This window comes from Pseudogracilibacillus auburnensis (assembly GCF_003201975.1).
In the GTDB taxonomy this organism is placed as follows: Bacteria; Bacillota; Bacilli; order Bacillales; family Amphibacillaceae; genus Pseudogracilibacillus; species Pseudogracilibacillus auburnensis.
The window spans coordinates 57,672-115,342 of sequence record NZ_QJJQ01000016.1 but is presented as its reverse complement, the minus strand read 5'-3'; the positions used below and the strand labels follow the sequence as shown (position 1 = coordinate 115,342).

57 protein-coding genes and 1 pseudogene (2 of these 58 cut by a window edge) are annotated in these 57,671 nt (G+C 34.9%); 46 read left to right on the top strand and 12 right to left on the bottom strand.

What is annotated here, in order from left to right:
- The 16 genes and pseudogenes from DFR56_RS18580 to DFR56_RS23115 form a co-directional block, all read left to right on the top strand.
- Positions 1 to 614, top strand: partial view of a hypothetical protein gene (locus tag DFR56_RS18580; protein WP_211320654.1) — the 3' portion only. The gene continues 190 nt to the left of window position 1, outside the view; 614 of the gene's 804 nt are visible here — the last part of the coding sequence; its start codon lies off the left edge, out of view; the stop codon is at positions 612 to 614.
- 73 nt (positions 615 to 687) lie between these two features.
- Positions 688 to 1,992 (top strand): GntP family permease, encoded by a 1,305-nt coding sequence (locus tag DFR56_RS18575; protein WP_110396948.1) that lies wholly within the window; start codon positions 688 to 690, stop codon positions 1,990 to 1,992.
- Between the two features lie 63 nt (positions 1,993 to 2,055).
- Positions 2,056 to 2,886 (top strand): FAD synthetase family protein, encoded by an 831-nt coding sequence (locus tag DFR56_RS18570; RefSeq protein ID WP_110396947.1) that lies wholly within the window; start codon positions 2,056 to 2,058, stop codon positions 2,884 to 2,886.
- Positions 2,887 to 2,942: 56 nt separating this feature from the next.
- Positions 2,943 to 3,238, top strand: a pseudogene (locus tag DFR56_RS18565) (thiolase family protein); the annotation flags it as partial.
- A gap of 75 nt (positions 3,239 to 3,313) precedes the next feature.
- Positions 3,314 to 3,475, top strand: coding sequence for a CoA-transferase (locus tag DFR56_RS18560; RefSeq protein WP_110396946.1), 162 nt, complete (start codon positions 3,314 to 3,316; stop codon positions 3,473 to 3,475).
- Between the two features lie 44 nt (positions 3,476 to 3,519).
- Complete coding sequence (fahA, locus tag DFR56_RS18555; RefSeq protein WP_110396945.1) at positions 3,520 to 4,782, top strand: fumarylacetoacetase; 1,263 nt, start codon at positions 3,520 to 3,522, stop codon at positions 4,780 to 4,782.
- A 20-nt stretch (positions 4,783 to 4,802) separates the two neighbouring features.
- Positions 4,803 to 5,963, top strand: coding sequence for a homogentisate 1,2-dioxygenase (locus DFR56_RS18550; protein ID WP_110396944.1), 1,161 nt, complete (start codon positions 4,803 to 4,805; stop codon positions 5,961 to 5,963).
- Between the two features lie 22 nt (positions 5,964 to 5,985).
- Positions 5,986 to 6,459 carry a flavin reductase family protein gene (locus tag DFR56_RS18545; RefSeq protein ID WP_110396943.1) on the top strand — a complete coding sequence of 158 codons (474 nt, stop codon included), beginning with the start codon at positions 5,986 to 5,988 and terminating at the stop codon, positions 6,457 to 6,459.
- Positions 6,460 to 7,132: 673 nt separating this feature from the next.
- Positions 7,133 to 8,170 carry a FecCD family ABC transporter permease gene (locus DFR56_RS18540; RefSeq protein WP_244916583.1) on the top strand — a complete coding sequence of 346 codons (1,038 nt, stop codon included), beginning with the start codon at positions 7,133 to 7,135 and terminating at the stop codon, positions 8,168 to 8,170.
- Positions 8,167 to 8,967 (top strand): ABC transporter ATP-binding protein, encoded by an 801-nt coding sequence (locus DFR56_RS18535; RefSeq protein ID WP_110396941.1) that lies wholly within the window; start codon positions 8,167 to 8,169, stop codon positions 8,965 to 8,967. The genes DFR56_RS18540 and DFR56_RS18535 overlap by 4 nt, the downstream gene beginning before the upstream one ends.
- Positions 8,958 to 9,962 carry an ABC transporter substrate-binding protein gene (locus DFR56_RS18530; RefSeq protein WP_110396940.1) on the top strand — a complete coding sequence of 335 codons (1,005 nt, stop codon included), beginning with the start codon at positions 8,958 to 8,960 and terminating at the stop codon, positions 9,960 to 9,962. Before DFR56_RS18535 ends, DFR56_RS18530 begins: the two co-directional genes overlap by 10 nt.
- Before the next feature lie 4 nt (positions 9,963 to 9,966).
- On the top strand, positions 9,967 to 10,884 hold the full coding sequence (locus DFR56_RS18525; RefSeq protein ID WP_158525721.1) for a ferrochelatase: 918 nt from the start codon (positions 9,967 to 9,969) through the stop codon (positions 10,882 to 10,884).
- Between the two features lie 527 nt (positions 10,885 to 11,411).
- On the top strand, positions 11,412 to 11,789 hold the full coding sequence (locus DFR56_RS18520) for a GntR family transcriptional regulator (RefSeq protein WP_110396938.1): 378 nt from the start codon (positions 11,412 to 11,414) through the stop codon (positions 11,787 to 11,789).
- On the top strand, positions 11,786 to 12,652 hold the full coding sequence (locus DFR56_RS18515) for an ATP-binding cassette domain-containing protein (RefSeq protein WP_110396937.1): 867 nt from the start codon (positions 11,786 to 11,788) through the stop codon (positions 12,650 to 12,652). Before DFR56_RS18520 ends, DFR56_RS18515 begins: the two co-directional genes overlap by 4 nt.
- A 1-nt stretch (position 12,653) precedes the next feature.
- Complete coding sequence (locus DFR56_RS18510) at positions 12,654 to 13,436, top strand: hypothetical protein (protein ID WP_110396936.1); 783 nt, start codon at positions 12,654 to 12,656, stop codon at positions 13,434 to 13,436.
- A gap of 161 nt (positions 13,437 to 13,597) precedes the next feature.
- Complete coding sequence (locus tag DFR56_RS23115; protein WP_158525720.1) at positions 13,598 to 13,738, top strand: hypothetical protein; 141 nt, start codon at positions 13,598 to 13,600, stop codon at positions 13,736 to 13,738.
- 483 nt (positions 13,739 to 14,221) lie between these two features.
- On the opposite strand, the gene DFR56_RS18505 is transcribed toward DFR56_RS23115, so the two are convergent.
- Both DFR56_RS18505 and DFR56_RS18500 read right to left on the bottom strand, forming a co-directional pair.
- On the bottom strand, positions 14,222 to 14,689 hold the full coding sequence (locus DFR56_RS18505; RefSeq protein WP_110396935.1) for a competence protein ComK: 468 nt from the start codon (positions 14,687 to 14,689) through the stop codon (positions 14,222 to 14,224).
- A 98-nt stretch (positions 14,690 to 14,787) separates the two neighbouring features.
- Positions 14,788 to 15,060, bottom strand: coding sequence for a helix-turn-helix domain-containing protein (locus DFR56_RS18500; RefSeq protein WP_110396934.1), 273 nt, complete (start codon positions 15,058 to 15,060; stop codon positions 14,788 to 14,790).
- A 321-nt stretch (positions 15,061 to 15,381) separates the two neighbouring features.
- On the opposite strand from DFR56_RS18500, the gene DFR56_RS18495 reads away from it, so the two are divergent.
- The 9 genes from DFR56_RS18495 to DFR56_RS18455 all read left to right on the top strand — a co-directional run bounded on the left by DFR56_RS18495 (position 15,382) and on the right by DFR56_RS18455 (position 24,093).
- On the top strand, positions 15,382 to 15,930 hold the full coding sequence (locus DFR56_RS18495; protein WP_110396933.1) for a sigma-70 family RNA polymerase sigma factor: 549 nt from the start codon (positions 15,382 to 15,384) through the stop codon (positions 15,928 to 15,930).
- Positions 15,931 to 16,429: 499 nt separating this feature from the next.
- Entirely contained in the window at positions 16,430 to 16,750 is a 321-nt protein-coding gene (ortA, locus tag DFR56_RS18490; protein WP_110396932.1) for a 2-amino-4-oxopentanoate thiolase subunit OrtA, read from the top strand.
- The gene (ortB, locus tag DFR56_RS18485) at positions 16,716 to 18,140 is read left to right on the top strand and encodes a 2-amino-4-oxopentanoate thiolase subunit OrtB (RefSeq protein ID WP_110396931.1); all 1,425 of its coding nucleotides are present in this window, start codon (positions 16,716 to 16,718) and stop codon (positions 18,138 to 18,140) included. The genes ortA and ortB overlap by 35 nt, the downstream gene beginning before the upstream one ends.
- A 144-nt stretch (positions 18,141 to 18,284) precedes the next feature.
- Positions 18,285 to 19,484: a M20 family metallopeptidase gene (locus tag DFR56_RS18480; protein ID WP_110396930.1), complete on the top strand. Its 1,200-nt coding sequence runs from the start codon at positions 18,285 to 18,287 to the stop codon at positions 19,482 to 19,484.
- Positions 19,485 to 19,582: 98 nt separating this feature from the next.
- Positions 19,583 to 20,125, top strand: a complete 543-nt coding sequence (locus tag DFR56_RS18475) for a helix-turn-helix domain-containing protein (RefSeq protein WP_110396929.1) — start codon at positions 19,583 to 19,585, stop codon at positions 20,123 to 20,125.
- Positions 20,126 to 20,134: 9 nt separating this feature from the next.
- On the top strand, positions 20,135 to 21,136 hold the full coding sequence (locus tag DFR56_RS18470; protein ID WP_110396928.1) for an NADP-binding protein: 1,002 nt from the start codon (positions 20,135 to 20,137) through the stop codon (positions 21,134 to 21,136).
- Positions 21,137 to 21,211: 75 nt separating this feature from the next.
- Positions 21,212 to 22,228, top strand: a complete 1,017-nt coding sequence (locus DFR56_RS18465; RefSeq protein ID WP_110396927.1) for a TRAP transporter substrate-binding protein — start codon at positions 21,212 to 21,214, stop codon at positions 22,226 to 22,228.
- Positions 22,229 to 22,326: 98 nt separating this feature from the next.
- Positions 22,327 to 22,794, top strand: a complete 468-nt coding sequence (locus DFR56_RS18460; protein WP_110396926.1) for a TRAP transporter small permease — start codon at positions 22,327 to 22,329, stop codon at positions 22,792 to 22,794.
- 24 nt (positions 22,795 to 22,818) lie between these two features.
- Positions 22,819 to 24,093 (top strand): TRAP transporter large permease, encoded by a 1,275-nt coding sequence (locus DFR56_RS18455; protein ID WP_207518979.1) that lies wholly within the window; start codon positions 22,819 to 22,821, stop codon positions 24,091 to 24,093.
- 476 nt (positions 24,094 to 24,569) lie between these two features.
- Here DFR56_RS18455 and DFR56_RS18450 read toward each other — a convergent pair whose 3' ends face one another.
- The 3 genes from DFR56_RS18450 to DFR56_RS18440 all read right to left on the bottom strand — a co-directional run bounded on the left by DFR56_RS18450 (position 24,570) and on the right by DFR56_RS18440 (position 26,786).
- Positions 24,570 to 24,827 carry a hypothetical protein gene (locus tag DFR56_RS18450; RefSeq protein ID WP_110396961.1) on the bottom strand — a complete coding sequence of 86 codons (258 nt, stop codon included), beginning with the start codon at positions 24,825 to 24,827 and terminating at the stop codon, positions 24,570 to 24,572.
- A gap of 11 nt (positions 24,828 to 24,838) precedes the next feature.
- Positions 24,839 to 25,435 (bottom strand): sigma-70 family RNA polymerase sigma factor, encoded by a 597-nt coding sequence (locus DFR56_RS18445; protein ID WP_158525719.1) that lies wholly within the window; start codon positions 25,433 to 25,435, stop codon positions 24,839 to 24,841.
- A gap of 370 nt (positions 25,436 to 25,805) precedes the next feature.
- A complete protein-coding gene (locus tag DFR56_RS18440) occupies positions 25,806 to 26,786 on the bottom strand; it encodes a S8 family peptidase (RefSeq protein ID WP_110396923.1) in 981 nt (326 codons plus the stop codon).
- Positions 26,787 to 27,015: 229 nt separating this feature from the next.
- Between DFR56_RS18440 and DFR56_RS18435 the strand changes: the two genes are divergently transcribed.
- Positions 27,016 to 27,873 carry a macro domain-containing protein gene (locus tag DFR56_RS18435; RefSeq protein ID WP_110396922.1) on the top strand — a complete coding sequence of 286 codons (858 nt, stop codon included), beginning with the start codon at positions 27,016 to 27,018 and terminating at the stop codon, positions 27,871 to 27,873.
- Between the two features lie 92 nt (positions 27,874 to 27,965).
- The gene (locus DFR56_RS18430) at positions 27,966 to 28,745 is read left to right on the top strand and encodes a hypothetical protein (protein ID WP_110396921.1); all 780 of its coding nucleotides are present in this window, start codon (positions 27,966 to 27,968) and stop codon (positions 28,743 to 28,745) included.
- Between the two features lie 151 nt (positions 28,746 to 28,896).
- Here DFR56_RS18430 and DFR56_RS18425 read toward each other — a convergent pair whose 3' ends face one another.
- Together DFR56_RS18425 and DFR56_RS18420 are read right to left on the bottom strand one after the other, a co-directional pair.
- Complete coding sequence (locus tag DFR56_RS18425) at positions 28,897 to 30,369, bottom strand: sodium/proline symporter (RefSeq protein ID WP_110396920.1); 1,473 nt, start codon at positions 30,367 to 30,369, stop codon at positions 28,897 to 28,899.
- 102 nt (positions 30,370 to 30,471) lie between these two features.
- Positions 30,472 to 31,182 (bottom strand): L-2-amino-thiazoline-4-carboxylic acid hydrolase, encoded by a 711-nt coding sequence (locus DFR56_RS18420; RefSeq protein ID WP_244916581.1) that lies wholly within the window; start codon positions 31,180 to 31,182, stop codon positions 30,472 to 30,474.
- A 141-nt stretch (positions 31,183 to 31,323) separates the two neighbouring features.
- Between DFR56_RS18420 and DFR56_RS18415 the strand changes: the two genes are divergently transcribed.
- Positions 31,324 to 32,199, top strand: a complete 876-nt coding sequence (locus DFR56_RS18415) for a LysR family transcriptional regulator (protein WP_110396919.1) — start codon at positions 31,324 to 31,326, stop codon at positions 32,197 to 32,199.
- 18 nt (positions 32,200 to 32,217) lie between these two features.
- Positions 32,218 to 32,340, top strand: a complete 123-nt coding sequence (locus DFR56_RS23770; protein WP_278250601.1) for a hypothetical protein — start codon at positions 32,218 to 32,220, stop codon at positions 32,338 to 32,340.
- 697 nt (positions 32,341 to 33,037) lie between these two features.
- Here DFR56_RS23770 and DFR56_RS18405 read toward each other — a convergent pair.
- Complete coding sequence (locus tag DFR56_RS18405; RefSeq protein ID WP_158525717.1) at positions 33,038 to 33,772, bottom strand: IclR family transcriptional regulator; 735 nt, start codon at positions 33,770 to 33,772, stop codon at positions 33,038 to 33,040.
- A 200-nt stretch (positions 33,773 to 33,972) separates the two neighbouring features.
- On the opposite strand from DFR56_RS18405, the gene DFR56_RS18400 reads away from it, so the two are divergent.
- The 7 genes from DFR56_RS18400 (at position 33,973) to DFR56_RS18370 (ending at position 42,512) form a co-directional block, all read left to right on the top strand.
- Positions 33,973 to 34,893: a polysaccharide deacetylase family protein gene (locus DFR56_RS18400; protein WP_110396916.1), complete on the top strand. Its 921-nt coding sequence runs from the start codon at positions 33,973 to 33,975 to the stop codon at positions 34,891 to 34,893.
- A gap of 78 nt (positions 34,894 to 34,971) precedes the next feature.
- Entirely contained in the window at positions 34,972 to 36,447 is a 1,476-nt protein-coding gene (locus DFR56_RS18395) for an amidohydrolase family protein (protein WP_110396915.1), read from the top strand.
- Between the two features lie 44 nt (positions 36,448 to 36,491).
- Complete coding sequence (locus DFR56_RS18390) at positions 36,492 to 37,556, top strand: TRAP transporter substrate-binding protein (protein ID WP_110396914.1); 1,065 nt, start codon at positions 36,492 to 36,494, stop codon at positions 37,554 to 37,556.
- Positions 37,557 to 37,806: 250 nt separating this feature from the next.
- Positions 37,807 to 39,093 carry a TRAP transporter large permease gene (locus DFR56_RS18385; protein WP_110396913.1) on the top strand — a complete coding sequence of 429 codons (1,287 nt, stop codon included), beginning with the start codon at positions 37,807 to 37,809 and terminating at the stop codon, positions 39,091 to 39,093.
- 42 nt (positions 39,094 to 39,135) lie between these two features.
- Positions 39,136 to 39,627, top strand: a complete 492-nt coding sequence (locus tag DFR56_RS18380) for a TRAP transporter small permease (protein WP_110396912.1) — start codon at positions 39,136 to 39,138, stop codon at positions 39,625 to 39,627.
- A gap of 193 nt (positions 39,628 to 39,820) precedes the next feature.
- Positions 39,821 to 41,179, top strand: a complete 1,359-nt coding sequence (locus tag DFR56_RS18375) for a dihydroorotase (protein WP_242694510.1) — start codon at positions 39,821 to 39,823, stop codon at positions 41,177 to 41,179.
- Positions 41,180 to 41,270: 91 nt separating this feature from the next.
- Complete coding sequence (locus tag DFR56_RS18370) at positions 41,271 to 42,512, top strand: Zn-dependent hydrolase (protein WP_110396910.1); 1,242 nt, start codon at positions 41,271 to 41,273, stop codon at positions 42,510 to 42,512.
- Between the two features lie 661 nt (positions 42,513 to 43,173).
- On the opposite strand, the gene DFR56_RS18365 is transcribed toward DFR56_RS18370, so the two are convergent.
- Positions 43,174 to 44,652, bottom strand: a complete 1,479-nt coding sequence (locus tag DFR56_RS18365; protein WP_110396909.1) for a sodium:solute symporter family protein — start codon at positions 44,650 to 44,652, stop codon at positions 43,174 to 43,176.
- A 440-nt stretch (positions 44,653 to 45,092) separates the two neighbouring features.
- On the opposite strand from DFR56_RS18365, the gene DFR56_RS18360 reads away from it, so the two are divergent.
- From DFR56_RS18360 to DFR56_RS18330, 7 genes are all read left to right on the top strand, one after another.
- Entirely contained in the window at positions 45,093 to 46,592 is a 1,500-nt protein-coding gene (locus DFR56_RS18360; RefSeq protein WP_211320653.1) for a xylulokinase, read from the top strand.
- A gap of 33 nt (positions 46,593 to 46,625) precedes the next feature.
- Entirely contained in the window at positions 46,626 to 48,128 is a 1,503-nt protein-coding gene (locus tag DFR56_RS18355) for a M81 family metallopeptidase (RefSeq protein ID WP_110396907.1), read from the top strand.
- Positions 48,129 to 48,278: 150 nt separating this feature from the next.
- Positions 48,279 to 49,046: a DeoR/GlpR family DNA-binding transcription regulator gene (locus DFR56_RS18350; RefSeq protein WP_110396906.1), complete on the top strand. Its 768-nt coding sequence runs from the start codon at positions 48,279 to 48,281 to the stop codon at positions 49,044 to 49,046.
- Positions 49,047 to 49,296: 250 nt separating this feature from the next.
- Positions 49,297 to 50,064 (top strand): DeoR/GlpR family DNA-binding transcription regulator, encoded by a 768-nt coding sequence (locus DFR56_RS18345; RefSeq protein ID WP_110396905.1) that lies wholly within the window; start codon positions 49,297 to 49,299, stop codon positions 50,062 to 50,064.
- A 186-nt stretch (positions 50,065 to 50,250) separates the two neighbouring features.
- Positions 50,251 to 51,651, top strand: a complete 1,401-nt coding sequence (locus DFR56_RS18340) for an NAD(P)/FAD-dependent oxidoreductase (RefSeq protein ID WP_110396904.1) — start codon at positions 50,251 to 50,253, stop codon at positions 51,649 to 51,651.
- A complete protein-coding gene (locus DFR56_RS18335; protein ID WP_110396903.1) occupies positions 51,651 to 52,487 on the top strand; it encodes an NAD(P)/FAD-dependent oxidoreductase in 837 nt (278 codons plus the stop codon). The genes DFR56_RS18340 and DFR56_RS18335 overlap by 1 nt, the downstream gene beginning before the upstream one ends.
- Before the next feature lie 16 nt (positions 52,488 to 52,503).
- Complete coding sequence (locus tag DFR56_RS18330; protein ID WP_110396902.1) at positions 52,504 to 52,956, top strand: SRPBCC family protein; 453 nt, start codon at positions 52,504 to 52,506, stop codon at positions 52,954 to 52,956.
- A gap of 504 nt (positions 52,957 to 53,460) precedes the next feature.
- Here the strand turns inward: DFR56_RS18330 and DFR56_RS18320 are convergent.
- Positions 53,461 to 53,805: a hypothetical protein gene (locus DFR56_RS18320; protein WP_146214329.1), complete on the bottom strand. Its 345-nt coding sequence runs from the start codon at positions 53,803 to 53,805 to the stop codon at positions 53,461 to 53,463.
- Positions 53,806 to 53,813: 8 nt separating this feature from the next.
- On the bottom strand, positions 53,814 to 54,044 hold the full coding sequence (locus tag DFR56_RS18315; protein ID WP_110396899.1) for a hypothetical protein: 231 nt from the start codon (positions 54,042 to 54,044) through the stop codon (positions 53,814 to 53,816).
- Positions 54,045 to 54,416: 372 nt separating this feature from the next.
- On the opposite strand from DFR56_RS18315, the gene DFR56_RS18310 reads away from it, so the two are divergent.
- The 3 genes from DFR56_RS18310 to DFR56_RS18300 all read left to right on the top strand — a co-directional run bounded on the left by DFR56_RS18310 (position 54,417) and on the right by DFR56_RS18300 (position 57,455).
- Entirely contained in the window at positions 54,417 to 55,547 is a 1,131-nt protein-coding gene (locus tag DFR56_RS18310) for a Fic family protein (protein WP_110396898.1), read from the top strand.
- Between the two features lie 691 nt (positions 55,548 to 56,238).
- On the top strand, positions 56,239 to 56,829 hold the full coding sequence (locus DFR56_RS18305) for a GIY-YIG nuclease family protein (RefSeq protein WP_110396897.1): 591 nt from the start codon (positions 56,239 to 56,241) through the stop codon (positions 56,827 to 56,829).
- A gap of 71 nt (positions 56,830 to 56,900) precedes the next feature.
- The gene (locus DFR56_RS18300) at positions 56,901 to 57,455 is read left to right on the top strand and encodes a hypothetical protein (protein WP_110396896.1); all 555 of its coding nucleotides are present in this window, start codon (positions 56,901 to 56,903) and stop codon (positions 57,453 to 57,455) included.
- Between the two features lie 143 nt (positions 57,456 to 57,598).
- On the opposite strand, the gene DFR56_RS18295 is transcribed toward DFR56_RS18300, so the two are convergent.
- A protein-coding gene (locus DFR56_RS18295) for a sulfite exporter TauE/SafE family protein (protein WP_242694527.1) crosses the window boundary here: on the bottom strand, positions 57,599 to 57,671 show its 3' portion. 707 nt of this gene lie beyond the right edge of the window; only the last 73 of its 780 coding nucleotides appear in the window; its start codon lies beyond the right edge, outside the window — the gene reads right to left on this strand; the stop codon is at positions 57,599 to 57,601.

Here is a 57,671-nt window from a genome sequence, read left to right as displayed (position 1 = left end):
CACTTGAAATTCCTCTTCCACAGGTAAATATTACAAAAAACATGATAAAAAATGTCTCTCATTTAGCGGAGAGATTCAATACCCAAGCGTTTTGTGAAATGTCCAAGCCTTTATCAGACGATTGGATTGAACAGATGAAGGGTGCGATGGAGAGGATAAATGATTTCAATAGGAAAAACCCCAAATCGAAGATAGGTTATAAACTTCGGACGGGAGGAATTAAAGCACATCTCTTCCCATCGACTGAACAAGTGGCCTATACCTTAACAGAAAGTGTCGAACGGGGTATTCCGATAAAGTTTACTGCTGGACTTCATCATCCAGTTAGAATGTACAGGGATGAAGTGGATACAAAAATGCATGGATTTTTAAATGTATTTATGGGGTACATCTTCCAAGCTTCTTACAAGTGGAATGTTGAGGAAGTGAAAGAGATTTTAAAAGATGAAGATGAAAGAAACTTTCAGTTCTCCAATAGGGAATTAAAATGGAAAAATTTTAAAGTGAGTATAAATGAGATTAAGATGATTAGAACAAGTCTATTAAACTCATTCGGGTCATGCAGCTTTGATGATCCCCGAGAAGACTTAAGGGATTTAAACATGATGAAATAAGCTAATGAATTAGATTATCTCCTATTATGGGAAGACCGTAATAGAAGGAAGATAATCGTGAAGAGGTGAAGGTATGCTAAGTGTAATAGGGATTATTATTGCCATTGCTCTACTAATTTATTTTGCTATGAAGGGGTATAACATCTTAATTATTACTCCTCTATTAGCTATGTTGGTCGCATTAGCGAGCCAGATGAACCTTATTGATATTCTAATAGGTCCATTTATGACGAGTTTTATGGATTTTGCGGGTAATTTTTTTCTAGTGTTTTTATTTGGTTCGATTTTTGGAAAGATTTTTGAAGACAGTGGTGCAGCGACAAGTATAGCACAGGGAATTTTAAAAGTTACTGGAACAAAAAGCCGTCCTGTCGTTATCATAGCAATGGTCGCTATTGTTGGGCTATTAACATATGGCGGTATTAGTGTATTTGTAGTTGTTTTCGCTATTTTACCGATCGCAAGACCTTTATTCAAACAGCTCGATATTCCGTGGGCTCTGTTTCCGGGTGTTTTATTCTTCGGAGCTGCAACGTTTACGATGACGTTTTTACCAGGTGCACCAACTATCCAAAATGTTATCCCAACCAGATATTTGGATACAACGGTCACAGCTGCACCAATTGTCGGTTTTGTAGCAACAATTATCTTAGTACCACTAGGTCTCTGGTGGCTCATTCGGGAAGATAAGAAATACCATGCAAAAGGACTAGGTTATGAAGAGACTAAAGGGACGATTACAGAAGAAGATGAAGAGAAATTAAAACTTCGAGGAGATGTACCACATTTTTTCATCAGTCTACTCCCAATCCTTGTCTTATTGGTTGCATTGATTGGTTTTAGGGCAGGTATCGAGCTCTCATTAATAATGGGAATTATATTAGCGTTGCTCTTATTTTATAAACATTTACAAAGTCCCGTCAACTCGTTGAATCAGGGCGCCATTAATGTATCCGGTCCCATTTTGTATGCTTGTGCCGTTGTTGGTTTCGGAGGAGCGGTGGCAGCGACATCCGGTTTTGAAATATTACAAACAGCAGCGTTAAGTATTCCTGGTCATCCATTAATTTCTTTTGCTGTTGCTATCAATGTGTTAGTAGGGGTGACAGCGTCATCATCGGGCGGCTTAGGGATCGGAATGGAAGTCCTCTCAGAACAATACGCGGGATTAGTGCACCCGGAGTCTTTACACAGAATTGCTACAATCAGTTCTAGTGGCTTTGACGCCTTGCCCCATAATGGAGCAATCATTGCTGCGTTACTTGTTTCGGGACTTACACATAAAGAAGCTTATCGACCAATTTTTTGGCTCTGTGTATTACTCCCGCTTGTAGCGATTGCTGGCGCGATTATAACAGCAATTATCTTATATGGTTAATAATATGTGAATAGGTAATCCAACAAAAATCACAAGGACTATGTTTAAGTGGAGGTTTAAAAAATGAAGACGATCGTGCTTGATTTTCCTTTTAAAAAAGGAAATATAACACCTTCAGTTATTGCACTCGGATGTTTTGATGGTATTCATCTAGCTCATGAAAAACTTATCAACACGACCATTCGACTGGCAAATGAAAAAGGTATCAATTCTGCGGTGATGACATTTGATCCACATCCGAAAGAAATCATCTTTGACAGAAAGATTGACCAATTAATGCCTTTTAAGGAGAAACAAAAAAAGCTAGACCAGCTAGGGATTGATACCCTTTATGTTATTCGTTTTAATAAAGCAGTATCTAAACTTCCACCAAAACTATTTGTGCAAGAATTTTTAGTTCAGCTAAAAGCCAGGCATATAGTAGTTGGATATGATTTCAACTATGGTTTTAAAGCGGAAGGAAATGTAAACACATTACTGTTACACGGAAACTTTACATTCAACCTTACTGTCATATCGGAATTAAAAAAAGAAGGGGAAAAGATCGGGTCTACACAAATAAGAAAACTGGTGAAAGATGGTTTGGTAGACCAGATACCTTCCTTTTTGGGAAACTATTATGAAACTCGAGTTTTTATAAGACGACATAAGGTAAATAGCGCTTTATTTGAGGTCGTTCCATTTAATGATTACCAGGTGCCTTTACAAGGGGATTATTTAGTAAAAGTTAATATAGAAGAAACAAATTATCGAGGAATCGTCTCGAGAACATCAAATTTAAATACATTGATTTTGAAAATGGACGGTTTTATTGGAGAACTCCCAAAAGACTTGACGATTTCTTGGTTACAACAGATTGAAAATGAGGAAACACCGTCATTGGTGGTGAATTAATTGATTAGCCAAGGAGGTGTTTAATTGGAAAATATGATGTAGTTATCGTAAGTACGATGAGAACAGCCATATGTAAATTTAATGGTGCATTAGCAAATGTTTCTATAACAAAATTAGGTTCTCTGTAATTAAAGAAGCAGTGGAACGTTGTGGAATAGATAAAGAAGAAATAAGTGAAGTAATCATGGGTAATGTTTGCTCAGGAAGATTAGGACAAAACCCTGCAAGACAGGCAGCATTGGAAGCTGAAATTCCTAATCTGGTTCCAGCCATGACGATCAATAAAGTATGTGGATCTGGATTAAAGGCTGTTCGCCTCGGGGTACAGTCCATCCTGTTAGGTGATGCAGATAACTGTTGTCGGTGGGGAGCAAGGTGAAGCCACATTGTAGAAAATGAAAAAGTGTAAGGGAAGGGAACATGTCGTATGAAAAAGATTTTTAATCATTTTGCTGAAGCGGTTCAGGAGATTAAAAACGGGATGACTATAATGGCGGATGGTTTCGGGCTTGTAGGAATACCGAAAAACTTGCTCAGTGCACTCAGTAAAACAAATGTCAAAAACCTTATTGTCATCTCAAATATTTAATAGATAGAAAGAGTTATTATTAGTAAATAAATGGAGGAATAAATATGAAACGTTCGTTCATCAAAGTATCTGAGGAATCACTTTTTCCTATTCAAAATCTACCATATGGAATATTTACACCAAAAAACGAAGCAAATCCAAGGGTAGGGGTGGCTATCGGTGAATATGTGTTAGATCTCTCTGTGTTAGAAGATACGGGATTCTTTAGGCGAGTAAAGGATATACAGGAAAAAAGTGTCTTTCATCAAGCTACTTTAAATAAATTTATGGAACTTGGAAAAGATGTGTGGAAGGAAGTTCGCGAGATTCTTCAACATCTCCTTGATGAAAATGTCCGTGATCTAAGAGATGACGACGAACTAAGAAATAAAGCATTTTATCCGCAACAAGAAGTAGAGATGCATCTGCCAGTGGATATTGGAGATTACACAGACTTTTACGCATCCAAAGAGCACGCGACTAATGTCGGGACAATGTTCAGAGGAAAAGAGAATGCATTGATGCCGAACTGGACTCACTTACCGGTTGGTTATCATGGACGTGCCAGCTCTGTTGTATTAAGTGGTACCGATATCCATCGACCAAAAGGACAAATTAAACCAAAGGATGCGAATACTCCGATTTTTTCAGCATGTCGCCAACTTGATTTTGAACTCGAGACAGGATGCTTTATTGGACCGAAGAGTAAAAGAGGAGAACCTATTCCGGTTGACGAGGCAGAAGATTATATCTTTGGAATGGTTCTAGTTAATGATTGGAGTGCCCGCGACATACAAGCTTGGGAATATGTACCACTTGGGCCGTTTTTGGCTAAAAATTTTGCCACATCCATTTCACCATGGATTGTCTCAATGGAGGCACTTGAACCATTTAGAGTGGAAGGGCCGACTCAAGAGCCGGAACCTTTACCGTATTTGAAAAATAAAGGACCAGATTCATTCGACATTCATTTAGAAGTTTATTTGCAAGGGTCTGATATGGACAATCGTGAAAAAATCGCCACTACCAACTTCAACTATATGTACTGGAGCATGGCTCAACAAGTGGCACACCATACAATTACAGGTTGTGATTTAAACCCTGGGGATTTATTAGCTTCTGGAACCATCAGTGGAACGGAACGAGAAAGTCGGGGAAGCTTAATGGAACTAGCCTGGCGTGGAGCAGATCCCATCAAACTTGGGAATGGGAAAGAACGCGTATGGCTTGAAGATGGTGATGAAGTGACGATGACCGGTTGGTGCCAAGGAGAAGGTTACCGTATTGGATTTGGAGAAGTAAAAGGACAAATTTTACCAGCAAAATAAAATAATCAGGAGGAAAAATTATGTTTTATAAACAGTTAGGTAAAATCCCGAAGAAAAGACATACAATATTTCGAAAAGAAGATGGGTCACTTTATAAAGAGCAAGTGATGGGAACGAAAGGGTTTTCGGGGATTCAGTCGATTTTATACCATCATAATGCTCCCACACAAATAGAAGAAGCTAATTTATTGGGAAAATTCAATTTAGAATATGAAGATCAGCAAGCACTGGCATATCGTCATTTTCTAACAGATAAGACCAATGAAAAAAACGAAGATGCCGTAGAAGGTAGAGAATATATGTTGGGAAATGATGACCTAGTAATCGGAGTCGTCTACCCTAAAAAAGGAATGGAATACTTTTATCGGAATGCCGATGGAGATGAAGTGTTATTTGTCCATTATGGTACCGGAAAAGTGGAAACGATGTTCGGAACGCTTAAGTATCGACCAGGTGACTATATCGTCCTTCCAATTGGAACAATTTATCGCGTGATCCCGAACGGAGAAGATACAAAATTCCTCGTTGTCGAAACAAGTGGTTGGATAACGACACCAAAAAGATATCGAAACGAGTTTGGACAATTGCTCGAACATAGTCCATTTTGTGAACGGGATATACATGGACCTGAAAAACTAGAAACACATAATGAAGTTGGAGAGTTTGAGGTACGGACAAAAACAAGGGGATATATTCATCAGCATATTTTTAATTACCATCCATTAGATGTAGTAGGTTGGGATGGGTATTTATTCCCGTATACGTTTAATATTGAAGATTTCGAACCAATTACTGGACGGATTCATCAGCCACCACCGGTTCATCAAACATTTGAAGGGAATAACTTTGTAATTTGTTCATTCGTGCCACGTTTATATGATTATCATCCCGAAGCAATTCCGGCACCATACTATCATAGTAATGTAGATAGTGATGAAGTTCTATATTATGTAGAGGGTAATTTCATGAGTAGGAAAGGAATCAATGAGGGGTCAATCACCCTGCATCCAAGCGGAATTCCACATGGTCCTCACCCAGGAACAATTGAAGCAAGCATCGGGAAGAAAGAAACACTAGAACTAGCGGTGATGATTGACACATTCAAGCCACTGAAAGTATTAAAAGAAGTACATTCAACAGAGGATACTTCTTATAAATATAGCTGGAGATCAAACGAATAAAAAGCAGGAAGGAGAGACAAAATTGGACGATAAATTAATGCGTATAGCAATGGGGAAATTTGCTACTGGTGTTACGGTAATCCTATCAGAAAACGAAAGTGGAGAATTAAGAGGTATGACAGCAAACGCATTTATGTCAGTTTCCTTAGATCCTAAACTTATCTTAATATCTGTAGATAATAGAGCAAACATGAAATCTATCATAGAACAATCTAGTAAATTCTCTGTTAACGTCCTTGCAGACAATCAAGTTGACATTTCCAAACAATTTGCTGGCCAATTGAAAGAAGACAAAGAAGTAGCGTTTAACTTTTCACACGAAATACCAGTAATCGAAGGGTCACTTACAAGTATTGTATGCGATGTGTATGACATAGTAGTTCAAGGAGATCATACTTTATTCGTGGGGAAAGTAAAACACTTAACAGTTAATGAAGGAAATCCACTACTTTTCAATCAAGGAAAATATGAAACATTAACACCGGTATCAGTTTAGTAAAAATCCTACTTACAATCGATCGTTTGATTGTAGGTGGGATTTTATAATTCAAACTAGTGAATATTAACGATCGCAAGAATTTACTTGGTATAGACGAGAATGAAAATCTGGAAGAAAGGATGGTACTAATCCCATCGGAACATCCTTTAGTACATATCGTGAATTCACATCAGAAGGAGCGTCAATACTACTATAACTTTCATTCATTTGATGGTACTACATCCAGGCAGAACAGTTGGAGCCCCTGAACTTCTTAAGTTTATAGGATACTAAGATGTTGAATGAACGTTTTGGTATCACATATGAGTAAAATCTATTATTAAATATTATTTATCTGATTTTTATTTATTTTTCATCGCACAATTGTCTCCATCTTCTATATATTTATATAGAAGATGGAGGATTTTTTATTTATAAAACTTAGCTTTTCTAGTCACTTTTATCTTTTTTAGTTAACTAAAATTTATTAATAGACTATTTTTTCCTAGAATTCATCCGAAAAGAAGATGAAATAGGAACATATTTAAAAAATAGAATTCCCTATTGACAACAAAAATTAAATTGACTATTATGTATAGGTGAACAATTGTTTACCGAAGGCAAAATATTTTTGTTTTAATAATAAATTGCCATTGAACAAAACGGTATATAGACATATGGGGGAATGTGGATGAATCACTTTTGTCAACGTCATTTCATAGTTTTATTATTACTTTCTATAACATTAGTATTTTCGATCATATTAGCAATTTCTATTGGTCCAATTACAATCCCTTTTAAACAAACAGCACTTATCTTAATGAAAAAGATTCAAATTCCAATACAAACAACGTATTCGGAACAAGCGTGGACAGTAATCACCGAAGTAAGGCTCCCTCGAGTGCTTGTGGCCGCATTAGTCGGGAGCGCTCTATCCATTTGTGGCGTTGCCATGCAAGGGTTATTTCGAAATCCGCTTATTGAACCTGGATTTATTGGTGTTTCCAGTGGAGCAGCTCTCGGCGCTGTTTGTGCGATTTTTTTCGGCTGGTCTTCTGTAAGTCCTTGGTTTCTTCCGGGTTCTGCCTTTGTTGGGGCGATTGTTTCCCTAGGGATTATTTTACTAGTTTGGAAAGTTAGTAAAAAAAATAGTGTCGTAACACTCCTTTTGTTGGGCATTGGGATGAATGCATTTTTCTCTGCACTTATGAATGTTTTTATTGCAATTTCAAAAAATGAACAAGAGTTAAGGAGTATCGTTTATTGGTTGCAAGGTGGGCTTGAAGCGAGAACATGGGAGCATGCTTTGATCATTGTATTTCCGATCGTTGTTGGTGCAGTCGTTTTAACGATATTTGGGAGAGAGTTGAATGTAATGTTACTTGGGGAAGAACATGCGAAAACATCTGGTATAAATATACGGTTAACGAGAAACTTTATCTTGCTATTAACTGCATTAATGACTGGTTCAGCTGTAGCGGTTAGTGGAGTGATTGGTTTTGTTGGATTAGTCGTTCCCCATATATTACGACTTGTTCTTGGCCCAGATCATCAATTGCTATTACCCGCAAGCATTTTTGGTGGAGCAATTTTTCTTGTTTTAGCTGATTTAGTTTCACGAATGCTTCTGGAGCCAATTACATTACAAGTTGGTGTTGTTTGTGCCATTATCGGTGCCCCGGTTTTTATTTTTTTAATTTTACGTTCGAATCAAGGGGTGAGCGCATGAATGTGATGGAAGTAGAAGATCTTCACGTTTCTATTCAACAAAAATCGATTTTGCAACGTATACAATTTTCTGTTCAACAAGGTGAAATTATTGGTTTAATCGGTCCGAATGGAAGCGGAAAATCAACGTTATTAAAAACAATTGCAACGCTACATCACATAACGAATGGCACTATTCGCATTTTTGGTCAAGATATACAATCGTATCGTCAAAAGGAATTAGCTAAACTATTAAGCTATGTGCCGCAAGATACGTTTATTGATTTCGACTTTAAGGCGAAAGAGGTTGTATATATGGGACGACACGTGCATCGTTCTCGATTTGAAACGAGGATGGAGGAGGATTTTTTTGCTATGAAAAATGCGATGATGCAAACGAATACATGGCATTTAGCGGAAAGCTCTATTTTACGTTTATCCGGTGGACAACGCCAACTTGTTTTACTTGCGAAGGCATTGGCGCAAGATACGCCTTTGATTATACTTGATGAACCTATTTCTGCGTTAGATATTTATTTTCAGCTTCAAGTTTTATCCTTATTGAAGCGTCTAGGTGACAAAGGAAAAACAATTATGATGGTATTGCACGATTTAAATTTAGCTGCCCGTTATTGTACGAAGCTTTTATTACTCAAAAAAGGGGAAGTGAAACTCTTGGGTTCTCCAGAAGAGGTGCTCCAAGAGGATATTTTGCAACAAACGTATGGTGTACATACAAAAGTTCGAAAAGATTATGTAACGAATTCCATGACAGTTACACCACTAATCAATAGAAAGAGGAAGGAAATATGGAGATAAAAAGAATGTGGATCCCTTGTTTATTAGGGATCTTATTAGTAGCAGCGGGATGTACAAATGAAGGAATTTCAGAACCTGTCGATAAAGATAGTGAAAAAAAAGTGGGGGTAGAAGAAAAGGATGAAACTAATTTTCCTGTTACAGTGGGAGTGGATGGAAAAAGTATAACGATTGAAAAGAAGCCAGAAAATATAATTCCAATGTCACTAGACGTTGCAGAAATTGTTTTAGAGCTTACAGAGACCGAAAATATAGCAGCGATTACACGAGGAGTTGATGATGCATATTTATCTACAAAGTCAGAAAAGGCTAAAGATATTTCGAATCGAATCGCTTCTGCTGTTAATATCGACCCTGAAGAGATATTATCTTACGATGCAGACCTATTATTATTAACGAAAATGCATGGACAGGAAGAGGATGCGGACACTATTTTAAGTCAAGTGGATGTACCAATCATGTCTTTTTCAACAATGGGAACATTGGAAGATTTTCTTACTAACATCTCGATAATCGGTAAAGCAATTGGAGAAGAGGAAAAGGCTAAAGAACTTGTCGCAAAAATGGAAGAAGAAATTGCATCTATACAACAAAATATTCCAGAAAATGTTGATCCGCCAAGTGTGCTCGTTTTATCTGAAGTTGGCCCAGGTACAGGACCATTTATGATGGGACCAGGGAATATTTCATATGACTTAATTCAACTTGCAGGCGCTATTCCAGCAGTTGATTCCATTGGTCTGGAGCATAGTGTTAAAGCATCGGTTGAACAAGTGATGAAGATGGATCCTGACTATATTTTTCTACTTGATTTTCAAGGGAATGGCGAAGAAGCCCATGAGGAATTGATCAATAGTCCGGGGTGGGATTCTTTACAAGCAGTAAAAAATGACAATCTTAAGGTATTGGAAGTGAAATATTTAATGAATCCAAATACACAAGTGATTGAAGGATTGCGACTTATGGCTGACTGGATTTATGAAGAAAAGGAGTAGTTGGATGAATGGGTTAATTTTATTTAGTTACGGTACGATTCGTTCGATGGATGATATTGCTGCTTTTTATGAACATTTAACATATGGGAATGTGTCAGAAAAAATGATGGAAAAGGGATATCACTTATTTCAATCAATTGGTACATGTGATCCGTTAGCCTCTACTACAAAGCGGATTGGTCGCTCGCTTAGTCGGCGACTAAAACAAGAAACGAAGGAAGAGTGGAAATACTATATCGCAAATAAACATACGTACCCATTTATAGAAGATGCTGTAGAACAATGTGTAAAGGATAGGGTTAGCAAAATATATACTGTCCCCCTAACTCCGCTATATTCGAAAACCGGTACACGTGTTTATGAACGAACAGTTGTAAAAGCGTTGAATAAACATGAAAGGGAACGTGTATCAGTAACAAATATTCCGGTTCTTTATAGCACTGTATCGTTTATTCATCTTTTAGCTGATCGACTAAACGATGCGATAGTTTGGCTACCGGAAAACATACAAGAGGATACGGAGATCGTTTTTACTTCTCATAGTATGCCTGGTGATCATACAACGCAGCAAGACTTTATCTGGCAATATGAATATTTGGCCAGTGAAGTAATCAAGAGAGTTCCGTATCGATCATATCGCCTTGCTTATCGTAGTGCTAGTCCCGGTGAGGCGTGGCTTGAGCCAGATATTTTAGATGTGATTCGAAGTTTAGCAAAAGAAGGAAAGAAAGCGGTTGTCATTTGTGAACTTTTATCGATTATCAAAAATGCTGAAGCGATTCAAGAAGTAGGTCGTGATGGCATGCGTCTTGCTCATTTATTAGGGATGGAATTTGTTCAAACAGAATATTTAAATGACAGTGATGATTTTATGGAAGTGTTAACGAATCATATTTTAGAAAAAATAAAACAGCCTTCATAATAACGTGGACTGTATATAATAGTGGATTAGCGATGTGTAGTTATAATTTAAAAGCCGTGAGTAATATATTCTTCGATGGCTCACAGCTTTTTATGTAAGAATGATGCGTTTATTTTAAACAAGAATATAAGATCCTTTCCTCCATAATATTCCTTTCCCCGTGGACAGTAAGTAAACAGGTTGAGTTTATTCAAATAATATGAACCAGATAAATTTATCGAAGTAGGGGAAGAAAGTAACAGTCAGTATTTTTAATAAATGATAAATGCTCTAGAGGGTTAGAACTTTCTTCTAGGGCATTTTTAATTCTTTCATAATTTCTCAAGTTTCTTTATCAAACTTCTCTTTAACATCAAGCATCGGAGCTTTATTTTTTACCATTTCTATTTTTCTTCCACCTACCCAATCTCAAAATTTTTTCCTTAAATTTATAAAAGTATATTGACAGTTAAAACATTAACTGTTACGGTTATACACATAAGTATATAACCGTTATAGTGGATGACCTTAAAAAGGAGGGCCGTTCAATGAAAAGTGTTTTTAATGCGGATAAACCAATCTATATTCAAATTCGTGAGCTTATCGAAGACCAGATTATTAATAAACAATTGAAAGAAGACGATCAGGCACCTTCTACAAATCAGCTTGTTAATTTTTATAAAATCAATCATGCAACAGTTTCGAAAGGAATAAACCAGCTTGTAGAAGAAGGAATACTTTATAAGAAAAGAGGTATTGGAATGTTTGTAGCAGAGGGAGCTAGGGAAAAATTACTCCATAATCGTCGTGAATCGTTTATTGAAGATCATATCGTCACCCTTGTACAAGAGGCCAATAAATTAGAGATTACTGTAGAGGAAATCATGACTTATATTTACAAAGTGAAAAGGAGTGAAAAGCAATGAATATAAAGGCTATAAATCTTAATCTTAGTTATGGAAGTGATGACATACTACATGATATAAATTTAGAAATAAAGGAACCAAAAATATATGGATTACTCGGTAGAAATGGAGTTGGAAAGACATCACTCCTTTCATTGATAGGATCTTTTCGTGAGCCAACATCTGGACAAATCGTAATTAATGGGGAGGAACCTTTTGAAAATGCTCGGTTGATGCAAGAGATCACTTTTATGTACGATAAAGACTATACTGGTGAAACAGATCCGCCATCACGTATTTTAAAAGATATGAACCGCTACCGCCCTCATTTTGATTTGGAATATGGGATGGAACTCATAAGAAAATTTAAATTAGAAGGAAAAAAATCAATAGCGAAACTTTCGAAGGGGAAGCAATCTGCATTTAATGTTGTCGTTGGTTTAGCAAGTCGATCACCAATTACAATATTTGATGAAGTGTATCTTGGAATGGATTCACCAGCACGAGATATATTTTATAAGGAACTACTAAAGGATCAACAATTGCATCCTCGAATTATTATTTTATCGACACATCTTGTTTCCGAAATGGATTATCTATTCGATGAAGTGATTATCATTAAGGAAGGAAGAATCCTTCTTAAAGAACCATATGACGAGATTGTATCTCGAGGTGTAACAGTAACAGGAAGTAAGCAAGCGGTAGATGAATTTGTTGAGGGGAAAGAGGTACTCAATGAAGAACAGTTAGGAGATACAAGATCAGTCACGATTTATGGAAATTTAAGTGAAGCGGAGCAAGTACGTGCCATAGAACTAGGACTTCATGTCGATCCAGTTTCACTCCATGATCTTTTTATACAGCTAACAAAGGAGGAAGAATAGCATGCAGAAACCGGTATCGTATACAAAAGTAGGCTTAGATTTATTCTATGTCCAATTAACATGGACATTTTGGGCTCTTGGAATTTTCCTGCTTATTAATATTTTCAGGCTTATTTTCCTTGATTATGTAGATTCGTATTATAGCGGCGGATATATCGCGGCTAATATTTATATGTTAGTTATCGGAATAATTGCGATAAATTTCCTTCCGTATTACGTGGAAAATGGCATTACGCGAAAAAACTTTTTCGTTGGCAATGTGCTTGCAAGTATTGGTTTATCCCTTGTTATTCCAATCTTAATCTATGTGATTAGTTTTTTTGAAAAGCTAATCGTGCACAATTTTACTTCCATTGTGTTGCGTAACCATACTTTGGAAGAGGTAGTAGAAGAAGTAACTACTGACATTGATGGGAATATTATCGGAGAAATTATTCAGTCTATTATTCTAACCCCGTTTATAAATCCAGAAGCAAATCTGATACTGTCGCTCGCATTGTTTAGCTTACACATTTTTGTGTTTTATATTATTGGCTGGATGATTGGAGCAGCATTCTATCGACTAGGAGTGATCGGAGGACTTATTTTTATTGCAATTGGTCTAGCACTCATTGTACTTAAAGATTCCATGATCCGTTTAGTGCTTGATATACCGTTATTCCAAAACTTCACAGCATTAGCTAATATCCCAGAAAACTTAGCTTTACCATTCGTTTTTATTATCGTTTTGGTATCGATTATTCTTATTCGTCTACTTACCAAGCGCGCACCAATAAAAATATAAGTATGTGACTTATGTAGCTAGTTTAATTCGGATAATAAGGGCATCGTTATTGATCGTTTTGAGAAAAATATGTATCGTCATAAATATGACAAGAATGGAAGACAGATTATACATTTGAAGATCCCGATACATATGTGGACGATTATAGTTGGAGGTTATGGTTGCAATTCAAAGACGGCACGGTTGAAAAACACTCTGGCGAAGGGACGAATGTAGAAAAACTTACACTAGAAAATTTTCGTGAATTTGCTAAAGATCTGAGAAGTTTTGTTGAAGATAGACTAAAAAATACTACAGACTAGCGATGTACGCGTTTAGTCGTATATGATGAAATTAGGGTTGATTTAAAGAAATATATTCGGTTTATTGAGAATTGTGGATATTGTAGATCAAAATTGATCTTGAATTCCACCCAGCATAGAGCAAGTCTGGGTGGAATTATTTACTTTTACTAATTCAATTTTCCTTAGTAAGTGTTCTAAAAAAGACATAAATCGCACTACAAATCCTAATCGGAATCGGTAGCTTTTGATTAATTTGGTATGGTGTATGACTGCTCGGTCCTTCTTTCATTGGTAGATCAGTATATTGAACTAAACTGTTAATTGTTTAGCGATGTTTGGCAAACGAATGAAATATTTGTTTTATTTCTAGCTCAATTATTTCGAATCTTTAGAGTCTAAAATTATTGCAGCAACGACGTAGAGGATTAGTAACGGATTGGAGATGGGAGCATCTTCCTGAAAATATATGTAGTGTCAATCAGTAAGATCACATATATTGCTTTAGTAATTCAATGTCCTTTTCATCCTATACATACATTCAAACGTTCGTTTCATTTGTTTATCTAATATATGATAGGAAATATTGACGGAAAGCTTTAGACCATTACAGAAAATGATCATTGCCTTTGTTGGACTGCACGCATTTGTTTTAATTTTATCGATGTGATGGTAGGAAATCCATGAATTATAGATGCTCGCGGGTGAGTGTGTTGGGAAGAAATAGATTCCTTTTCTAATGTTGATTGGGATTGGAACTTTTCTTTTAAAGCTTGTGTGGTGAATGACTGCTTGGCGTCTACCTTCGTAGGTGACCCACTCGGAGTAACAGGCTGCTTTAATAAGTTCTAGGGATGTTTTTCTAACCTTTATTTTTTGGGCAGTTTCCATAACATTTGTATCAAAATCGGTTTGTTTTGCTGGCAATAGTGCCAACGTGTTTTCATTAATTAGATAATCATCTCTAATCATTTCTATTATCTCCTTTTGTCAAACGGGAGGTACGGATGTAGGTGGGAAGATAGCGACTGATCGCTATCTTCTATTTTGAGTGAGGTGGCTACAGAAGATTATTTACCTTTTTCCAACTTTTTGATTGCTTCTTCAAATTCTTTTAAATAATCATCGGAACGTAAGTCTAGTTTTAATTGAATCAAGGATAGCATTAGGCCTTTTGGTGTTTTTTCACCCCTCTCGATTCTACCTAAGTGTTTTGCAGAACAACCTATGCGTTCTGCTGCTTCTTCTTGTGTTAAACCCCACATTAGTCTACTGTTTCGAATGTGTTTGCCAATAATCTTTCTAAATATTTCATTTAGTATTTTATATTGTTGTGGATTCACGTATACCCGCCCTTTTACCTAATTATTACTGTGATCATCTAAATGTTGAACACCCTATAGGTTCCTTTTGTGTTTTGTATAGTTGTATTTAACTAGGTGATTAGGATTGTATATAATTCATGCAGTATTAATTAATCGTGCTGTAACATTCGATAACTTGCTTCATATGACAAGTTATTGCCGTATAACGTGTTATTTTTCTTTAGGAAATGAATCTTTTAAAGCAAGATATATAAGATTCGTTGATGTGCAAGTTGTTACAATCCTTCTTATGATAGTGTTACTTGCTCGAGCGGTAATACATCAGTAGGAGGAACATGGATGGACAGGGGTTTTGAAGCTTTTTTTAAAGCGAATGAAGACCGGATTCATTTTCAAATACATCGACTTGGAATAACGGGTGACTGGTATGACGAATTTTATGCTGAAGGAATATTCGCATTGTGGAAGGCGTATCAAGGATATAAGCCTAGTCAGGGAGAATTTGGAACATTTCTTAATTATCAGATCAGATATAGATTAATGGATTTATTGCGGAAAAAAATGCGTGAGGCGGAGTTGGATGGTAAAGCTGCGCGGGAAGTGTTGACACGAATAGATGAAGGAAATCGTCATCGTGGATCTGGGGTGCCAGTTGCTACTATCACTGGCATAGTACTTGAGGATAAGGCATTTTGGGAAGAAGTTCGTGGAAGGCTGACTGAAAATCAGTGGAAATGGGTGCAATATTTTATTATTGCAGATTTGTCGATAAAGGAAATTATGGAACTAGAAAATGTATCGGCAGACGCAGTGAAAAGCTGGGGTCGGGAAGTGAGACGGAAATTAGGGAATGAAGAGGTGAGGAGGAAGTTGGAGGAGATGGTGTAGGGGAGAAGAGGGCAAAAAAATTAAAATACCTTTGCAATTAAATTTCAATGCAAGGGTATTTTACATTTATAGAAAAAGTTCTTTAACAATTGACGAGAAGTGGTTTCGATAGATGAGGTTTTCATCAATGTAAAGGTCTTTTTTATTTTGTTCATTTTATATAAAACTGTTGAGGCTTGATATCTAAGCAAATTTTAAACCCCTGACCATATCCTTAATAAAGTGAAAATTAACTTATAATTAAATAATACATTGACAGTTAAAATAATCTTTGATAAATTAATTAAAAGTGAATAAAATAACTATAAGATTATTTCTTGCGCGAAATAAAAATCCTTACTGTGTAGATGTCAGAAAATGTCGATTAATTACGAAAAATGTGGAATAGGTTCAGTAGGGAATAAATTCCATCTGAAATAATCCTTTTTAGGGTGGGATGTTAGTTATTTATTTCATTTTCCAACAACTTTAGAGATTGACTTTTAGAAAGGAGGATTTTATGAAGGCGATAAAAGGTGATTGGGTAGAAATCGAAAAGGTAATTCTTGAGGCAGATGAGAGAGTTGCGAAATTGCCGGAAGATACAAAAATTGTGCCGTTAATTTCATATGTTCAAGGTTTTTTAGAAAAGAGTTCAAATGTAGGAGATGAAGCCTCCATTATATCGGTTATAGGGCGTCGGCATATTGGAACTTTAGTCAATAGAAAACCAAAATTTACGCATCATTATGGACAGCCTATCCAAGAGTTGTTAACGATTGGACGAGAGTTAAACGCTATACTTCATGAAGAGACTGGAGGGGATTCCCATAACGACTAATTTGTATCAAGCAATCATACAAGAAAAAAATGAAATTATTAAAAGTTCTTTAGGAATTGACTTTTTGAAGTATAAATTTGATCAAATTGGATTTAACTATGATCAAATGATGAATCACTATTCTTATTCGATTGATAAAATTAGGGATATTCAAAATTCAAATAAGGTGGGTAATACTCCACTAGTCGAAATGAAAAATATAAATAAACTTATTTCTAAAATATCAAAAAAGGGTTATGGAGCTAAAATCTTTATTAAAGATGAAGCTTGTAATCCCTCAGGTAGTTTTAAAGATAGAAGGGCTTCTTTGTCCATTCATCAAGCGAAAGAGAAAGGATACGAAGGTGTTGTATGTGCTACGAGTGGAAATTTTGGAGCAGCGGTAGCATCACAAGCAGCAATGCACGGATTGAAAGCGATTATTATCCAAGAAGTATTTGATAGTAATAAAGTAGGTCAACCCGAAATTTTAGAGAAAAGTCGAGCTTGTGCTTCTTATGGTGCAGAAGTTATTCAATTAACAGTTGGTCCTGAATTGTTCTTTACTTTTCTTAGTACGCTAAAAGAAACTGGGTATTTTAATGCATCATTGTACTCACCATTATCTATAGCGGGTGTTGAAACATTAGGCTATGAAATAGCGGAAGAATGTCAAACTAGATTTAATCAGTTTCCAGATGCAGTCATTGTTACAAATGCAGGTGGTGGAAATGTAACGGGAACAGCAAGAGGGTTAATAAAAGCCGGGGCAAGTAATACGCAAGTTATCGGGGCAAGTGTTGATTTAAAAGGGCTCCATATGGCAAGTGATCAAGATTTTAATCGAAAATCATTTACTACAGGTCATACGGGATTTGGAATACCTTTTTCAATTAATCCTGATCGTGTAGATGTCCCTTTTAGTGCTGCTAGACCACTAAGATATCTTGATAGATATGTTTTAATATCACAAGGTGAAGTGTTCTATACAACAGAAATGCTTGCTCAATTGGAAGGAATGGAAAGAGGACCAGCGGGAAATACATCGTTGACTGCAGCTATTTCACTTGCGAAAGAAATGAGATCAGATCAAATAATTGTTGTTCAAGAAACAGAATATACAGGTGCAGGAAAGCATCCTACAGCACAATTAACTTTTGCTAAAGAAAATGGCGTTAAAATAATGAGAGGTAATCCAGAAAATAATATTCCGGGTGAAAATATCATCATCCCTGAAAATATATCACAACTTAGTATTAAGGATGTGGATTTGGATTATTTAAGAGGCTCATTTATTAATTTTAAAGTTAACAATAAAATGGACAAGGTAGAATTAACAGACAGTGAAATAAAATTTTTATCAGATGAAACTAAATGGTCTATTGATAGAGTTAAAACATTTTTATTTTAGCTACGTTTTTTGCAATAACCGTGCTAGCACGTCCTCTACAATATAACTAAGACTAAGGTTCAAACGGAGTAAACACATACTTTGATCCGAGGCTTTTTATAAAATCTTTTTTAAACTTAGTACAAAGAAAAGGAGTAGTTTAAAGTGACAATAAAAGTTGATCAAGCATTTAAGACAGTAGATCAAGAAATAAGTGAAAAAGAAGTTAGTGATTTATTGTTAGACTTAATCAGAATTGAAAGTCACAAAGAAAGTGATACGGATGAATTAACAATATGTAAGTTTATTGATTCATTTTTCCGAGCAGATTGTATAGATTCAGAACTTGACTTTGTCACTGATTCAAGACCTAATATTTACGCTACATTGGGAAAGGGGGCTAAAGGGAAAAACCTAATGTTAAATGGTCATACGGATACAGTTCCCTCTTATAATATGACAGACCCTTTTAATCCGACAATCCATGGAGGGTTAGTCTATGGAAGAGGTGCTGTTGATATGAAGGGAGCTATTGCTGCAATGATGATAGCGGTTGTAGCAATAAAAAGAGCAAATATTTCATTACGTGGAAAATTACTTTTCACGGGTGTTATTGATGAAGAACAAAGGTGTATTGGTGCGAAAAGAATAGTAGATCAAAAATATCCACTTGCTGATTATGCGATAGTAGGCGAACCTACTAACCTGCAAATTATGATAGGGCATAAGGGGATGGAATGGATTGAAATTACAGTACATGGTCAATCTTCTCACGGAAGTACTCCAGAAAAAGGAGTAAATGCGATAAGTCAAGCTACAAAATTAATTCATCTGATTGAAAAAGAGTTAATTAACGACCTAAAAAAGAAAAAAGATCCGCTTCTAGGTGAACCGACATTAAATATAGGAGTGATTCAAGGTGGTGTTGATCCTAATGTCATACCGAACACATGTAAAATAAGTATTGATCGTAGATGGGTACCGAGTGAATCAACTCAATCCATGAAGCAAGACTTTGAAAAAATAATTAATGAACTTCATAAAAAAGATCCAACATTTAAAGCAGATGTTAGAAGAATGTCTGAAGCGACAGGAGTTCATGTTCCACTTAGCACACCGAGTGAACATGTTTTTGTTAAAGATTTACAAAATGGTATGCAGAAACTTTTTAATGTGGACTCTGATTTAGGGGTTTTCCAAGGTTGGTCGGATGCGGCTCAGTTAAGTACTGCTGGGATTACGAGTGTTGTTTGTGGCCCAGGGGATATTAAATATGCTCATGCAAATGATGAACAAATTCCTGTTTCTGAAGTAATAAAGGCAGCGAGATTTTATGCTTATATGGCTCTGAAAATATGTATGTAAATCACATTTCAATTAACTTTTAGTTAATAAATTCATTGACAGTTAACCCCTTGTTGTGATAAAGTTATACTAATTATTATTGAAGGGGTAAGATAAAAATGGATTTAGGTAAGAAAATAAGATATATCCGAGAAGAAAAAAATATGTCAATTAAAGAATTAGCTGAAAAACTTGGTATAAGTAATAGTCATATCAGTCAGGTAGAAAGAAATATTTCAAGCCCTTCCATTACAATGCTGAAAAACATAGCAAACGTTTTCGATATACCGATGACTAGTTTTTTTAATGATGAAATAGAAAAAGGAAGTACAGTAATAAGACGTAAAGAAAGAAAAAAAATAATGTTACCAAATTCTAATTTCACATATGAAATGTTGTCGCCTTCATCTGTTAGTGAATTTCAATTATTACTCACTCGTATTGAAGAAGGAGGAAGACTTGGAGAAAATCCGATTGGACATAAAGGTCAAGAATGTTGTTTTATTAATAAAGGACAAGTTGAATTTACGATTAATAATGAAGTATATAAGTTAGAAGAAGGAGATAGCATTTATTATCCTGAAAATACGCCACATAATGTAGTTAATTCAGGTAAGGGTGAAGCTATAATAATTTCCGTAATAAATCCGGCTGATTTTTAGGGGGAGAAAATGACAAATATAGTTGTTGTTGGTTTTGGAGCAATGGGGACAAAAACAATAGAAGAATTAAATAAAAAAGAAACTGTCCATGTGAAGGCAGTTATTGATACTAATCCTATGTATAAGGGTAAGTTTACTAATGATTATATTAAGGATAATAAACAAATACCTATTTACAATTCACTAGAAGATATTGAGTGGAAAGATGTTGAGTTAGCAATTGTCACTTCAGCTTCATTTTTAATCCAAATAGAACCACTCTTAGTGGAATTGGCAAATAAAGAAGTGAATATCCTGACAATTGCCGAGGAAATGTCTTACCCAGAGGCAACTAATAAAGAGATTGCTGATAAATTAAATAAATTAGCACTAAATAAAAATATTACTATATTAGGTACAGGCATAAATCCAGGCTTTATCCTAGACTTATTTATCATTGTACTATCAAATACATGTTTAAATATTAATGAAATTAAAGCTACAAGAGTAAATGATCTTTCTGAATTTGGCACAACTGTTTTGAGAAGCCAAGGTGTAGGATTATCCGTAAAGGAATTTGAAGAAGATGTTCGCAGTAAAAAAGTTGTAGGTCATGTGGGATTTGCACAGTCTATTCATCTAATTGCAAAAGCATTTAAATGGGAACTCATTCGTTTAAAGGAAGAAAAAGAACCAATCATTACAAATGAAAAAGTTACTGTTCAAGGTGAAATAATAGATAAAGGAAATGTTATTGGATGTAATCATAAAGCTGTTGCCCATTTTAAAAATAATAAAGTAATAACATTCGAACATCCACAACAGGTTTGTGCCAATAATTATCCTGAAACGAAGGATGAAGTTGAAATACAGGGTGTACCAAATATTAAGGTAAAGATAGAACCAGAAATACCGGGTGGCATTGGAACAGTTGCAATGATTATCAACATGATTCCGTTAATTATAGAGTCGCAAGCTGGATTAATAAATATTCTTGATTTACCTAGACTACCATCAATTTTTAATGAATAAAAATCTTATACCAGATTTGAAAGCGCTTTAAATTAGTCGAATAGGTAACAAAGATATGAAAAAGGAGATAGTATTATGAAAAAAATATTATTTATATTCACAACTATTAGTATGTTATTAATTGCATGTTCATCAAATGGTAATAAAACTGGGGAACAAGATAGAAAAGGAAATGATGCTATTACGATTAAATTAGTACATGAAGCATCTGAGGATCACCCACAAGGAATAGGAGCAGATTTATTTAAAGAACTTGTTGAAGAGCGTCTTGGAGAATCTGTAGAAGTAGAAGTGTATCCTAACTCCTCTTTATTTGATATCGATGAAGGGTTAGAGGCATTACAAGCAGGAAATATTCAAATGTTATCAGGTCCTACAGCAGCTTTAGTTGGAATGGATCCAGCATACCAACTTTACAATATGCCATTTTTATTTGAAAGTACGGAGCAACTAAGAAATTTTGACAAAAGTGAAGAAGGGCTTTTATTAAGAAGTAAAATTGAGAAAAATAATTTAAAAATTTTAAGCACTTGGTTCGGTAACTTTAAACAAATTACAAACTCAAAACGACCAGTAAACAGTCCAAAAGATTTAGAAGGCTTAAAAATGCGAGTGATGGCAGGTGGCTTACTTGAAGAGCAATATACAATGTTAGGAGCTAGCGCAGTTGTGTTACCTTATAGTGAATTATATATGGCTTTACAACAAGGTACAATAGACGGGCAAGAAAATTCATTTACAGAAATAGCAACAGCAAATTTATTTGAAGTACAAGATTATTTAACAGTGACAAATCATGCTCCAGGAAGCTATCCGTTTATTACAAATAAAGAGTTTTGGGATGGGTTACCAGAAGATATTAAAGTAGAGTTAGAAACAATTATCGATGAAGTGGAAGAGGAGATTGCTAGTGTTGTAAGTGATATAGAAGCACGAGATTTACAAACATTAGAGGATTCAGGGATTGAAATAACAACATTAAGTACTGAGGAGCTGGAAGCATTTAAGGAAGCAATGAACCCTTTATATGATCAATATAGAGAGTCTATTGGTGCAGATATTTTTGATGCTGCTTTAAATTTCGGGAAATAATGTGCATGGATAGAAGTCAAGCATAGTGGGAGGTAAATGATGTTATGCTTGACTTTTACCTATAAAATTAGATTTTTTTAATATAAGTAGGTGAAAAAATGAAAAGGCTAAACAATCTATTTATTAAATTAGAAGATTATATATCAGGTGGTTTTATTATTGTAGGTTTGACTATTTTATTTCTACAAGTAATTATGCGTTACTTTTTAGGTTTATCCACGACTTGGCAAGATGAGGCTGCAAGATATTTTATTATCTGGGGAGTATTATTAGGTTCAGCAGTTGCGATAAGGGATAACCAACACATAAAGGTTGACGTAGTATATCAAGTTTTCTCCGGAACGATAAAGAATATGATTAACATATTATCAAATATTTTTGTGTTGTTATTTTTAGTATTTATGGTTATTTATGGCGCAATCTTAGTTAAAGACAAGTATCTAACAGGTGAGTACTCCAATATTGGCATTCAATTATTTATCGTATACGCAATCTTGCCCTTGTCGGGATTTTTTATGGCAATCAGGACTTTGGGAAAGATTATTGGCTATAAAAATTTAGATTGAAACTAATTAAAGTGTGGTGATATTATGACTTTTTTTCTTTTTGCTATATTTATCTTCCTTTGTATCATAAGGGTACCTATTGCATTTTCTTTGGCTTTATCATCTTTGATTATGTTATTATACCAAGATTTTAACGTAGTAACATTAATAGAAAAGTTGTTTTTTGGAATAAATAGTAGTTCTTTAATGGCTATACCTGGGTTTATCCTAACCGGTGTATTAATGCTAACAGGTGGTATATCTAGGTATATTTTAGACTGTTTAAAAGCATGGATTGGTCATATTCCAGGTGGTATGGCGATTGTTACGGTGTTAACTTGTATGGTTTTTGCCTCTATTTCTGGTTCGAGCATTGCTACAGTAGTTGCAATTGGGACAATAATGATCCCTGGAATGATACAGGCTGGTTATGATAAAAAATATTCAATGGGGTTAGTAGCTACCTCGGGAACTTTAGGATCTCTAATACCTCCAAGTATTGGTCTAATTGTTTATGGGACAATTACTAATACTTCAGTAGGGGACCTTTTTATTGCTTCACTTATACCCGGGTTGTTATTTGGGTTTGCATTACTAGTCTCTGCAGTTATTTATGCTAGGAAAAATAGGTTTGGCAGATTACCAGCAGCAAGTTGGCAAGAACGTAAACAGAAAACGTTAAAAGCGATTTGGGGATTGTTACTTCCGGTAATTATTTTTTATTGTATATATGGAGGGATTGCAACTCCAACAGAAACATCAGTAATTGCAGCTTTTTACGCTTTCATGATAGGTGTCTTTGTATATAAAGAAATTAAGATAAAAGACATCCATAAAATTTTTAGGGATTTAGTTTATACTTCATCAATGGTTTATTTAATTATTGCAGCTGCTTCTATTTTTTCAATGTATTTAACATTAAATCAGGTTCCTCAACAAGTATCACTTTGGATATCAGAATTATATCTAAATCCACTTGGATTTTTATTACTTGTCAGCTTATTGTTATTAATTTTAGGGACATTTTTAGATGGATTGTCGGTCATATTAATTATTACTCCAATACTTTTACCAGTATTAACGGCTATGGATATAAATTTATACTATTTTGCTATTGTGATGGCAATTAATTTAGAGATTGGGATGATTACACCTCCAGTTGGTTTAAATTTATTTGCCGTAGCAGGAATCACTAGAGAACCATTAGAAGAAGTCATTAAATCTGTACTACCTTTTATCATTATCATGCTTATCGTACTGCTAATAGTTATTTTGTTTCCACAATTGTCATTAATGCTTATACCACATAGAGTATTATAGAAGTGAGATATAAGTAGCAGAGCTCGTTAAGCATATTTTAATATCTGAGTATAAAATTGCTTTCCCTATAAGTCGATTGCAATACAATGCTTGGAGGTAGTGAGAATTTTTGGGTGACTTTTCGCAGCTAGAAAGGGGCTGGGACATAACTAAAACGACCAAATCTAAAGACGAACAATGTATTACCTTAGCGGAGGAAATATACGTAGACTCCTGGTCGGCTAAAAGTGGTCACGTCCTGGGACTGCACTTCGTTCGTCCCATCGAAAAGCGTTTGTGACCAACGCCCGACACTAGCACGTCCTGTGCGTCGCGGGAGGAAAGGCATCGGTGAGCCCCCACAGTGCACTAGCACGAGGAGGCTCACCAGCCGCCCGCGGAAAGCGTAGTATATTTCCAGAGCGGGTTATATGCAGCTACCATTGTTCAGGTTTTTCTTTGGTGAAAACACTTTTGCCCCAGCCTCATTGAACTTTTTAATGAATCGAGTAAGAACCTTGATCCTTTTTAGTCTGGATGGATAGGAACTCCCAAAAGCCAGGTGTGTTATTCTTTACTAAAAGGTTGTTTACTTTTTCGATTATTTTTAGCTTGATTTCTTGTTCTAAGTCATCGCGATCGTTTGCAGGAACCTTTTGCAGGTTATAGTTTATTTTCACTTGAAAGTCATTCAAAATATCTTCCCAATTTTTATCATCATATACATTTTTCAAGTTGGTTGTACTATAAATCATTTCCACAACGTTCACCCCCGATCTTCCTCAAAAGATTCCTTTATCTTTTTTAAAGCTCGTTTATGGATATTGGAGATATTTTGTGGTGTATCTTCATATAATCGTGCGATTTCCTTCATCGTAAATTCTTGGATATAAATGAGGTTCAATACTTCTTTCTGCTTGCTTGTCAGCTTTTGGTAGGCATTATACAGCCTAGTACTTTCGATAAGTTCTTGAAAGGTTTGCATGTTTTCGAAGTAGGCTGTTTCGGTAGTATGTTTGGAAGGTTGGACATCGATGACGTTTACTGGGTTATCATTATCGTTTTGTTGTTTGGGTGCGTCTAGTATTAGCGTAAATCGACTGTTTCTTCGATTATTTTTCTTGTCAAAGTCGATCGTGTAAAAGTATATTAAACTACTAATATATTTTATGATTTTGATTTTTAAATAATACTCTTTAAATTGTTTGTCTAATTCTTTTGTATTTTTATCGGAGGGATCCATGAGAACCTGTGCTAACAACTGTTCATTCTTGGCCGATTTTAGGAAACTTTGAATCACTTCATTTTGCATCAAGGCATCGTTTTCCAGATAAAATTTTTTTAGCTTTTCTTGATGTGTCACCATTTTTTCCCCCCTCACTCATAAGATGTTCTAGCAAAGACTGTCAGATTCTCATAAAGGACGGCATTTTTGCGGATAAAAATAACCCGATTTCAGAGAAAAGTATTTTTTCGTTATGATTCTTGTCTCCATCCGGGTCGAATTATTGAGTAGATAAAGATATTTTTACTAGTTCCAAATATTCATAATATTTTTTACATTTACTGGTTATTTACCCGTTTATTTTACATTTAAACATCTATTTATCTTTTTAGTTAGTGCTAAGTTGATTCATCTAGAAAGGCGCCATTTCTAGATAACCACTTTATGAAAACCGTTATTATAATAGAGTGAGTTTAGGGATGTATTTATCAACTTTTTAAGACAACTTTTACAGGACTTTGAGTTTTTTTGGTGTAACTAAGGTCCCAAGGATAAGCTTTTTTTCTGATGTTAATTGTATGAAGCCATTTCCAACTGAATGAATGGAGTAGTTCAGCTTTTTTGCATGTGTAAGTAAATAGTGATAAACCATGTAGGGAACCATGACGGATTTTGATCGGTCCATCATGTTCAAGATGAGCGCAACAGAGCCTGCAACATATGGGGCAGCCATGGAAGTACCTGTAAGTTTTACAAATTTATTATCTAAATGAGTGGAATAAATATTTTCACCCGGAGCAACAAAGTCGATATTTACATTGTTGTTTGAAAAAAACGATGGTTCAAGATTTTGGTTAACGGAGCCGACTTGGATTACTTCTTGATAGAACCCAGGGTAGGATCGTTCAAAAGAATTAGGATCTCCATCTCCGGAATTACCTGCAGCAGCAACGATTGTGATCCCTTTTTGTCTAGCTGCTTTGATTGCTCTGTGTAATGTTTCGTTTGGTGACGGTCCACCGAGCGACATATTGATGATCTTTACCTTTTCCCCATTTGGTCCCACCCAATTCATTGCGTAGTCGATTGCCTGAATAATAGAGTTGATAGTGCCAACGCCATTTCGGTTCATTACTTTTAATATAAGCAATTTACTTTTTGGTGCAACACCAAAAATTCCCCTTCCATTGTCCTGATATGCAGCGATAATTCCCGCCACATGTGTGCCGTGCCCTTCATAATCTTCAAATATGGTTGGGTCACCTTGATCGTCGTCCGAAAAGTTACACCCTCCAATTATATTTCGGGCTAAACTTTGGTGGTCTGTGTCCACTCCTGTATCCAAAACTGCAACGACATTTCCTTCTCCTTGTTTCGAGATATCCCATACGTCCCGTGCCTTAATGAGATCAAGATTATTAGGCATCATTGTTAAAGTGTCGAGTATGGAAATAATATTTGAATCCTTGTAATCAATAGAAACTTTCATTTTACATCTCCTCCTTTTACTTACTAAGGTGATCTACGGTGAGAAAAAGGAAAGATTTTGGAGAAAATTTTTTGACAGATAGAAAAAAATAAAATTTTTTCTCCTGCATAAGTGCAACTAGGCATTCGTTTTAAAGGCATGGCCAATGTCTCTAATAAAAGTATTTTATTTTTCACGTTGGTTTTTCGACTTGTTGTTTCACTTTATAGGGGAAAGGGGAGAGCGGCTGATGAAAAAAGTACGGGAACTTGTCGTTAGTAAACGATTTTGGAAAGAAGCGTTCCTTTTACCGGGTTGTCTATTTTCCCTAGCAACTATTGCATTGACATTTTTGGATGGAGTGGGTTTTGTCCGGGAGCATAAGGTCACTTTGTTTGTGATTGTGCTATTGGTGTCGTTCTTATGGGTGGTGAATTTTTTTGTGCGGAAAGTGTATGCTCGTTCTGTGCGATTAACGATTAATCAATCGGTTGTGAAAGTGATGGTCGGAGATATATTTACACAGCCGATGAGTGATTTCAAGGCCATTCCGTTCAATGAATTTTTTGACACGTTGGTGGATGGGAAGGTTGTTTCTCGTTATTCACTACATGGTAAATATCTTTTAGGGAAGTATCCGGATGGGCTATCTTTAGAAAAGTTGGACGGACGGATGGCTGCGGATGAGGGGTTGCATGGGAATGTTGTTGGTTCGCGCGAGAGGTGGGTGGAGGGAGGGAAGCGAGTTTATTATCGGTTGGGGAGTGTATTTAAGGATGGCGATTATTTTTTGGTAGCTTTTTCTAAGATGAATGATCGAGGAGAGGCGGGGGTGAGTTTAACGGAATATGTACAATGCTTACTTACGTTTTGGGAAGAGGCCGATCGATATCGGCAAGGGCAGACAGTTGTTGTACCGTTATTTGGAACGGGGATCACTCGTTACAGAAATTTTTATGGGACGCCACAGGAATTGGTAGAAATAATGATTTGGACGTTTGAAATGAGTAGAGTGGATTATAAAACTCCTGCAAAAGTTAGGATAGTTATCCATGAGGAGTTGCGGAAGGAGATTAATTTTTTTAGATTGAAAGAGTTGGAGAAATAGTTTTTTTGATGGTTATCCGGTTTAACCGTAAGAATTCGAATTTATCCGTACTAGAAGTGCGTGCTTGTTGTTTTAATGAAGGAGGGATCACGATGTATAAAGGATTTAAAGTTGAGTTGACGCATGGGTTTGGGGTTATTTCATATCAAAGTTTGGGTCAGGAAATCATTGGTCAGCAGGGGGCGGCCGCCAAAAGGTGTTTGGATAACTATATCAATCCTGACACAGGAGCGTTGATTGGGGACGCGCTAGAAAAAGACTGGTTTCCTGTGTCGGCGTACGATGTGTTTATTTCCCATTCCCATGAAGATTTGGATGAGGTTGAAGCATTTGTCGGCTGGATGCAGGAAAAACTTGGGGTTTCTGTCTTTGTTGATTCCGCTGTATGGGAGAGTGCGGATGAACTGTTATCAGTGATAGATGAGCGATATAGTTTAGATCGTGAGCGGATTGCGTATGATTATAGGCGGCGGAATTTTTCAACGAGTCATGTGTATATCATGTTAGCAATGGCGCTTGTAAAAGTGATTAATCAAACGGAATGTTTTATGTTTGTGAATTCATTGAATTCAGTCAAAGATGCTGTCACACGTTCCCCTTGGATTTACGCGGAATTAATGTTTGCAAATATGATTGAGAAGCGAGTGCCAAAAAGGCTTACATCGGAGTGGAGCAGTGGTGTTTTAACTCATCGGAGGAAACAGTTAGAGATCGAGTATGATGTCTATTCTTTCATGCGTGAACTTGATTTGTTACGGAGGGAGGATTTGAAATTATGGGAACGAATGTATCAAGAAAAGAGTTGTGACCATGCGCTGGACGAATTATATAAATTGGTTCGATCACCTGCTAAGAAAGGTCATTATTTTTAGGTACGGTTTTTTGTCCAATGGCAAAGTGGTGAATAGAACATGCTTAGTGGCTGGATAAAATCCAGATTGGAGTGCAAACATAGAAGGAATTATCCAATCATTTTCTATGAAAAAACACCTTTCCAGATATCCGGAAGGTGTTTATCCATTTCTATTTTACTAAAAAAGCGGTATTTGCTGAATGTACCTTTTTCTCTGGATATAAAAGACTTACTACTATCCCGACGATTAAACAAATGAAGAAAGTTGCAGCTTTTGCAGATATGATTGCTTCTAATGGCGAAATGGACCATAAAATTGCGCTGAAAAATCCAGTTATTATTGTTGCGACAATTCCGGTGCCAGATGTTTTTTTCCAAAAGAAGATAAGTAAAATGACGACTGAAAATGTATTTCCGACTCCTGCCCAAGCGAAACTTACCATGCTGTAAATAATCGAGCCGGAAGCGAGTGATACGACAATCCCGATTAGGCCTGCTAATATCGTAATGATACGAGATATTTTTACAAGTGTACGACTTGTTATTTCCATCCCCATTGCTTTATGAACAATATCTTCACTCACAGAGGTGGTGATCACAAGCAACTGAGAAGAAGCTGTAGACATGATCGCAGCTAAAATTCCGGCAAGAATGATGCCGGCAATCCATGGTGGTAAGAGGTCAAACACCATATGTGGTAAGATCATTTCCGCATCTTCAATCGTTCCTTGCTGATAAATAACAGAGGCAAAAATGGCTGATAAAAATGCTCCGACATAAACAATGAGTGTCCACACAACTGCGACAATTTGCCCGGTTCTTAAATCTTTCTCATCTTTTAAGGCCATGAATCTGGAACTTAATTGTGGTTGCCCACCTAGCCATCCAAAAAACCAAGAAATATTAGTGAACAGCATTGCGCCAAGTGCTAAGCCAGTAAGACCACCTATCCAGCTGTCCGTACCATTTCCCATTGAACTTAAGGAGGATGAAATCGATAAATCAGCTTGTTGGATTTCAAAATATCCAGCAATAGGAACGATAATAAAAGCGGCAACCATGAGGAAACTCTGGATTGTATCCGTCCAAACAACTGACATGAATCCTCCCATGCATGCATAGGCAATAATGATTAGGGCGATAGCGGTGGTACCAATCGTAATATCAAGTCCTGAAAAGGAATAGAGCGTTTTTCCGACACCTGAAAATTGTGCTGCTAAATAACAAGTAAAGAAAGTAACCATAATTATTGCGGATAACCATCGAATAATATTACTGTGGTTCGGAAATTTTACGGCAATATAATCTGTTAACGTATAAACTTGATGTTTTTTTGTTTCTTTCATAAATCGTTTTGCTAAGAAAAACCATGATGCAATAATTCCAAAAAACATCCCAGATAAAATCCAAATTCCTGATAATCCTGTTACATAAATAAAACCGACTGCACCAAGAAACATATAGGCTGATTCACCTGTTGCTCTTTCTGAAAATGCAAGTGCCCATCCGGGAAGTTTATTCCCTCCAAGAAAGAAGTCGGCATGATCCAATTTTTTTCTACTGAAATAGATACCTACTCCGAGCATGAGAAGCAGGTACAGTATGATTTCTACAAAAACAATTGTAGAGCCTGTAAAGTTCATCGTTTAACTATCCCCTTTTATAAAACATTAGTCAAATCTGATTAGTTGGTTTTAATAGATAAATCATGGTTAGGGCTTGTACCACTAACCACTAGGTAAAAATTATTTATCGTTTTCTTCCTCTTTTAATTGAAAACGAAAGTGACATTGGCCTTCTTTCAAGACGTATTGATCGTGTACGACGTTAAATTTCTCGTTAAATCCTTTGGCGATGGAAGGGTCAATCATTCGGCAATAAACGATGCCGTATTTATGCATATTATCATCAGCCCATTGCTGGCCAAACGGGCAAATGGTGAATGTTTGCTCGATTTCTTCTGGTCGGTGGATCGTTTCGTATTCGAATAAGTCGCTTCTTCCCATATCGTAGTTTTCTAAATATTGGTCGATTGTATTGTTTTTACCTTGAACGCGTGCGCGTTGTTTGATCCCTTCGCCACGTTTTTTACCAAAATTCCAAACGGCCTTCTCCATTACTTTTTCCCCTTCATCGCCGTATGTGTCCATAAAAATTTTCGTGATTTGGGCAAACAGTTTGGCGAATAAGGCGAAAGAGGTAAGTCCTTCAAAATTATTTTTCTGTTGATGATTTTTCGGGATATAATCAAATAATTTATGATTCTCGCCTTCCTTGGTTGCTTGGATGGCGATGTCTTCTGCGTCCTTGTAGCCGAAGTTCTTGACACCTTGTTGCAAAAGTTCTTTTCCTTTTTCTTTATAGTTAGCGACAACTTCTGCTTCTAATTCATTAAATAATTTAGCGGTCATTACTTCCATGGAATAAGGTGGAATGACATGATGTGCGATGCTCAAATCGATCACTCACTTTCTAATCTGATAATTCCTACTAATTCACTAAGATATTAGGTATATTATAAAGAATAATGCTTGTATAAGTCAAATGAATATTTATAATATGAAGTATGAATATAATTAATAGTTGGAGGGCTAAAAATGCCGTTAAATAAGTATGAAATTTTTAGAACGGTTGTGGAAGCAGGAAACTTATCAAAAGCAGCACAGGAAATCGGACTCAGTCAATCGGCCGTGAGCCATGCGCTTGCGAGTTTAGAGTCTGAATTCGGCTTTGAACTGTTGACTCGTGGGAGATTAGGCATTAAATTAACGAGCAACGGGGAAAATGTTTTGGTCTACATAAAAGAAATTTTAAATTTAAATGAAAAACTAATGCAAAAAGTGAGTAAAATTAATGGCTTAGAAATCGGAATTGTACGTATTGGAACTTTTCCAAGTGTCTCCATTCAATGGTTGCCGCAAATCATCAATCGTTTTGATGAGGATTATCCTAATATTGAATTGAAATTGTTCGAAGGAAACTACGATAAAATAGAGCGATGGCTTGCTGACGGCACAATTGATTTTGGATTTTTGCCACTGCCGATCTCAAAGTCACATGAAGCGATCCCATTAAAAAAAGATAGGTTACTTTGCATCATGTCGGACGAGCACCCACTTGCAGAACAAGAATTGATTTATTTGAAACAAATTGAAGAGGAAAGCTTTATCATGCCTAAATCAACGATTGATAAAGATGTACGTCGGGTGTTAAAGAAACATAAAATTAAACCAAAAGTCAGATATGAAATTGCCGAAGACTTTGCCATCATTTCGATGGTAGCAAACAATCTTGGGATCAGTATTCTTCCTGAGTTAATTTTGTACAATTTACCGGAGAACATACGGGTCATTCCTCTTGAAGGGAATTATTATCGTTCGATTGGAATGGTCACTGCCTCTTTACGGCAATTGTCACCAGGAGCTAAAAGGTTGATTGAAATAATTCAGGACGGGGCTGGAGCTGAATCATAAAAGATGGAAAATAGTAGCATGGTTGAATTAGAACGAGAACAATATAGTATCGATTCCTTTAATGAAAAAAGCTTTAAAAAGTTACATTATCATCTTTTTCAAGATATATATTCGTTTGCTGGTCAATTTCGTGATGTTTAATTGATGAAAGGCAGTACTCGCTTTTGTCAAGCACAGTTTATAAACATTTATTCATATGAGTTATTTCGTCAGTTAAATAAGGAGGCTGTATGGAATTCATTAGAATATGCAGCAACTCGTTTGGCATATTTTAATTCTGAACTCAATATGCTTCATCCGTTTCGAGGGGGGGAATGGAAGAGTTGTTCGCATATTTATTCGGGAATATGCTTTATCAAAAGGTGTAAATTGGGAATTTGAAAAAATGAATAGAGAAGCATATTTGCGGGCAATGATTAAATCAGTAACTAATTTAGATTTTTTAAAACAAATTATTTAGGAAACCATCTCCTTTACGGACTAATATTTTTAGAAAACAAACCTGGTAGAGAATATCTATCAGGTTATTTTTTATATACCAACCCAAGTTTCCCCAAAAATTTTGTAAAAAGCCGAAAATACCGCATTTGACACCTCATAAACCTTAAAAATGATAGTTATGTTTGTATTCGGAAAAATTCTATCGAAGAGACTTTTAAAAACTGGAGGGTCTTTTCTATTTTCTAAGAATATGGGAATATGACAAACCTTTACTATCCTCAAACTTGCTTGTTACTATTAGATTCCTTAAAACAGGTGGAGAATATTATTTATTTTTCTCTACCTGTTTTATTTTAGGGGCTTGTTTGATAGCCCTTTGTTTTATGATAGAAACCTTTTATTCTTTATTCGACAGTTTCTGCGTTAGCTTCTTAGCAGATCCAATTACTGCATTCATTGTTTTTTCTGTAACTTGTTCATTAAATCGATCTTTTGGCCCAACAATTGAAATGCTAGCGGTAATCCTATTAATGCGATCAAAAACAGGTGCAGAAATACCTACAATATCCGAGTCTACCTCACCAGTCGTCTTCACATATCCATCATCTCTTATTTGAGCCAAATCTTTTATTAACTTTTCATGGTGCTTTACATCGATTTCGGTGATAAATCTATTAATATATTTTTGGGTTTCAAATGCTAAAATGGCTTTACCTGAGGCTCCTAAATGTAATGGATGGGTTCTACCATTTCTTACTACAAAGCCAATAAGATGGCTACCGTCTACATGGTGTACCGTTACACCAATATTGCCCCTTCTAACGACTAATATCGATGTTTCATCAATTTTATTCGTTAATTCTTCCATAATTGGTTGAGCATGAGTTAGTAAATCTTGATCAATTTGTTCATAAATTGTTTTTGCCATATCTAATATACGCATACCTAAACTAATTTGTCCTGAATGCCTATGAATAACGCCTTTTTTTTCAAGGGATTGAATTAGTCGATAAGTTGTGCTTTCGGGAACCGCTGTTTTTTCAGCAATTTCTGTTACCGTTAATGGCCCTTCTGCTTCCGTTAAAATAAATAAAATGTCTAATGCTCGATTTAATGTTTTTATCTGGCTCATACCTTCACTCCTCATAAGGTCAGTTAATTAAATTCTATCTATTTATGTAATAATATTCAAACGTATCAAAAATCGGTGATTTGTTTTTCAAAAAGTAATTATTAAAAAATACGTTGACATATTCTGAATATTATAATAGAATAATTATCAATTAGTGATTACTAATTATCATTTTATGATAAAAGGCGGTGAAAGTCTAGATGGAAGTATTAAGAGATATGAATGTTCCCGGTCCTAAAAGAGATTATATCGGTTATGGAAAAGATGGGGTTCAAGCTAAATGGCCCAAAAATGCAAAAGCAGTTATTAATATTGTCGTAAATTATGAAGAAGGTTCCGAGCAAATGAAGCCGTTAGGAGATCAGGAAAACGAAACTTTTGTTGAGTTTAACCCGTTGATGCCTAATAATATGCGAGATTTAGCGGTTGAATCAGTCTTTGAATATGGTAGTAGAGTTGGGATATGGCGATTGCAACGGCTTTTTGATGAGTTGAAAATTCCTATAACTGTATTTGGATGTGCAGTAGCACTAGAAAGAAACCCGGAGGTAGGAGCATGGATTCGAGAGGCTGGACATGATGTATGTGCTCATGGTTGGAGGTGGGAAAAAGTCTGGAACTTGACGAGAGAGCAAGAAAAGCAAAGAATTGAGTGGGCTGTTAAATCAATTGAGAAAACATGTGGAGAAGCTCCTAAAGGTTGGTATTGTAGATATGGTCCATCTGTACATACACGAGAATTATTAGTAGAACATGGTGGGTTTCTGTATGATGCGGATGCCTACAATGATGAAATCCCATATTTTACGAATGTATTGGGGAAAAAACATCTAGTCGTTCCATACTCTCAAACGTTAAATGATGGAAAATTCGTACGTCCACAAGGTTATGGAGGTCCTACTGATTTTTTTGATTCTCTGAAAAGAACTCTCGATTATTTAATAGAGGAAGGCGAAACCCATCCGAAGATTATGTCAGTGGGTCTTCACCCGAGAATTATTGGACAACCATCGAGAATCTCTGCTTTAAAAGAATTTTTAATTTACGCTAAAGAAAAAGAAGATGTATGGATTGGTCGAAGATTGGATATAGCAAAACATTGGTTAGAAAATTACAGTTAATTATTTGTACGAAGAGGTTTTTATTGCTTTCTTAGAAAGCGGTTACAAAATCTGAGTTATAAGGAGTGTCAGTATTCAATGAAAATAATGATTAAAAACGGTAGAATCCAACAAAATAAACAAGATGAAATTATTTTCGAAGATAAAGACATTGTAATTGAAAATGATATTATTACTGGCATTTTCGATAAAAATGAGATACACAATCAAGCATTTGATAAAGTGATAGATGCAAAAAGTTGTATTGTAATGCCAGGTTTAGTAAATGCTCACCTTCACTCAAGTGATCATTTTAATAAAGGTGGTTTTGATAATCTTCCATTAGAATTATGGGTTTTATATTTAAGACCAATTTTTTCAGGTTTCAATCATACTCCTGACGAAATATATTTACGAACTTTGCTTGGCAGTATTGAAATGATTAGAACTGGTACGACATCTGTAATAGACGACGTCGTACAATTTCCCGCTTTAGACGAAAAAAATCTTGATATGATTTTTAAAGGATATGAAAAAGCGGGAATACGTGCAGCAATTACTTCTCATTTAATAAATAAGCCGTTATATAAAACAATTCCATTCTTAGATGAATATCTAAATGAAGAATTAAAAGAAAAGTTAACAATCAATTATGCTTCAGAAAATGAAATGTTAGCTTATGTGGAGCAGAATATTCACAAATACAATAAGCAAGGTGCGGTTCAAACATATGCTTTAGCACCGTCTGGACCACAACGTTGTTCTATAGAATTGATGGCAGGTCTGAAAAACTTGTCAGAAAAGTATAATTTACCTGTTATTTCTCATGTATTAGAAACGAAAGTGCAAGAAGTAACAGCAAAAGAATTTTATAATATGACGATGGTTGAATACTTGAATGAACATCATTTACTCTATCCTAATTTAAATTTAGTTCATTCCGTATGGGTTTCGGATCATGATATTGAATTAATGAAAGAGCATAACTCGAAAGTACTTCATAATCCGACAAGTAACTTAAAACTTGGCAGTGGCATCGCTCCAATTAAAAGCTTTCTCGATAATGGTATTTCTGTTGGACTAGGAACTGATAATACTAGTTCCAACGATTCTCTCAATATGTTTGAACTTATGAAAATAACAGGCTTGATTCATAAGGTGCAAGATCATCATTATGATAAGTGGATTGGTGCACAGGATGCATTGAAAATGGCAACGATTGGTGGTGCAGAATGTGCTTTAAAAGAAGATGAGCTTGGCACAATTGAGGTGAATAAAAAAGCGGATCTTATTATCTTAGAAACAGAAAATCATCGTTTTATTCCTAACAATAATTATGTGAATCAAGTAGTATTTTGTGAAAATGGATCTTCTGTTAAAACGGTACTTATTAATGGAGAAGTTGTGATGGAAGATAAGATAATTAAAACCTTTGATGAAGAAGAGGTTTTAGAAGAAGTCAAAGGAGTAATGTCAAAAGTTTTCGAAGAAAGAAACTTATCCTATAAGCAGGCTGAATTAATTTTTGATGAATTAAAGAAGGTTTATTTTAAAAGTAACGAAATCTATTATTAATAGGAAGAATATCTCTATTTTAAAATAATTTGGGGGTGTATAAATTGAAATCATTATTAAAATTAAGTGCCGTATTATTATTAGCTGTTTTATTTGTGATGGGCTGTAGTTCTGGTGATGGAAATGAAAGTAATGGAACGAGTAATGATGGAAATGAACAATCTAATGCTGATGGAGAAGCAAAAACAATCATTTTAGGACATCCAAATGCTGAGACTCATCCAATGCATCAATCTTATATGCAGTTCAAAGAGTTAGTTGAGGAAAAAACAAATGGACAAATTGTAGTAGAAGTGCACCATGGGGGAACTCTTGGTGGTGACCGTGAATTAGCTGAGAGTGTAGACACTGGTACAATCCAAATGGCATTAAATGGTTCAATGATATTAGGGAACTATGATCCGAAATTTAGAATTTTTGATTTACCATTTATTTTCGATAGCTATGAAGAGGTAGATAAAATTATTGAAGGATCAATTGGTAAGCAATTATCCGATGTGATTGAAGGGACGAATATTCGAGTATTATCTTTTCCCGAAGCAGGATTTAGAGATATTACAACAGGTAAAAAAGAAATAAAAACTGCCGAAGATTTAGAAGGAATTAAAATCAGGGCTTTAGAAACTCCTGTTCATATCGCAGGGTTTGAAGCACTCGGAATGTCACCAACGTCCATTCCATTCCCAGAAGTTTATTCGTCGTTACAATCTGGAGTTATTGATGCGCAAGAAAACTCTAATTCTAATACGTATCATTCAAAGTTTTATGAAGTACAGTCGTATTTAACAACCCCTGGAATATTCTTTTTATTGGATATGACAATTATAAATGAAGACTTTTACCAAAGCTTAACAGAAGAACAACAACAAATTATTACAGAAAGTGCTATCGAAGCTGCGAAATTCCAGCGTGAACTAAACAGGGAAGAAGAAGATAAAATGAGAGAATTTATTGCAGATGAAGGTGTCGTAGTTAACGAATTGTCAGATACCGAATTAGAAAAATTAAAAGAAAAAGCTAAACCAGTTTACGACCAGTTTCATAGCGAAATTGGAGAAGATTTTGCTAAAGCTGTTTCCGAAGAACTTGGTAGAGATTTATTCGAATAAAGGGAAGGTAGAGTTTGGGGGATTAAATTCCCCCAAAAAATTGTTTAGGAGGTAAGAAAGAAAAAACTTTTTTACTACATAAATGCAACTAAGACTTTCACCATTAAAATTTGGCGATAATCCTAGTTTTCTAAACAGAAAGAAGTATAAAACATGGTATGTGACGTTCATTGCAACGAAGGATTTTGTCATTAAATCTTTGTTATAAGATAAGTTTGCTAATACCCAAAAAGGAAGGAGTTGCAAATAAGTGGATCCTTATTTAATAATAATACTTTTTGTTGTTATTTTATTTGCTGGAATGCCTGTAGCGTATGTTTTAGGTATTACTGGATTACTTTCGCTCATTGCTATTGGTACAGTTCCTTTAACAGCTTTGCCTCAAAAAATGTGGACATCGCTCGATAGTTTTCCTTTAATGGCTTTACCACTTTTTATTTTAGCTAGTGAAATAATGAATCATAGTGGTATTACAAAAGGGATTATTGATTTATGTAAAATGTTAATTGGTCGTTTTCGTGGTGGACTAGCCTATACAAACATAGCCTCATCCGCTATATTTGCTAGTATTTCTGGATCTGCTTCTGCTACAGCAGCGGCGATCGGTTCAATTATGGTTCCGGCAATGGAAAAAGAGGGATACGATAAGGACACATCAGCTGCTTTAACGGCTTCTGCTTCTATTCTAGGGCCTATCATTCCTCCTAGTACTTCAGCAGTTATACTCGGTGTTTCGGCTCAATTGTCAATTGGAGCTCTTTTCATCGCGGGGTATGTTCCAGGAATTTTATTTGCATTGGGATTAGGGTTGTACATTTTTTTTATTGGTAAAAGAAGAAACTTCCCTATTGATAATACTAGATATAACAAACTAGAAGTTGTTACGATACTGAAAAATTCTATCCCAGCTATTTTAATGCCTTTAATAATTATAGGTGGTATTTTAAGTGGAGTTTTTACAGCTACTGAATCAGCAGCTATCGCTTGTCTATATGGAATACTAGTTGGAATGTTTTATATGAAAACATTAAGAATGAAAGATTTACCAAATATGTTTTTAAAGGCAGGAATCCTAACTGGTGCTATTAACATCATTTTAGGTACGTCAAATGTTTTAGGATGGACGATTACTATTAATCAAATTCCACAATTAATAGCAAATTGGCTGTTAAATTTATCGGAAAATCCTCATATAATTTTGTTGTTAATTATTGTTCTATTTTTAATAGTTGGTTTATTTATGGAAATCGCGGTTGCAATCATCATGTTAACACCGATACTTTTCCCTATCATTATTAGTTTAGGGGTAGACCCTTTACATTTTGGAATCGTCATGTTATTTGCACTTACAATTGGTATGGTAACTCCGCCACTTGGTTTATCGCTATTTGTAATGACAGCTGTTGCCAACACAAGTATCGGAGGAATTATGAAACGAATATACCCGCAAATAATTATTGCAGTTATCGTCCTGCTCATAATTACTTATATTCCTGAACTAACGTTGTGGTTACCTAGATTATTCAATATAGGATAATGTAGATGTTTATTTCTTACAATTTGGAAGGGTGGGTAATGAATGAAATATTTAAATGCTATTAAGAAAGGTATTGAATATATCACATCAAAAGTATTAGTGCTCATGTTCATGGTGATGCTTTTATTAGTAATAATCCAAGTACTCTATCGATATGTACTCCATATCCCAATACCTTGGGCAGAAGAACTAGCGAGATATTTATTTACATGGTTAATTTTCTTAGGTGCGAGTTTAACCTCAGCTAAGGATGAACATCTAGCTATAACAGTATTTAGAGATTTAATACCAGTGAAATATCGAGAGTTTATTATTATTGTAATCGATACGATTATTTTAGTTTTCTTATACATTTTAATGATTAAAAGTATAGATTTAGTTGGACAAGTAAAATCTACGAAAACTCCAGTTTTACAAATATCAATGGCTTTTCCTTATATGTCTATTTTAGTTGGTTCGGCATCTATGTTTATTCACACTCTTATCAATATAATTGGCAGAATGATGAAAATAGTAAAACCAGACTCTGTGTAATCATAGGTTCGATAATAATGTTCGCAAAACTAGGTTTTTGAAGCATGAATCGATTAATATGATCGAATTGTTGCCAAAAAAAATTGTAAACAAAGTTATATTGGTGAATTATGGAGGTTAACAAGTTAACTATTCAATTAAATGGGAGGTATATAAAAGTTAAAATTTCTAAACTATACAAGGGATGATGGTTATGGATAAAGATTTGATTGTAAAAGGAAATTTAATTTTAACGGATGACATTTTATACAACTCATATTTAACGATTAAAGAAGGCAAGGTCTCAGCTATTTCGAGTATTAAACCAACAAGTGAAGAATTAAAAGCTTCTAAATTTATTGATGCTACCGACAAAATCATTTTTCCGGGGGTCATTGATGCACATGTACATTGCTATAGTTCGATCGAAGAAGGGTTTGGTAATGCAACACGTTCTGCAGCAGCTGGTGGTGTAACAACGATAATAGAAATGCCTTATGATGCAGATAAATTAATTTGTACAAGTGAATTATTTGAAGCGAAGAAAAACCTCATTGAAAACGAAACATATGTTGATGTGGCAATGTTAGCTACAATCGCTCCAAAAAATGGATTAGATCAAGTTCCGTTATTAGCTGAAGCGGGAGCTTGTGGATTTAAAGTATCTTTATTCAACACTCATCCTGTTCGTTTTCCGAAGATTGAAGAAGGAGAGTTATTTAACGCTTTTCATAAGATTCGCGATACGGGAAGACCAGTTGGAGTTCATGCAGAAACAGATTCAATAGTTACTAAATTTATCGAGAAAAATATAGCGAATGGGAATGACCCATTATCACATTGTAAAAGTAGACCAAAAGTAGCGGAATCAACAGCTGTATTAACAGTGTTGGAGCTAGCTCATTATTCTAGAGTAAAACTACATTTGTATCATTGTACTTTTCCAAGGGTTTTCGAATTAATCGAATATTATAAGGAAAATAATCTAGATGTAACAGCTGAGACGTGTACACATTATTTAACATTATCAGAAGAGGATATGAAAGTTTTAAAGGCGAAAGGGAAAATTAATCCACCTTTACGCACTGAAAAGGATAAAGAAGGATTATGGAACCAATTATCGCAAGGAAAAATCGATATGGTTACTTCCGACCATGCACCATGGCTGCTAGAACAGAAACAAAATGAAAATATTTTTGATAATTCTTCTGGTGCTCCAGGGGTAGAAGTGCTCTTTCATTTGTTATACAGTGAGGGAGTTCATAAAAATAGAATAACGATTCAGCAACTAGCAAAGTTATTATCTGAAAATCCAGCTAAGAGATTTGGTCTCGGGCATCGTAAAGGCAAAATTCAGGTTGGTTATGATGCTGATTTTATTATTATAGATCCCAATATTACTTGGGAAATCGATGAATCAAAAATGCATACAAGTTCCGAATGGAGTCCTTACAATAGTAAAGAAGTTAATGGAAAAATATTGAATACATTTGTAAGAGGACAAGAAGTTTACAATGGTGAAATAGCAGTTAATAAAGGTGTTGGAGAATTTGTTCATGCAAAGTTTGATTGAAGAAGAGGATATTTATACTTTTTATTGTGAAAAAATAATAATTTTATATGCATTTTACAAAACTGACTGAAAGAAAGGAAGGACTTTCGAATTGCTTTTTAATATAAACGAAGAAAGATTAAAAGATGATATAGCCACTTTATCTAAAATGATTGATAAAAGCTATCCAGGATATACTCGAAGACCATTCACTAAATATTATAAAGAAAGTAGAGGATGGTTGTATAGGGAAATGGAAACGTTAGGTTTAGAAGTTTATATAGATGCTGCCTCCAATTTAATTGGTAAACGTACAGGAAAAGTTCCGAGCTTAGCACCTATTATGATAGGTTCTCACACGGACTCTGTAATAGGCGGCGGACGGTTTGATGGAATTATAGGAGTGTTAGCAGGAATTGAAATTGTCCGTCAATTAAATGAACTAGATATCGAGTTGAACCATACATTACTAATTGTAGATTTTACGGCTGAAGAAGCAAGTGAATTTGGAATTTCTACAATTGGAAGTCGTGGTATGGTTGGTATGTTAACGGAAGAACAATTATCTAGAGATAATTTGGAAGGATTAAAGCTTGAAAAAGGGATTTCAATGATAGGAGGCAGACCGGAAAATATTCAGAATGAAGCTCTCCAGAAAGGCGATCTCTCTTTATATATGGAGCTACATATTGAGCAGGGACCTGTCTTAGATAAAACAGAAAATGATATAGGGGCTGTTACTGGAATTGTTGGCATCCGCCGTTATAAAGTTGTCATTAAAGGGCAACCGAATCATGCGGGGACAACACCAATGAATATGAGATATGATGCTCTTTCAGCTGCATCAGAAGTAATTCTATCTATAGAAAAAGTGGCCAATCAAAATTATGAAGAACCTGCCGTTGGTACAGTAGGACGTATTTTCTCCAAACCAAATGGCTCCAATATTATACCCGGGGAAATAATATTGGAATTTGAATTGAGATCAATTAGTGATGATGTATTAGATCAAATGGTTCAATTTATTAAAGAACATATACAAAGTATCAAAAATAAGAGAGATATTCATATAGAAATTCAAGAATTATCTTATTCTGATCCTGTTAAAATAAACTTTAATATTTTACATGGTATTAGGGAGTCTTGTAAAGTGATAGGGAAAACTATCGATTTACCGAGTGGAGCGGGCCATGATGCCAACCAAATTGCAAAAATTGCTCCTGTTGGAATGATTTTTGTTCCAAGTAAAAATGGGAAAAGCCATTGTCCAGAAGAGTGGACTGAATATAGACAAGTTGCTAAAGGAGTCCACGCTCTAGCTAATGCACTAATTTATTTTGATACTAATTTATAGATTCATATCCTAAGATTATGCATGAGTTTATCTTTGCCTTTTTATTGTTCAGCAACCCTTAGTGAATTCATTTTCAACAAATCACAAGATTCATAAGGACTAGGAGCTTTTGTAGGATCTCAATATACATAATTGGTTTAACAAAAATAGCTACATTAGACTGTGCAAAGGGTGAAATTAGGATAAACACTATATGTTCACCATCTATTCCAGTACTTTTTTAGTAGATACGAGACATTTCTAGCGAAAGAAGTTTTCAGACGTTTATCAAACCAAAAATTCCTGAATGAAAAGTTTACGAACTTTTTGATTCAGGAATTTTTATGTTTTAGCTACAATTAGATAAACTTGTCATGATATTTATCTTAATTATTACTTAAATTAGGGTCTGCTGAACAACTAAATTACTTTCCATCTCACCGTTGTCTTCCGCGAAATGTGACATGCTTTCCGCGGGCACGGCTTCAGCCTCCTCGGAAGAAAACCACTTCCTTCGGGGTCTTCAGACTCGAGCTTTTCCCGCTGGAGTCAGTCACTTTCGCTCCAGACAACTAGATTAGTTCATTACATGTGCAAAGGTTTTTTGGTAAAACAGTCAAAACCCTTGCACTTTATATCGAGTAAAACGTGTACAAACTATTGATTTAGATGGGATTTCTGTTTATTCAGTAGACCCTAAATTAGAGTCAGAATCATCTACTTTATTTTCAACCATTTTGTAGAATGCTTTTACATATTCTGAGTTTTCTTCTGTTTTAGTTAAGAATGTAACTAGTACCCCAGTAATGATACTTAGTAATACGCCAATTGGACTGATTAAATGATATGGGAAATTATTTAACAAGGCAATCGTTACATAAATGACACCGACGACTAAAGAATATAAAGCCGCTTGTGTATTAAATCTTTTCCAAAAGAATCCTGCCAAAATCGGGAAAGCTAAGAGAGCAGTATAGACAGAAATATAAGTAAGAGCTAATAATATATTACCGACAAATGTTAATGCAAATACTAGTGTGGAAATTCCAAGGATAATAAATACGATTCTACTAGCATTGATATAGTACTTGTCCGTTTTGTTCTTAGCAAAATACCTTTTTACAATATCATTGATTACAATGGATACAGCTGAATTCCAAATAGCTATCATTGTGCTTATTCCAACTAAAAGAAGTGTTACAAGTAAGAAACCTTGTAAAATGGACGGTAAATAATTTAATACCAATGTAGGGAGAGCATATTCGGCACTATCTAGATCTGGCAAAACTGCTCTAGTAAACATAGTGGTTAATGCTACACACCCATAAAGTACAACAATTAATACTGTATTGATTAGCATCGCTTTATAAGCAATTTTCTCATTTTTGGCAGAAAATATTCTTTGGCCATACCAAGGGGCTGCAATGTATAAGAGAATATTTTGTAATGCCCAAGTTAATATAGCAGCAAATCCATAATTCTCAAGATCCCAGATAGGTTTAAAAGATAAAAACTTCGCCTCATATACTGTTGATAATGAACTAATTCCACCAGACACGTTCCAACCAACAAATAGCAAGACAGGAATAAATATTAGAATCATAATATAAGCTACAACATCAAAAGATATAGCGGTTAAGAGTCCACCAGCTAAACTTAAGATTAAACAAATAATCGTTATACCTATCACCATCCATAGTGGATCGATTCCTAATAAGACAGTTCCTATTACAGATAATCCTGCTAAATAAGTTGCAGGTGCTATCCAAGTAAAGCTAAGCGTAACTAAACTAGCTAAAGCTCTTGTCAATTCCGAATTTTTTCCTTTAAATCGTACATCAAAAAATTCTGCAATCGTACTGATGTTAAGTCGTCTATATCTTTTTGCGACTGTAAATGCATAAATGCCAAAAACAGGAATGAAAATTAGGGATGTATACCAGATCCCAACAGTACCGTACATATATGCAACCGAAGCTCCTCCGATAAGAGTTGCAGTATTAAATTCTGCAGCACCTAACGTAGCGACTAGTGTCGGTAAATTAGTATTCCTACCTGCCAAGTTATAATCATTATAATTCTTTATCCTCTTATATGATTTATAAGAAATAAAAATTAAGATAGCTAAAAATAAACCAACCATAATATACTTTTCAACCAAATGAACCACTCCAGTCTAAAAAAAATAGTAACCTAAAAATGAAAGCTCTTACATTAAATGCGAATTAGTAAGTACAATCTCCACACCTTTCCAAAATGTTGTTTTTTGTATCTTTATTTTCCGTAATATAAACTTTATTTTATCGTAAAAGTAATGATTGTCAATATAATTTTTAAATAATTTGATTTTTGGGAGGGAACTTAACGAATGTATGTAGTATGGTTAATGATATAATTACTTGCATCATTGGGCTTTTCGAGGAAAGTTATTATTGATTTTATAGGATACATTTTCTTTGACAATAAAGTAAGTTTTAGCAATACTGAAATTACAAAATGTAAAAATAAGCAACAAAATAAAACTTTTTGAAAGCGAATGATATAGTATACTATAGTTATGATGACATGTTAACGTTTTTATCATGGGAAGGGGCAGAAATGATGAATGAATCATATATCATATCTTTTGACTGTGGAACAAGTGCAGTTAAAGCGACATTGGTAAATTTTCAAGGAGAAATATGCAGTGTTTCTACAGAAAGTTATCCTCTATTAAATCCGAAGGCTGGTTGGGCGGAACAAAATCCAGAAGATTATTGGGATGCCGTTAGCATTACGACAAAAAAGGCGATCCAACAACTAGGAGTACAAAAAGAACAGGTGAAAGGAATTGTATTTGGAACACAATGGAAAGGTATCATTCCTTTAGATGAGGATGATAACGTTTTATATCATAATATTATTTGGCTTGATGGACGTGCCAAAGAGCAGGCAGAAAAATTGAATAGAAAATTAAATACGGATGTCATGCATCAACAAGAATATTGGCCTAGGCTAATGTGGGTGAAAGAGAATTTACCAGACATTTATGAAAAAACTGATCAATTTCTTGAAGTGAATTCGTATTTAAAGTTTAAAGCAACGGGAGTAAAGGCGGTTGATCTAACCAATAACTTAGTTTATGCAAAAAAAGAAAGTTTACAAACGTACTATAATAAAATCTTAGAAGCAGCTGACTTAAATATAGATAAATTTCCTCCTCTCGTCCTGCCAACTGAAAAAGTAGGAGAGCTAACAAACGAGGCGGCTAAACAATTAGGACTTCTTGAAGGTACGCCAGTATTTGGGGGATGTGGAGATATACCTGCTGTAGCAATCGGTGCTGGATGTAGCAGTATGGGAAGTAATCATATTTATCTTGGATCATCAGGTTGGTTTTGTACGCTAACAAAAGATCGTAAGAACAAGGATGGAGAATTATATCAATCGTTTGATAAAGATAACGAATTAACTATCTATGCGATTCAATCAGCAGGTTTAACATTTGATTGGGGAATTAAACAATTTTACAAGATGGAGAAAGAAAAGTATGGTGACGATATTTATCATTTTATTACAAAAGATATTGAAGATGTCACACCAGGTTCAGAAAATTTAATTGCAACACCGTGGATTCATGGTGAATTAAGTCCTTTGTCCAAAAATGCAAAAGCTGTCTTTCTAAATATAACGAATCAACATGATCGTAGACATTTTATGGCCGCGATTATGGAGGGAATATGTTATATGTTACGTTGGAAGATTGAACATTATATCAATGAGACTGGACATACAATTGATTCGATTCGTGTCGTAGGTGGAGGCGCTAGTAGTGATATCTGGATGCAAATGATGGCAAATATTCTTAAAATCCCTGTTCATGTTCCAGAGAATCCCCGACATGCAGGATCAATTGGAACTGCTTATTGTGCACTGATTGGGTTAGGGGTTTGTCAAAATTTCGATGAGTCTACTGAACGAATACAAATTGAAAAGGTTTTTCATTTTAATGCAGCATATGAAAATAGATATGATAAGCTTTTCCATGTATTTAAAAAAATATATCCGTCATTAGAAGATATTTACGATACATTAAATGATTCTGAAGATAAAAATGCGTAGCTAAAAAATGAAAATGACAAAGGGAGAGTAGTTATGAAGGCAGTTGTAATAGAATTTCACCAAGAGACCAATAGCTTTAATCCAAATGTGTGTACAAGAAGTTATTTTGAGCAAAGTCGTATTGCAATAGGTGAGGAACTATTCGAATTGATCGGTAAACCATGTGCTTTAGGAGGCATTTTTAAAGCATTACAAGAAAAGAATGTTGACATTATCCCTGGCATATCTATGTTTACGATGAGTGGTGGGCGTGTAGATCAGAAAGTAGTGGATGAATTTATTGAAAGGTCGATTCAAGCTATTCATCAGCATGCATCGATTGATGCGGTGTTTATTTCACTCCATGGTGCAACGGAAACAACAGAGCATGAAGACTGTTCAGGGTATATCATTGAAGCTATTCGTAGTGTTGTTGGAAATGAAACCATTCTAGCTTGTTCGACAGATATGCATGCAAATATCACAACGAAGATGATGGAGCATTCCAATATTATTTGTGGCTATGAAACGTATCCACATGTCGATCACTTTGAAACAGGATATAGAACTGGAAAATTAGGTTTATCCTGTTTACTAGATGTGAACAAACCTAAAATGGTCCAAGTGAAAATACCAATGATTGTACCAGCAAGTGCATATACGACTATGTCGGGACCTTTTGCTGCATTGATAAATGAGGGTCAATTGCTTGTGAAGAATAGAGAAATTGATGATTTTTCAATCTATCAAATGCAACCTTGGTTAGATGTAGAAGATGGTGCTTCATCCGTCATCGTAATAGCAAAAGAAGAAGCGAAAGCAGAAGAGTATGCTTTATTTTTAGCTCGAAAACTATTTAATCTTCGTGAAAGTTTTCAACCAAATTTATATTCGATTGATCAAGTAATTAAGATTGCAGAAAAGAATACTAATAGCCAGCCAGTTGTCTTAGTAGACTCGGCAGATTCAACGAATGCAGGGGCTACGGGTGATAGTGTCGCAGTTGTTAAAAAAATGCTAGAAAGTGGTTCGAAGGTAAAAACAGCAATTGCAATTGTTGATGCGCCTGCGGCAGATCTTGCGCATGAAATAGGCGTTGGAAATAAGGCGGTTTTTTCTATTGGTGGAACCAAACTTCCTGAAATGAACGAGACGCTACAAGTAGAGTGTTATGTGAAATCATTACATGATGGTACGTTTGTACAGGAAGGTCCTGCTGGACGTGGGATGATTAATAATATTGGGCCTTCCGCTGTATTACGCATAGGAAATATTGATGTATTAGTTTGCCATCATATTTTTGGAAATGGGGACCCACAATTATTTCGGGCATTTGGAATGGAACCAACACTATATGAATTGATTACGGTGAAAGCTTGTACTTCATTTAGAGCAGCATATAGTAAATTTACGGATCAAATTTATGATACAGATACGCCAGGTGCAGCAAGTGTTGATTTAAAATCGTTACCGTTTAAGCGTTTGTCAAAGCATGTGTATCCTTTTTCAAGTTTAGAAAATAAAGAAATGAATGAATTTGTGTATGGAAAAAGCTAGGTGCCAATTGAAGCTGATGAAACGTTGTAAACATGATATAATTTTTAGTATGTAAATATATTCACAAAAGAAGAATTAGTCATATTTAATTGTTCTTCGTTTGTATGGATCATAAATGGGTAAATATATAAAGAATTTAGGTGAATATATATGTTACAACAAGAACGACATAAAAAAATACTCGAACAGTTAGAAAAAGAAAATACCGTTCGGATTTCAGAGTTATCTAAAAGCTTAGGTGTAACGCGGCAAACTGTTCGCCGAGACTTATCTGAATTAGATAAGGCAGGATTAATTAAAAAGGTTCATGGTGGGGCATTATTAAGTAGAACTAATATTGAACCTTCCTTTTCCACTAGAGATAGCACTAGCGTGGTTGAAAAAGATATTATCGGAAAAAAAGCAGCTGATTTTGTAGAAGATGGAGATGCGATTTTTCTAGATATAGGAACAACTACATTATCGATGGCAAAAAATTTGAGTCATAAAAAGAATTTAACTGTTATTACAAATTCATTACTGATTGCCATGGAATTAGCTAATATTAAAGAAATAAAAGTTATTTTGAGTGGTGGTGAATTAAGAGGAGAAGAACTATCGTTATCTGGCCCAATCAGTAATAAAAGTATACAGGATATTTTCATTGATAAAGCATTCATTGGTGTAGGTGGATTATCTTTGGAAAATGGTTTTACCGATTTTCATTTGGGTGAATCTGAATTTCGAAGAATGATGATTAAAAATGCGCAAAAAAGTTTTGCATTGGCGGATCATTCCAAAATTGATATAGTAGCCATATTTAAATCTGCTGATATACATGAGATAGACGTCTTAATTACGGACATAATGACACCAAAAAGTGTAATAAGTCATTTAAAAGGAAAAGGAATGAAAGTTGAAGTGCTAGGTGTTGAATAGAAAAAATATGCTTGATTAAAACAGATCATTCAATTTAAGCGTTTGCCCACATCTTAAAGCTAGGTGTGGGCTAATTAAGTATGTCCAGCAAAAAAATTAGATATAATGGACAAGAAAAGAATAACCAGTATATGATATGATGCATATGTGCAATAAGATGAAAACCTAAGAAATGTTTGTTTTACTTCTGTTAGACAGTTTTAATCCACAAAATAAAGTATTATTAGGTTGATTTAAGGAGGGGATTCATGTGTTAGCACAAGAGAGATATAGAATCATTCTTGAAATGTTAGAAGTGAGTCAAATTGTAAAAGTACCAGAATTGTGTGAAAGGTTCAACGTTTCAATCGAAACCGTCAGAAGAGACTTAGAATTCTTAGAACAAGAAGGAAAATTAAAACGGGTATATGGTGGTGCCGTCCTAAATCGTCAGTCTTCTGCAGAACCTTCTTATAATACAAGATCAACCAGAAATGCGGCAGAAAAAGCGATGATAGGAAAAAAAACAGCTGAACTGATTTCGGATGGCGAGACATTAATGATAGACTTAGGGACAACTACATTAGAAGTTGCACGCTATCTGAAGGATAAAAAAAATCTGACTATCATAACGAATTGTATGACAATCGCCCAGGAATTAGTAGATGTTTCTACTTTTCGTGTGATTTTACCTGGTGGAATATTACGACAAAACGAATTAGCTCTATCAGGATTTATTTCTGAACAATTTATGAGAGAATTTAATGTTGATAAAACAATCATCGGAGTCGGTGGTATTACAAAAGATAATGGGATTTCAGACTATCACTTAGAGGAAACGCGAGTTAGAAAAATAATGATTGAAAAAGGCAAACAAATTATAGCAGTCGCAGATCATAGTAAATTTGGAATAAAAGCACTAGTAAATGTATGTTCTATTGATGAAATTGATACGATAGTCACAAATGATAAACTTAAAAGTAACATCGCCCAAGAATATATCGAGCAAGGAATTAAAGTGATAGGCTACGGAAAATAAAAGCATTCTACTCTTAATGTAAAGGGTAGAATGTTTTTTATATGCAGTAGAGTTGAATGTTATATGCTTTTTTAAAAAAATGACCACTTTGTGTGGATTTATTACAACTTGACATGGATTATTGTTGAATATATAATGGGTTTGTGGAATTTTACCCGCTTTTTATGTTGAAAGGAGCAGCAAATGATGCAAAATGAGATAAAAGATGTAGTAGTCATTGGCGGTGGAGTTGTAGGAACTGCGATTTTAAGAAAGCTATCTTTATATAATTTGTCCATTGCTTTAATAGAAAAACAACCAGATGTATGTGAAGGAGCAAGTAAAGCAAATAGTGGAATTATTCATACAGGTTTCGATGCACCACCGAATTCCCTGGAAGCTAAATGTTTAATACGTTCGCGTGATTTATGGCCTGATTATACGGAACAATTAAAAATACCTTACATTCCTTGTGGTGCCATCATGGTCGCTACAGATGAAGACGAAAAGGAAATCATTGAAAAGAAATATATACCTAATGCAAAAGCAAATGAAGTGGAAGTTGAATGGATGGATCGGCAAGAAGTGCTAGAAATGAATCCGGCTGTGACAGATAATGTAGTCGGCGCATTATCCATTCTAGGAGAAGCTATTTGTGACCCATTTACTGCGACACGTGCTTACGCGGAATTAGCGGTAATTAATGGTGCAGAACTTCTCTTAGGTTCGGGTGTTACAAAAATTACGGTCACAGATGATGGGTTTGAAATAATATTAGAAAATGGTCGCGAAATTAAAACAAACTATATCGTGAATGCAGCAGGTGTTTACTCGGACCATATTAGTCGAATGATTGGTGATGACAGCTTCACCATTTCTCCAAGAAAAGGGCAATTTATTTTAACAGAAGAGGAAATAGATATTTCACAAGTAATACTACCAGTACCTACTGCAAAATCGAAAGGTACATTAATTTCTCCAGTCGTATTTGGCGGATTTTTACTAGGACCAACTGCAGAAGATCAAGAAGATAAGGAAGATAACTCTACAAGTGAGGAAGGAATTGAACAAGTTTTACATGGCTGTGAAAAGTTAATTCCTGGAGTTAGAGATTATGATAGCATTCGTCAATTTGCTGGCATTCGTGCGGTTTGTAGCACTGGAGATTATGTCATTCGACCATCAGAGATCAATAAACAATTTATCCATGCTGCAGGAATCCGTTCTACAGGACTCTCGGCTTCACCAGGGATAGCAGAAGAAGTTGCAGAACAATTGGAGCTTGTCGGTTTAGCATTGAATAAAAAGGAAGATGCGAAATTAGAAATCCCTAACTTATTCGATGAATCTGAAGAAAATGTTGGCGAAATTATCTGTCTCTGTCGAACAATAACAAGAAGTGAAATTACGAATGCATTAGAGGGTCCTGTACCACCTACGACAATTGACGGTGTGAAAAGAAGAACTGGTGCAACATTAGGTGAGTGTCAAGGGAACTGTTGTATTCCAAAGATTATAGATATTCTTGATGAATATAAATTGATTGATGAGCTTCCTTTAAAAGGGTTACAAAACTCAACGATTGCTTTAAAAGGAGGAAATCAATAATGAAATATGAACTTGTCATCATTGGTGCCGGCTTAACTGGAGTAGAGGTCGCTTTACAAGCAAAAAAGATGGGGTTAGAAAGCGTATTAATTGTTGATTATAACGATCAATTTGGTGGTTTCAATCATTCTCTTTTAGCAGAAGATGCATTTGAAGAAGAGAAGAATAGGATGAAGAAGTTTAAAGAACTACCATATGAAAAATGGACTAATGCTACTGTGACAGGACTGTTTGAAGCATTTGGAGATGGAGAACATGAAATCAATGTTCAAACTAAAACTGGAACATTCGATATCGAAGCTAAAAAAATAATTATTTGTTCAGGTGCACTTGAGAAACCTCGAGAAGCTCATAAAATCGGGGGGACTAGACCAGCTGGTGTGATGACTCCAACAATGGCTCTAGGGTTATTAGACAGAGGCTTTCTACCAGGTAATCAAGTAGTCGTGTATGAAAATAGCAAAACATCACGTGCATTGTCTAAGCTATTGGAGAATAAAGGAGTTCAAGTGACTACAGTGGAAGCAAATGATTATGCACTTCATAAAGTGTATGGCAAGTCTTCTTTAGAAAAGATTGAAGTAAAAGATAAGAATAATGACGAAATTGAATCCTTCCAATGCGATAGTTTAATTTTTAGCGAAGGTTTTATACCATCTACATTTTATTTAAAAGGAACTGGAATTGAGCTAAATGATAAACAATTTATTTTAACTGATAGTGAAGGGAAAACGAGTGTAGATAATATTTTAGCTTTTGGTTATTGCACAGATCACAATGAAACTTCAAATGAAACAATCGAAAAAAGTATGAAACAATTATTTATTCAGTCATAAGAGAGGAAAGATTTTCATGAAAATTAATGACTCATTTACAATAAATGCCGCAAAAGATGATGTATGGACAGTTTTTATGGATGTTGAAAAATTAGCAAGTTGTGTACCAGGTTGTAATGATCTAGTCGCACATAGTGATACAGAATATGAAGCAGATATGGTTGTGAAAACGAAATTTATGACAATCAAATTTAAAGCAAATGGTGTTTTAAAAGATGCGATAGAGGGCGAAGAGTTGAAAGTAGAAATGGTTGGTAAACCTATGAAATTAGCAGGATTATTTAAATCGAGGATGAGCGTTCAACTCGAGGAAATCGACGCTAATCAAACAAAGATATTGTATGAAATGGATTTACAAATGACAGGTCGATTAGCTACTTTGGGGGACATTTTGATGAGAGGCACTGTTAAAAAATCTGCGGACGAGTTTGCTGATAATGTTCAAAAGTTATTTGCAGAAGCGAGATAATAAGATGCAAGATAAAACTACAAATTTACCATAACGGGGTTTGTAGTTTTTTAATTGTTAGAAAGTGTGTAATTATTATTAGGAATTGTAATTAGGTCATGTATAAAATGATATTTTAATATGAGAGTGTAAATGAAATTGGTAAAAGGGATGTAGACTTTCCTATTTACGCAGTTTCATTTGCACTTCTATCATAAACGACATAATTTGCTTGTTCTTCACAGATTCCAAGCAACTCTTTATTTCGACTGACATGAAGCTCCGATTCACGTTAAATGAGATCAATTACTTCCTCGTAATATCCTAGTTGTAATAGGTCAGAAAGGACATAGAGGCGATTTGTATATTAGTGTGTGCGCTCGTAAATCTTTTAAATATCTGTGTATCTCTGATAAGGTTGCAAGCATCTCATTAATTTCAGTTTTATCTCTGAAACTGCCAACTACTCCAGCAACTTCTCCGTCATCATCTTTAATTGCAGTTATATTTACAATTAATAGTAAATTATTCAACGCCATTATCGTCTTTCATACCTGACGTTAACACGTCATACATTTTCGTATAAGGAATTACTTCTTCAATCTTTTGATTTTCATCATACTTAAATAGCTTAAATAATTTTTTTGCTGATTCATTCATCATTGTTATCGTGCCATCTTTATCAATTGCAATAATTATTTGTTTAACAGGAGCAAGTATGGCGTTTCGATCACGGTACAACGAGGCAATCTGATGGGGTTCTAACCCAGACGTTTCTTTTCGAATATTTCGGGCTAAAAGAACACCACCAACAAGACCGCGTAGTAAGACGAAAAGTGCAATTCCGCTCACTTTCAACACTTGATTCAAAAAGAGTCTCAAATATCTTTCATCATAAATCCGACAGACACAATTCCAATTATCTCCCTGTTATCATCGAATACCGACGCTTTTCTTCTTAAAGATGGCCCCATACTTCCATGTGCCTTTGATGTATAGGACGATTGCTCGATCATTATTTCCGCCGACCATCTTTTTTCCAATCTTCTCTTCTCGGGTTCCAGATGGGCATGCCTTATACTTTCTTTGTTTCCTACGAGATAAACTATGCACCGACATGCTCACGGACTTCTTTCACAATCGGTTGAATAACTTCTTCCGGCCTTCTCGTAGAAAAATTTTCCTTAAACAAAGATATAATCATAGATATTTTATACTTGAGGTGGAAGTTGATTGTAAAATAGGGAATGTTATTGTATGAATTGGAAAAATATTTAGCGCAGGAGGACATATTTGTGCTGGTAATATATAATTTAGCATCAAGGCTTAAATTGATATTTATAGAATGAAAATTGTTCTAGACAATATATAAAGATTCTTTTATGTGCTAGTAAATTATAAATAAGTTTACTCGAATTTTTGCGTTAAAAAAGGGTATAATGTATAATTAACTAAATTATTTAGAAAGAAGGTGTCTAAAAGTGCCGAGAGAAGGAGTGTCAAAACTTCCTATTGGGGTACCAGTTAACGAAGCTTTGACAATAATGGAGATCCTTTCACAAGTAAATCTTAAGCTTGGACGTCTAGAAGAAAAATTTAATCACTCCATCGTGAATCAAGCTTTAGTTCAAATTTTATTATTGAGTGAATCGGTAGAATCTACAAGAATTGAAGGAACTCAAGTTACGTTTACAGATATGGTGGAGGAGCAAAATAGCACCAATCAGCGTTGGGAGATTATCGAAGTTCATAATTATCGTCGGGCACTTTATGAAGGATATGAGCGAATTCGTCATGGTTATCCTATATCTTCTAGATTAATAAAAGATTTACATGAAATATTAATGCAGGACGGTAGGGGCTCAACGCAATCATCTGGACAATTTCGCAAAGTCCAAAATTTTATCGGTCCTACAAACAGTATAGAAGATGCGACATATATCCCTATTTCAGCGGATAAGATCGATGAATATATGCAAAATCTAGAGTTTTTTACGAACCACCATCCTTATAAACAACCATTGTGTAAAAGTCATATCAAAGATGATCAATATATCTTTGATGAAAATGCAAATCCTTTAATTAAAACGGCAATTATTCATGCTCAATTTGAATCGATTCATCCTTTCTTAGATGGTAATGGTCGGCTTGGAAGAATTTTAATCGTTCTTTCGTTCATACAATCCAAAATTATCTCTCAACCAATCTTTTTTGTTAGTGAAGAACTGGAGAAGGAACGCGCAAGATACTACGATATGTTAAATGGTGTTAGAGGTAACCAACCGAATTGGGCGGATTGGATATTATTCTTTTTAAATGCTTGTAACAGAATGGCTGATCGCATTCATTCAAAGTTAGAAAATGCAGATGAATTAGCTAAATCGGGCATATCACAATTAAAGTTGGAATCCGAAAAGAATGTGTGGTTGTATACTTTCTCCGACCCATTTACAACTGCAAAAAAGGTATCAGAAAAACTTAATATTTCTTCCAACACCGCTAGGAATTCCTTAAACAAACTAGTAGAAAAGAAGTTGTTGTTTACTGATTCTGAGGCGAAAAGGAATAAGAAATATCGTAACTATGATTTGATGAGGATTTTGAGAGATTAGTTTGGAAAGATAATTACTTTTGTAAATACGAAAAAAGACTAAAGTAATCAGTAAGGGAAGAAAAATTTCTCACATAAATATACCAGAGGAATATGGCTCTTCAAAAGAGAAGAATATGAACGAGATGTGCTTAAAAGAAACTCTCGATTAAGATTAGGAAATCTGAATAGACCAATTAGTAATAAAATTTCAATTTAAAATAAGTTTCACTGATTTAATTGTCAGTGGGCTTTTTGGGATATTTCCAAGATTAGAAAGAAAAAACATCTAGGGTAATTCGTTTTGGAAGTCGAATCTGGATACTTTGGTTTTGATGACAATCATCACTACACTATGGATGAAAGTTGAGAAAACTCTAGCGTTATTTGCTAGAGTTTTTGATTTTAATGAAAGGTAAATAACGATTGGTAACAGTTTTTTTCATTATTTTTAAAAAATAATAAGTTAATAAAAACAAAATGCTATTTTACAAACACAAAATGTGTAAAAATATTATATTTTAAATTCCAACATACTATTCCAAAAAAGTGACAGGATATTCATTTTGACATACTAAATATGGATGGTAGTAATGGAATATGTTGGTAATAATGTGGTATAATTACACTAATGAGAGGAGGGTATTGTCGAATAAAAGATTACAATAAGAATTCCTTATGTATACCGTGAGCGTGAAAAAGAAGAGCAAAGAATGATTAAAGAGCAAATGAGACAAGAAGCACAAGAAAGAAAATTACTTGCCGAAGAGCGGAAGAAATTAGAGAAAGAAGAAAACAAATTTAAACAAGAAATGGAAAGAAATAAAGAATTATTAATGAAAGAAACGGATAATGAAAAAATAATACAATTGGAAGAGCGGTTAAAAGAACTTGAACTGCAAATGAGCAGTATCGAAGGTAAAAAAGAAGAAATTTCAAATTTAACATTGGGTAAAGCGGGATATGTATATATTATTTCTAACTTGGGTTCGTTTGGAAACAAACTATTTAAAATTGGAATGACTAGAAGAATGGTTCCTCAAGATAGAGTAGATGAATTAGGTAGTGCATCTGTTCCTTTTAAGTTCGATGTACATGCAATGGTATTTAGTGATGACGCAGTAGGCCTTGAGCAAAAATTACATAAAAAGTTGGATAAACAAAGAGTGAATAAAGTGAACTATCGTAAAGAGTTTTTTAGAACTGATATCGGAGAAAAAATGGAATTACTATTAGAACTTCTTTATTGCCTCCATCATCTGGTTGTGCTTCATCCCAATTATCACCATACATGTTTTAATTGATTAATTAATACACTAAATTCAAGCCACTTTTTAGTGAAAAGGATTTTGGAAAGAAGATAGGGGGGAAATACATGCTTAATGATCTTATTGATATTTCATATGCAAATTCATTTGATGAGGATCTATATATAATAAATGGTTTTGGAGAAATAACATCATATATTAACGAAGAAGCGGTGGAACTTGATAAAACCACTCATATTGGATCCATTTTTTACAGATTTTATAATACATATGAGTTTGCTGATGATTTATCGATTGTTATAAGCGCTGATGCGATCTCAGGTGAAGAAGAATATATGATGTATACCTTACTAAAAGGCGATCATGGTTATGATTTAGATTATGGTGGAAAAGTGGTCACACTTGATAGGATAATAATAGAAAACAAATATTATAATGAAGAATTAGAACGATTAATATTGAAAAAGTTTATATCTTATTGTAGTTATTTAATGTTCGATTATATTGTTGTTATTGCAACTCCTCCAATAACCCCTAATGATTCAAAGGGTGTTATTGAATTCCCACAGCTAAAAATGTATGAAAACTTTCATTTTGTTAATTTAGGTGGGACAGAAAAACGAGCTCCTGTTATGGTGAAAAACTTAAATTTAAAAGATTAAAATAGCTCTATTTTTGTTTCGGTAATGGCGATTGGGATTATCAAGAGCCTTTCAAAAAAAGAAATTGTGTAGGGTTTAGTGTCTATTGTCATTCACACAAAAGTATATTTCATACAAAATGCTGACGTCTTTCTTCAGGAACGTTACTGAAAATACATTCTAATCCCAATAATAATCAAAAGAACCGAGAGCATTTGCATCACAACTTTTCCCGGG

Coding starts and splice junctions, on each gene's coding strand:
- DFR56_RS18575 (WP_110396948.1), top strand. CDS start 688: ATGCTAAGTGTAATAGGGATTATTATTGCCATTGCTCTACTAATTTAT.
- DFR56_RS18570 (WP_110396947.1), top strand. CDS start 2,056: ATGAAGACGATCGTGCTTGATTTTCCTTTTAAAAAAGGAAATATAACA.
- DFR56_RS18560 (WP_110396946.1), top strand. CDS start 3,314: ATGAAAAAGATTTTTAATCATTTTGCTGAAGCGGTTCAGGAGATTAAA.
- fahA (WP_110396945.1), top strand. CDS start 3,520: ATGAAACGTTCGTTCATCAAAGTATCTGAGGAATCACTTTTTCCTATT.
- DFR56_RS18550 (WP_110396944.1), top strand. CDS start 4,803: ATGTTTTATAAACAGTTAGGTAAAATCCCGAAGAAAAGACATACAATA.
- DFR56_RS18540 (WP_244916583.1), top strand. CDS start 7,133: ATGAATCACTTTTGTCAACGTCATTTCATAGTTTTATTATTACTTTCT.
- DFR56_RS18535 (WP_110396941.1), top strand. CDS start 8,167: ATGAATGTGATGGAAGTAGAAGATCTTCACGTTTCTATTCAACAAAAA.
- DFR56_RS18530 (WP_110396940.1), top strand. CDS start 8,958: ATGGAGATAAAAAGAATGTGGATCCCTTGTTTATTAGGGATCTTATTA.
- DFR56_RS18525 (WP_158525721.1), top strand. CDS start 9,967: ATGAATGGGTTAATTTTATTTAGTTACGGTACGATTCGTTCGATGGAT.
- DFR56_RS18520 (WP_110396938.1), top strand. CDS start 11,412: ATGAAAAGTGTTTTTAATGCGGATAAACCAATCTATATTCAAATTCGT.
- DFR56_RS18515 (WP_110396937.1), top strand. CDS start 11,786: ATGAATATAAAGGCTATAAATCTTAATCTTAGTTATGGAAGTGATGAC.
- DFR56_RS18510 (WP_110396936.1), top strand. CDS start 12,654: ATGCAGAAACCGGTATCGTATACAAAAGTAGGCTTAGATTTATTCTAT.
- DFR56_RS18505 (WP_110396935.1), bottom strand. CDS start 14,689: ATGATTAGAGATGATTATCTAATTAATGAAAACACGTTGGCACTATTG.
- DFR56_RS18495 (WP_110396933.1), top strand. CDS start 15,382: ATGGACAGGGGTTTTGAAGCTTTTTTTAAAGCGAATGAAGACCGGATT.
- ortA (WP_110396932.1), top strand. CDS start 16,430: ATGAAGGCGATAAAAGGTGATTGGGTAGAAATCGAAAAGGTAATTCTT.
- ortB (WP_110396931.1), top strand. CDS start 16,716: ATGAAGAGACTGGAGGGGATTCCCATAACGACTAATTTGTATCAAGCA.
- DFR56_RS18475 (WP_110396929.1), top strand. CDS start 19,583: ATGGATTTAGGTAAGAAAATAAGATATATCCGAGAAGAAAAAAATATG.
- DFR56_RS18470 (WP_110396928.1), top strand. CDS start 20,135: ATGACAAATATAGTTGTTGTTGGTTTTGGAGCAATGGGGACAAAAACA.
- DFR56_RS18465 (WP_110396927.1), top strand. CDS start 21,212: ATGAAAAAAATATTATTTATATTCACAACTATTAGTATGTTATTAATT.
- DFR56_RS18460 (WP_110396926.1), top strand. CDS start 22,327: ATGAAAAGGCTAAACAATCTATTTATTAAATTAGAAGATTATATATCA.
- DFR56_RS18455 (WP_207518979.1), top strand. CDS start 22,819: ATGACTTTTTTTCTTTTTGCTATATTTATCTTCCTTTGTATCATAAGG.
- DFR56_RS18450 (WP_110396961.1), bottom strand. CDS start 24,827: ATGATTTATAGTACAACCAACTTGAAAAATGTATATGATGATAAAAAT.
- DFR56_RS18440 (WP_110396923.1), bottom strand. CDS start 26,786: ATGAAAGTTTCTATTGATTACAAGGATTCAAATATTATTTCCATACTC.
- DFR56_RS18435 (WP_110396922.1), top strand. CDS start 27,016: ATGAAAAAAGTACGGGAACTTGTCGTTAGTAAACGATTTTGGAAAGAA.
- DFR56_RS18430 (WP_110396921.1), top strand. CDS start 27,966: ATGTATAAAGGATTTAAAGTTGAGTTGACGCATGGGTTTGGGGTTATT.
- DFR56_RS18425 (WP_110396920.1), bottom strand. CDS start 30,369: ATGAACTTTACAGGCTCTACAATTGTTTTTGTAGAAATCATACTGTAC.
- DFR56_RS18415 (WP_110396919.1), top strand. CDS start 31,324: ATGCCGTTAAATAAGTATGAAATTTTTAGAACGGTTGTGGAAGCAGGA.
- DFR56_RS23770 (WP_278250601.1), top strand. CDS start 32,218: ATGGTTGAATTAGAACGAGAACAATATAGTATCGATTCCTTTAATGAA.
- DFR56_RS18405 (WP_158525717.1), bottom strand. CDS start 33,772: ATGAGCCAGATAAAAACATTAAATCGAGCATTAGACATTTTATTTATT.
- DFR56_RS18400 (WP_110396916.1), top strand. CDS start 33,973: ATGGAAGTATTAAGAGATATGAATGTTCCCGGTCCTAAAAGAGATTAT.
- DFR56_RS18395 (WP_110396915.1), top strand. CDS start 34,972: ATGAAAATAATGATTAAAAACGGTAGAATCCAACAAAATAAACAAGAT.
- DFR56_RS18380 (WP_110396912.1), top strand. CDS start 39,136: ATGAAATATTTAAATGCTATTAAGAAAGGTATTGAATATATCACATCA.
- DFR56_RS18375 (WP_242694510.1), top strand. CDS start 39,821: ATGGATAAAGATTTGATTGTAAAAGGAAATTTAATTTTAACGGATGAC.
- DFR56_RS18360 (WP_211320653.1), top strand. CDS start 45,093: ATGAATGAATCATATATCATATCTTTTGACTGTGGAACAAGTGCAGTT.
- DFR56_RS18355 (WP_110396907.1), top strand. CDS start 46,626: ATGAAGGCAGTTGTAATAGAATTTCACCAAGAGACCAATAGCTTTAAT.
- DFR56_RS18350 (WP_110396906.1), top strand. CDS start 48,279: ATGTTACAACAAGAACGACATAAAAAAATACTCGAACAGTTAGAAAAA.
- DFR56_RS18340 (WP_110396904.1), top strand. CDS start 50,251: ATGCAAAATGAGATAAAAGATGTAGTAGTCATTGGCGGTGGAGTTGTA.
- DFR56_RS18335 (WP_110396903.1), top strand. CDS start 51,651: ATGAAATATGAACTTGTCATCATTGGTGCCGGCTTAACTGGAGTAGAG.
- DFR56_RS18330 (WP_110396902.1), top strand. CDS start 52,504: ATGAAAATTAATGACTCATTTACAATAAATGCCGCAAAAGATGATGTA.
- DFR56_RS18305 (WP_110396897.1), top strand. CDS start 56,239: ATGATTAAAGAGCAAATGAGACAAGAAGCACAAGAAAGAAAATTACTT.
- DFR56_RS18300 (WP_110396896.1), top strand. CDS start 56,901: ATGCTTAATGATCTTATTGATATTTCATATGCAAATTCATTTGATGAG.